This window comes from Paenibacillus tritici (assembly GCF_018207515.1).
GTDB lineage: Bacteria > Bacillota > Bacilli > Paenibacillales > Paenibacillaceae > Paenibacillus_AQ > Paenibacillus_AQ tritici.
Window position 1 is genome coordinate 57672 of sequence record NZ_CP073365.1, and the last position, 57671, is coordinate 115342.

The 57671-nt window shown below is 52.2% G+C and carries 53 protein-coding genes, 1 tRNA gene, 3 rRNA genes and 2 riboswitches (2 of these 59 cut by a window edge); of the genes, 44 read left to right on the plus strand and 13 right to left on the minus strand.

Annotated features, from left to right (window positions below; genetic code table 11):
- The 33 genes from KDC22_RS00275 to KDC22_RS00435 all read left to right on the plus strand — a co-directional run.
- Positions 1-325: the final stretch of a serine/threonine protein kinase gene (locus KDC22_RS00275; protein WP_425516983.1), read on the plus strand. 614 nt of this gene lie to the left of the window's left edge; the window shows 325 of its 939 coding nt (coding positions 615-939); its start codon lies beyond the left edge, outside the window; it ends in the stop codon at positions 323-325.
- A 74-nt stretch (positions 326-399) separates the two neighbouring features.
- Complete coding sequence (gene tilS, locus KDC22_RS00280; RefSeq protein ID WP_173140728.1) at positions 400-1842, plus strand: tRNA lysidine(34) synthetase TilS; 1443 nt, start codon at positions 400-402, stop codon at positions 1840-1842.
- A 45-nt stretch (positions 1843-1887) separates the two neighbouring features.
- Positions 1888-2427 (plus strand): hypoxanthine phosphoribosyltransferase, encoded by a 540-nt coding sequence (gene hpt, locus KDC22_RS00285; protein WP_173140730.1) that lies wholly within the window; start codon positions 1888-1890, stop codon positions 2425-2427.
- Between the two features lie 111 nt (positions 2428-2538).
- Positions 2539-4584: an ATP-dependent zinc metalloprotease FtsH gene (gene ftsH, locus KDC22_RS00290; RefSeq protein ID WP_211721721.1), complete on the plus strand. Its 2046-nt coding sequence runs from the start codon at positions 2539-2541 to the stop codon at positions 4582-4584.
- 255 nt (positions 4585-4839) lie between these two features.
- Positions 4840-5778: a quinolinate synthase NadA gene (gene nadA, locus KDC22_RS00295; protein ID WP_173140770.1), complete on the plus strand. Its 939-nt coding sequence runs from the start codon at positions 4840-4842 to the stop codon at positions 5776-5778.
- Between the two features lie 39 nt (positions 5779-5817).
- Positions 5818-7434, plus strand: coding sequence for an L-aspartate oxidase (gene nadB / locus KDC22_RS00300; RefSeq protein ID WP_211721722.1), 1617 nt, complete (start codon positions 5818-5820; stop codon positions 7432-7434).
- Complete coding sequence (gene nadC / locus KDC22_RS00305) at positions 7424-8296, plus strand: carboxylating nicotinate-nucleotide diphosphorylase (RefSeq protein ID WP_173140736.1); 873 nt, start codon at positions 7424-7426, stop codon at positions 8294-8296. Before nadB ends, nadC begins: the two co-directional genes overlap by 11 nt.
- A complete protein-coding gene (locus KDC22_RS00310; protein ID WP_173140738.1) occupies positions 8296-9063 on the plus strand; it encodes a type III pantothenate kinase in 768 nt (255 codons plus the stop codon). The genes nadC and KDC22_RS00310 overlap by 1 nt, the downstream gene beginning before the upstream one ends.
- Before the next feature lie 51 nt (positions 9064-9114).
- Complete coding sequence (gene hslO / locus KDC22_RS00315; RefSeq protein ID WP_173140740.1) at positions 9115-9999, plus strand: Hsp33 family molecular chaperone HslO; 885 nt, start codon at positions 9115-9117, stop codon at positions 9997-9999.
- Between the two features lie 9 nt (positions 10000-10008).
- Complete coding sequence (locus tag KDC22_RS00320; RefSeq protein ID WP_211721723.1) at positions 10009-10953, plus strand: peptidylprolyl isomerase; 945 nt, start codon at positions 10009-10011, stop codon at positions 10951-10953.
- A 165-nt stretch (positions 10954-11118) separates the two neighbouring features.
- A complete protein-coding gene (gene cysK, locus KDC22_RS00325; RefSeq protein ID WP_173140744.1) occupies positions 11119-12057 on the plus strand; it encodes a cysteine synthase A in 939 nt (312 codons plus the stop codon).
- A 265-nt stretch (positions 12058-12322) separates the two neighbouring features.
- Positions 12323-13942 (plus strand): anthranilate synthase component I family protein, encoded by a 1620-nt coding sequence (locus KDC22_RS00330; protein WP_246553197.1) that lies wholly within the window; start codon positions 12323-12325, stop codon positions 13940-13942.
- Positions 13939-14520 (plus strand): aminodeoxychorismate/anthranilate synthase component II, encoded by a 582-nt coding sequence (gene pabA, locus KDC22_RS00335; RefSeq protein ID WP_173140748.1) that lies wholly within the window; start codon positions 13939-13941, stop codon positions 14518-14520. The genes KDC22_RS00330 and pabA overlap by 4 nt, the downstream gene beginning before the upstream one ends.
- Positions 14517-15398: an aminotransferase class IV gene (locus KDC22_RS00340; protein WP_211721725.1), complete on the plus strand. Its 882-nt coding sequence runs from the start codon at positions 14517-14519 to the stop codon at positions 15396-15398. The genes pabA and KDC22_RS00340 overlap by 4 nt, the downstream gene beginning before the upstream one ends.
- A complete protein-coding gene (folP, locus tag KDC22_RS00345; protein WP_211721726.1) occupies positions 15395-16252 on the plus strand; it encodes a dihydropteroate synthase in 858 nt (285 codons plus the stop codon). Before KDC22_RS00340 ends, folP begins: the two co-directional genes overlap by 4 nt.
- 33 nt (positions 16253-16285) lie before the next feature.
- Positions 16286-16648, plus strand: coding sequence for a dihydroneopterin aldolase (gene folB, locus KDC22_RS00350; protein ID WP_173140753.1), 363 nt, complete (start codon positions 16286-16288; stop codon positions 16646-16648).
- Positions 16649-16658: 10 nt separating this feature from the next.
- Positions 16659-17210: a 2-amino-4-hydroxy-6-hydroxymethyldihydropteridine diphosphokinase gene (gene folK, locus KDC22_RS00355; RefSeq protein WP_211721727.1), complete on the plus strand. Its 552-nt coding sequence runs from the start codon at positions 16659-16661 to the stop codon at positions 17208-17210.
- On the plus strand, positions 17162-17371 hold the full coding sequence (locus KDC22_RS00360; protein ID WP_173140757.1) for a helix-turn-helix transcriptional regulator: 210 nt from the start codon (positions 17162-17164) through the stop codon (positions 17369-17371). The genes folK and KDC22_RS00360 overlap by 49 nt, the downstream gene beginning before the upstream one ends.
- A 44-nt stretch (positions 17372-17415) precedes the next feature.
- Entirely contained in the window at positions 17416-18432 is a 1017-nt protein-coding gene (gene dusB, locus KDC22_RS00365) for a tRNA dihydrouridine synthase DusB (RefSeq protein WP_211721728.1), read from the plus strand.
- A gap of 224 nt (positions 18433-18656) precedes the next feature.
- Positions 18657-19136 (plus strand): transcription elongation factor GreA, encoded by a 480-nt coding sequence (gene greA / locus KDC22_RS00370; RefSeq protein WP_173140761.1) that lies wholly within the window; start codon positions 18657-18659, stop codon positions 19134-19136.
- A 168-nt stretch (positions 19137-19304) separates the two neighbouring features.
- A complete protein-coding gene (gene lysS / locus KDC22_RS00375; RefSeq protein ID WP_211721729.1) occupies positions 19305-20819 on the plus strand; it encodes a lysine--tRNA ligase in 1515 nt (504 codons plus the stop codon).
- A 418-nt stretch (positions 20820-21237) separates the two neighbouring features.
- Positions 21238-22793, plus strand: a 16S ribosomal RNA gene (locus tag KDC22_RS00380).
- Between the two features lie 336 nt (positions 22794-23129).
- A 23S ribosomal RNA gene (locus tag KDC22_RS00385) occupies positions 23130-26056 on the plus strand.
- A gap of 127 nt (positions 26057-26183) precedes the next feature.
- A 5S ribosomal RNA gene (gene rrf / locus KDC22_RS00390) occupies positions 26184-26300 on the plus strand.
- Together the 16S, 23S and 5S rRNA genes form the textbook arrangement of a ribosomal RNA operon.
- Positions 26301-26693: 393 nt before the next feature.
- On the plus strand, positions 26694-28151 hold the full coding sequence (guaB, locus tag KDC22_RS00395) for an IMP dehydrogenase (protein WP_173141048.1): 1458 nt from the start codon (positions 26694-26696) through the stop codon (positions 28149-28151).
- A 159-nt stretch (positions 28152-28310) separates the two neighbouring features.
- Complete coding sequence (locus KDC22_RS00400; protein ID WP_173141129.1) at positions 28311-29675, plus strand: D-alanyl-D-alanine carboxypeptidase family protein; 1365 nt, start codon at positions 28311-28313, stop codon at positions 29673-29675.
- 118 nt (positions 29676-29793) lie between these two features.
- The gene (pdxS, locus tag KDC22_RS00405) at positions 29794-30675 is read left to right on the plus strand and encodes a pyridoxal 5'-phosphate synthase lyase subunit PdxS (RefSeq protein WP_173141050.1); all 882 of its coding nucleotides are present in this window, start codon (positions 29794-29796) and stop codon (positions 30673-30675) included.
- Between the two features lie 17 nt (positions 30676-30692).
- Positions 30693-31277 carry a pyridoxal 5'-phosphate synthase glutaminase subunit PdxT gene (gene pdxT / locus KDC22_RS00410; protein WP_173141052.1) on the plus strand — a complete coding sequence of 195 codons (585 nt, stop codon included), beginning with the start codon at positions 30693-30695 and terminating at the stop codon, positions 31275-31277.
- Positions 31278-31367: 90 nt separating this feature from the next.
- Entirely contained in the window at positions 31368-32657 is a 1290-nt protein-coding gene (gene serS, locus KDC22_RS00415) for a serine--tRNA ligase (protein ID WP_211721730.1), read from the plus strand.
- A 65-nt stretch (positions 32658-32722) separates the two neighbouring features.
- A tRNA-Ser gene (locus tag KDC22_RS00420) sits at positions 32723-32811 on the plus strand.
- Positions 32812-32964: 153 nt separating this feature from the next.
- Entirely contained in the window at positions 32965-33306 is a 342-nt protein-coding gene (locus tag KDC22_RS00425; RefSeq protein ID WP_211721731.1) for a hypothetical protein, read from the plus strand.
- Between the two features lie 11 nt (positions 33307-33317).
- Positions 33318-33470 carry a small acid-soluble spore protein P gene (locus KDC22_RS00430; RefSeq protein WP_173141058.1) on the plus strand — a complete coding sequence of 51 codons (153 nt, stop codon included), beginning with the start codon at positions 33318-33320 and terminating at the stop codon, positions 33468-33470.
- 103 nt (positions 33471-33573) lie between these two features.
- Complete coding sequence (locus KDC22_RS00435) at positions 33574-34668, plus strand: DUF6612 family protein (RefSeq protein ID WP_173141060.1); 1095 nt, start codon at positions 33574-33576, stop codon at positions 34666-34668.
- Between the two features lie 101 nt (positions 34669-34769).
- Here the strand turns inward: KDC22_RS00435 and KDC22_RS00440 are convergent, their stop codons facing one another.
- Complete coding sequence (locus tag KDC22_RS00440; protein WP_173141062.1) at positions 34770-35345, minus strand: GNAT family N-acetyltransferase; 576 nt, start codon at positions 35343-35345, stop codon at positions 34770-34772.
- 36 nt (positions 35346-35381) lie between these two features.
- Positions 35382-35891, minus strand: coding sequence for a tRNA adenosine(34) deaminase TadA (tadA, locus tag KDC22_RS00445; protein ID WP_173141064.1), 510 nt, complete (start codon positions 35889-35891; stop codon positions 35382-35384).
- 359 nt (positions 35892-36250) lie between these two features.
- On the opposite strand from tadA, the gene KDC22_RS00450 reads away from it, so the two are divergent.
- A complete protein-coding gene (locus KDC22_RS00450) occupies positions 36251-38524 on the plus strand; it encodes a HAMP domain-containing sensor histidine kinase (protein ID WP_246553199.1) in 2274 nt (757 codons plus the stop codon).
- Positions 38511-39212: a pseudouridine synthase gene (locus KDC22_RS00455; protein ID WP_173141068.1), complete on the plus strand. Its 702-nt coding sequence runs from the start codon at positions 38511-38513 to the stop codon at positions 39210-39212. Before KDC22_RS00450 ends, KDC22_RS00455 begins: the two co-directional genes overlap by 14 nt.
- A 94-nt stretch (positions 39213-39306) precedes the next feature.
- Here KDC22_RS00455 and motB read toward each other — a convergent pair whose 3' ends face one another.
- Positions 39307-40125, minus strand: a complete 819-nt coding sequence (motB, locus tag KDC22_RS00460; protein ID WP_211721732.1) for a flagellar motor protein MotB — start codon at positions 40123-40125, stop codon at positions 39307-39309.
- Positions 40109-40909, minus strand: coding sequence for a flagellar motor stator protein MotA (gene motA / locus KDC22_RS00465; RefSeq protein ID WP_173141072.1), 801 nt, complete (start codon positions 40907-40909; stop codon positions 40109-40111). Before motA ends, motB begins: the two co-directional genes overlap by 17 nt.
- Positions 40910-41112: 203 nt before the next feature.
- On the opposite strand from motA, the gene KDC22_RS00470 reads away from it, so the two are divergent.
- The gene (locus tag KDC22_RS00470) at positions 41113-41406 is read left to right on the plus strand and encodes a hypothetical protein (protein ID WP_173141131.1); all 294 of its coding nucleotides are present in this window, start codon (positions 41113-41115) and stop codon (positions 41404-41406) included.
- A gap of 201 nt (positions 41407-41607) precedes the next feature.
- Positions 41608-41883 carry a 4a-hydroxytetrahydrobiopterin dehydratase gene (locus KDC22_RS00475; RefSeq protein WP_211721733.1) on the plus strand — a complete coding sequence of 92 codons (276 nt, stop codon included), beginning with the start codon at positions 41608-41610 and terminating at the stop codon, positions 41881-41883.
- Between the two features lie 131 nt (positions 41884-42014).
- Here the strand turns inward: KDC22_RS00475 and KDC22_RS00480 are convergent, their stop codons facing one another.
- The 6 genes from KDC22_RS00480 to KDC22_RS00505 form a co-directional block, all read right to left on the minus strand.
- A complete protein-coding gene (locus KDC22_RS00480; protein ID WP_173141076.1) occupies positions 42015-42371 on the minus strand; it encodes a c-type cytochrome in 357 nt (118 codons plus the stop codon).
- Positions 42372-42468: 97 nt separating this feature from the next.
- Positions 42469-42954, minus strand: coding sequence for a GNAT family N-acetyltransferase (locus KDC22_RS00485; protein WP_211721734.1), 486 nt, complete (start codon positions 42952-42954; stop codon positions 42469-42471).
- A 174-nt stretch (positions 42955-43128) separates the two neighbouring features.
- Positions 43129-43620: a C40 family peptidase gene (locus tag KDC22_RS00490; RefSeq protein WP_173141080.1), complete on the minus strand. Its 492-nt coding sequence runs from the start codon at positions 43618-43620 to the stop codon at positions 43129-43131.
- A gap of 4 nt (positions 43621-43624) precedes the next feature.
- Positions 43625-43768, minus strand: a riboswitch (cyclic di-AMP (ydaO/yuaA leader).
- 392 nt (positions 43769-44160) lie between these two features.
- Positions 44161-44589 (minus strand): C40 family peptidase, encoded by a 429-nt coding sequence (locus KDC22_RS00495; RefSeq protein ID WP_173141133.1) that lies wholly within the window; start codon positions 44587-44589, stop codon positions 44161-44163.
- A gap of 57 nt (positions 44590-44646) precedes the next feature.
- A riboswitch (cyclic di-AMP (ydaO/yuaA leader) is annotated at positions 44647-44785 on the minus strand.
- 212 nt (positions 44786-44997) lie between these two features.
- Positions 44998-45795 (minus strand): hypothetical protein, encoded by a 798-nt coding sequence (locus KDC22_RS00500; protein WP_173141082.1) that lies wholly within the window; start codon positions 45793-45795, stop codon positions 44998-45000.
- 45 nt (positions 45796-45840) lie between these two features.
- Complete coding sequence (locus tag KDC22_RS00505; protein ID WP_211721735.1) at positions 45841-47859, minus strand: M1 family metallopeptidase; 2019 nt, start codon at positions 47857-47859, stop codon at positions 45841-45843.
- A 104-nt stretch (positions 47860-47963) separates the two neighbouring features.
- Between KDC22_RS00505 and KDC22_RS00510 the strand changes: the two genes are divergently transcribed.
- On the plus strand, positions 47964-48470 hold the full coding sequence (locus KDC22_RS00510) for a YwhD family protein (protein WP_173141086.1): 507 nt from the start codon (positions 47964-47966) through the stop codon (positions 48468-48470).
- A gap of 112 nt (positions 48471-48582) precedes the next feature.
- Here the strand turns inward: KDC22_RS00510 and KDC22_RS00515 are convergent, their stop codons facing one another.
- The 3 genes from KDC22_RS00515 to KDC22_RS00525 all read right to left on the minus strand — a co-directional run bounded on the left by KDC22_RS00515 (position 48583) and on the right by KDC22_RS00525 (position 52183).
- Positions 48583-49065 (minus strand): AbrB/MazE/SpoVT family DNA-binding domain-containing protein, encoded by a 483-nt coding sequence (locus KDC22_RS00515; protein ID WP_211721736.1) that lies wholly within the window; start codon positions 49063-49065, stop codon positions 48583-48585.
- 267 nt (positions 49066-49332) lie between these two features.
- Entirely contained in the window at positions 49333-50010 is a 678-nt protein-coding gene (locus KDC22_RS00520) for a DNA-3-methyladenine glycosylase (RefSeq protein WP_211721737.1), read from the minus strand.
- A 100-nt stretch (positions 50011-50110) separates the two neighbouring features.
- On the minus strand, positions 50111-52183 hold the full coding sequence (locus KDC22_RS00525) for a transglycosylase domain-containing protein (RefSeq protein WP_211721738.1): 2073 nt from the start codon (positions 52181-52183) through the stop codon (positions 50111-50113).
- A 252-nt stretch (positions 52184-52435) separates the two neighbouring features.
- On the opposite strand from KDC22_RS00525, the gene KDC22_RS00530 reads away from it, so the two are divergent.
- The 6 genes from KDC22_RS00530 to KDC22_RS00555 all read left to right on the plus strand — a co-directional run.
- Positions 52436-53293, plus strand: a complete 858-nt coding sequence (locus tag KDC22_RS00530; protein ID WP_211721739.1) for a carbon-nitrogen hydrolase family protein — start codon at positions 52436-52438, stop codon at positions 53291-53293.
- A 16-nt stretch (positions 53294-53309) separates the two neighbouring features.
- The gene (locus KDC22_RS00535; RefSeq protein ID WP_211721740.1) at positions 53310-53978 is read left to right on the plus strand and encodes a GNAT family N-acetyltransferase; all 669 of its coding nucleotides are present in this window, start codon (positions 53310-53312) and stop codon (positions 53976-53978) included.
- Between the two features lie 36 nt (positions 53979-54014).
- Positions 54015-54683, plus strand: coding sequence for a GNAT family N-acetyltransferase (locus KDC22_RS00540; protein WP_211721741.1), 669 nt, complete (start codon positions 54015-54017; stop codon positions 54681-54683).
- A 117-nt stretch (positions 54684-54800) separates the two neighbouring features.
- Entirely contained in the window at positions 54801-55244 is a 444-nt protein-coding gene (locus tag KDC22_RS00545) for a YwiB family protein (protein WP_173141099.1), read from the plus strand.
- Positions 55241-56926 carry an arginine--tRNA ligase gene (gene argS / locus KDC22_RS00550; protein WP_211721742.1) on the plus strand — a complete coding sequence of 562 codons (1686 nt, stop codon included), beginning with the start codon at positions 55241-55243 and terminating at the stop codon, positions 56924-56926. Before KDC22_RS00545 ends, argS begins: the two co-directional genes overlap by 4 nt.
- 581 nt (positions 56927-57507) lie before the next feature.
- Positions 57508-57671 carry the 5' end (the start) of a hypothetical protein gene (locus tag KDC22_RS00555; protein ID WP_173141103.1) on the plus strand. The gene runs 394 nt beyond the window's last position, so only the first 164 of its 558 coding nucleotides appear in the window; the start codon lies at positions 57508-57510; the stop codon falls past the right edge of the window.

The window sequence follows — 57671 nt, forward strand, 5'->3', positions numbered from 1 at the left end:
TGCTTTTGCCGTCCTGTGCCTGCGGCTGCTTAATGAAGAAGGGTTGAAGGCCGCCGCCCAGCAGCTGCCGCAGACCAGAAGCATAGAGGAGCTGCTGAAGCTGGCCAGAGAGCTGCCAGACAAGAAGCTGTCTTCTTGGCTGTGCCTAGCGCTCAAAGGCGGGTTCCCCGGTACTGCGCAGGCTGCGGAGATTTGGAGAAGCCATATCTACAGGGGGCGGAAGTCGGTAAAAGAGACCATGGCAACCCCGCGCTGGCTCAAAAATGCCTTTGCGTTGTCTTTATTTCTGCTGGCCTTTACATTATACTGGGTATTCCGTTTCTGATATTGTACATAATCACCAAGATGCTGATATTCACAAGCAGGCCGTGCTAGGGATGGCAGGAAAGGAAGCCGCATATGGAGCACATGAAAGAACTGGTGGAATCCGTACTGGAGGCTGCGGCCGAATATGAGCTGTGGCAGCCCCATGACACCATTGTAGTCGCAGTTTCCGGAGGGCCGGACTCTGTGGCTCTTTTGCGTATTCTGCATGAGATATCCCTGACCCGAATGCCGCTGTCGCTGATCTGCGCCCATGTCAATCATGGCTTCAGAGCAGAATCGGCAGAAGAAGCGGAGCTGGTCAGGGGCCTGGCGGCAAGCTTGGGAATCCCCTTCGAGCTGGCCGAATTCGATATTCCGTCCATCCTCAAGGAGAGCGGGCTTGGCCCGGAAGGGACAGCACGGGAGAAGCGCTACGGGTTCCTGATCGAAACCGCACATCGTTACAAGGCACGTTCTGTGGCGCTGGCCCATCATGCAGACGATCAGGCCGAGACGGTGCTTATGCGGCTGCTGCGGGGGAGCGGACCATCAGGCCTTGCGGGAATGCGCTGGAAACGGACTGAAAAAAAGGTGGAACTCATCCGCCCCTTCCTGCGTATTAACAAAACAGCTCTTGTCGGCCTATGCCAGAATGAAGGATTTGCTTATGCGGAGGACGCGACCAACCTTCTGACGAAATATAAGCGGAATGCCATCAGGCTGGAAGTGCTGCCTATGCTGGAACAGCATAATCCGAGAGTGAAGCAATCGCTTCTGCAGCTGGCTGAAATTGCTTCGGCGGAAGATGAATATATGGAGGCGAATGCGGCAAAATGCTTTGATGAGCTGGTTTTCACCGAGCATGGAAAATACACCTTGAAGAGAGCTGCCTTTGCGGCCATACCCTCCGCTTTACAACGGCGTTTGATTAAACTAATATTAAATTATCTGTCGGCGGATTCATCATCCATGGATTTTCCCAAGATTGAAGCGGTGCGCCGGGGAACGCTGCAGGAATACCCTACCGTATGGACTTTGGACCTGGGTAGCGGTTACGTCTGCGTGCGGCAATACGATACTATTTTGTTCTCGTCCAAGCCCTTGATTCGGCAGGTGAGCTATACATATCGGCTGTCTTTGACTGAGCCCCGTATTAAGCTTGGGGAGATAGGAAAAGTTATGACGATGAGGATGCTTGCGAGAGAAGTCTTTTCTGCACAGGAGGAGGATTCCGGGAAAAGCTCTGCCTGGTTTGACGGCGACGCTCTTGTTCTGCCGCTGACCATTCGTTCCCGATTGCCTGGAGATACCATAAGGGTTATGGGATTAAACGGAAGCAAAAAGGTAAAAGATATTTACATTGATGATAAAATACCTTCTTCCGAACGCTCTGCAATTCCCCTCGTTTGTGATGGTTCGGGCAATATCATCTGGATTCCGGGCGTAAGACGCTCGATGCATGCCGCAGTTGGGCGGCACACGGCCACTGTTCTGCTCCTGACCCTGGAGGATTTGAAGCAGGGTGAAGAATCGTAATGGCCGAAGTAAGTCTTTCATAGTATATCTTAGGAGGTTCGCAAGTTGCAGAATGATATTCAGGAAATCTTGATCAGCGAAGAAGAGATTCAACAAAGAATCAGGGAGCTTGGCGCCCAGCTGAGCAAGGAATATGCAGGCCGCACACCTTTAGTGATCTGTGTACTCAAAGGTGCGTTTATCTTTATGGCGGATCTGGTTAAAGTGATTACAGTACCCGTTGAAATGGATTTCATGGCGGTATCCAGCTACGGCGGTACAACCAAATCATCCGGCGTAGTCAAAATCATCAAGGACCTGGACACATCGGTTGAAGGCCGTGATGTTCTGATTGTCGAGGATATTATCGACAGTGGCCTTACACTCAGCTATCTGATTGAGATGCTGCAGGGGCGGAATGCCGCTTCTGTCAACGTAGTCACTCTGTTCGACAAGCCTTCAGGCCGCGCAGTCAATCTTGAAGCCGAATACACCGGCTTTGTGATTCCTGATGCATTCCTCGTAGGCTATGGACTGGACTATGCCGAGCTGTACCGGAACCTACCTTATGTCGGTGTACTGAAGCCTGAGATTTATACCAAATGAATGAATCGACAGCCTTAGATCCGCGGATCACTTTTCTGGATTTCCTGACAATTTGAGGAGTCCGGTCAGGCTATGGTACAATAACTTGAGCGTTGCGAGAGGAGGTAGGGGATGAATCGGTTCATCCGTAATTCTGGTTTTTATTTGATTTTATTTTTAGTCGTGGTGGGTATAGTCCAATTTGTAAGCAATGGCAATGAATCCGCCGATTTCCCTAGATATGACGAGTTACGGCAGGAGATCAAGGACAACAATGTGAAGAGCATGACGGTTCAGTTTGAGGGGAATGCATTTCTGGTTACAGGCGAATATAGAGAGCTGCCACCCGAGACTAAATCGAAGAATTTCTCCACTTATGTTCCTCCTACAGACAAGGCCCTCGATGAACTTGTGGCAGCCAGCGAGGACAACGGCGTCGAACTATCCCAGAAGAAGATGGAAGGCGACAGCATCTGGCTGACATTCCTGTCTTCCATGATTCCACTGGTTATTATGTTCATCCTGTTCTTCTTCCTGTTCAATAATGCCCAGGGCGGCGGCGGCAAGGTTATGAACTTCGGCAAGAGCAAGGCCCGGCTATATAATGAAGAGAAGAAGAAGATCAGCTTCGAAGATGTTGCGGGAGCTGACGAAGAGAAGCAAGAGCTGGTGGAGGTCGTTGAATTCCTCAAAGACCCGCGCAAATTCGCTGCTGTTGGTGCACGTATTCCTAAAGGGGTACTCCTTGTGGGCCCTCCGGGAACAGGTAAAACCTTGCTCGCCCGTGCAGTTGCAGGTGAAGCTGGCGTTCCATTCTTCAGCATTTCCGGTTCCGACTTCGTGGAAATGTTCGTCGGTGTCGGCGCATCCCGCGTACGTGACCTGTTTGAGAATGCGAAGAAGAATGCACCTTGTATCATCTTTATCGACGAAATCGATGCTGTCGGACGTCAGCGCGGCGCAGGACTTGGCGGCGGACATGACGAACGTGAACAGACGCTTAACCAATTGCTCGTTGAAATGGACGGCTTTGGCGGCAACGAAGGCATTATCATTGTCGCGGCTACCAACCGCGCAGACATATTAGACCCGGCACTACTCCGTCCAGGCCGTTTCGACCGTCAGATTACGGTTGACCGTCCGGATGTGAAGGGCCGTGAAGCTGTACTGAAGGTTCACTCCCGCAACAAACCGCTGACCAAGGATGTTAGGCTTGACGTTGTCGCCAAGCGTACCACCGGCTTCACCGGTGCGGATCTGGAGAACCTGCTGAACGAAGCAGCGCTGCTTGCTGCACGCCGTAACCGCAAGGACATTACGATGCGTGAAGTGGATGAAGCGATTGACCGTGTCATCGTCGGTACAGAGAAGCGCAGCCGCGTCATCAGCGATCGCGAGAAACGTATCGTCGCTTACCACGAAGCAGGTCATACCATTGCCGGCTACTTCCTGGAACATGCCGATATGGTGCATAAGGTTACTATTATCCCGCGCGGCCGCGCCGGCGGATATGTCATTATGCTTCCTAAGGAAGACCGGATGATCGTTACCAAGCAAGAACTTCTCGATAAGGTTACCGGATTGCTTGGCGGACGTGTTGCTGAAGAAATGTTCATTGGCGAAATCGGTACGGGCGCTTATAGTGACTTCCAGCAGGCTACGCGCATTGTGCGTGCGATGATTATGGAATATGGAATGAGCGATAAGCTTGGGCCCTTGCAGTTCGGTGCAACCCAAGGACAGGTCTTCCTGGGCCGTGATATCGGACATGAACAGAACTACAGTGATTCCATCGCTTACGAGATTGACCAGGAAATGCAGAACATTATCCGCAGCAGCTATGAACGCTGCAGAGAGCTGCTGACCAAACATTCCAAAGAAATGCACTTAATCGCGAACACGCTGCTTGAGAAGGAGACGCTGGAGCTTGATCAGATCAGAGAATTGATTGAGCAGGGCTACCTGAGCGAGGATGGCAAGCAAGAGGATGGCGAAGCTGTAGCGCATGAAGCGGGCGAGCCTATAATTGACTCCATCGGTGATGTGCGTGTGCGGATTCAAGGCAAGACAGATGAAGAATCCCCATTAGATCTGTCCAAGGATATTCCGAATAAGCCGGAGCCTGAAGAAGGTAACGGACCGGATGACGGGAATAAGGGCGGCGGAAGCCTGACTTAGACCTTGTAGCAGGATACGTTGTAATGTAGTCCGGAGAACCATTGGTTCTCCGGACTTTTCTTTTCTGCTATGCGGGGTGCAGGGGGCATGACATGAGAATTTCACCACTCCGGTTACATTGACAGGGGGTGGAACGTTGTGTACATTAGTGAATAAATATTAAATAATATCATTTAATAGGATGCTGAATATAAGGATGATTCATAAAGTGCAACATATAGATCCTTATATTTGAACATAAGGGGGAGAATGACCGTGGAAGCTCTGGCGCTTGAGCGCAAACAGGAACAGAATCGTGAACTTCGTGTGCGCCTTGAACAGCTCAAAAAAGAACGGAATGCAATTATTCTGGCTCATTATTATCAGCGTGATGAAATTCAGGAAGTGGCGGATTTCCGGGGGGACTCTTTTTTGCTGGCCCAAAAGGCTGCGGAGACAGAGGCCGATGTGATCGTATTCTGTGGCGTTCATTTCATGGGGGAAAGTGCCAAGATTCTTGCGCCGAACAAGACGGTTCTTATTCCTGATGAACGCGCCGGTTGTCCGATGGCGGACATGGTTAATGTGGATGGCCTGCGCAAGCTGAAGGCTCAGCATCCGAATGCCAAAGTAGTTACTTATATCAATTCTTCGGCAGAGATCAAGGCGGAGACTGATATTTGCTGCACCTCGGCCAATGCGGTTAAAGTGATCGAATCCCTCGATGCTGAAGAAATCATCTGGGTACCCGATAAGAATCTGGGCCAATATGTTCAGGACCAGACCGGCAAGAAGATGATTATCTGGGAAGGGTATTGTAATACTCATGACATGCTCACCGTCAAGGATGTTATGGAGATGAAGGCCAAGTATCCGGAAGCGGAATTTGTAGTTCATCCGGAGTGCCGCCCGGAAGTGGTGGCCATGGGTGATTATGTAGGCAGCACAACCTCGATTCTAGAATATTGCCGGAAATCGGACCGCCGGCAGTTTATTGTGGGCACAGAGGATGGAACCGGGTACCAGCTCCGTTTGGACAGTCCGGATAAAGAATTTCATTTTGCCACCAAATTCCTGGTTTGCCCTAATATGAAAGTGAATAATCTGAAGAAGCTGGTAAAATGCCTGGAGACGATGAAGCCGCAGATCTATGTACCGCCTGCAGTCGCCGACAAAGCCAGAACATCCCTAGAGCGCATGCTACAAGTCCGGTAGCATGCGCTACTCTTTCGTTGAAACAGGTGAAAAGCGGTCATGATTCCACAGTATTTGGTTGATTTCGATCTTCAGGATCTCCCTGTAGTTAAGACAGACTGCCTCGTAATTGGTTCAGGCATTGCCGGATTGTTCACAGCGATCAAGGCCAGCGAGGACCGGAAGGTTATTATGATTACGAAGAAGACCGTAATGGAGAGTAACACGCGGTATGCCCAGGGCGGGATTGCTGCGGTCTTCTCAGAGGAGGATTCTCCGGTGTATCACCGCCAGGATACCCTGATGGCCGGAGCAGGGCTGAATTCCTCTGCGGCGGTTGATGTCCTGGTCAATGAAGGACCCGAGGGTGTCCGCGAACTGATCCGGCTCGGCACTATATTCGATAAAGAGAATGGCGAGCTGGCTTTAACCCAAGAGGGTGCGCATAGCCACCGCCGTATTTTACATGCAAACGGGGATGCTACAGGATATGAGATTGTCCGTGCCTTGGCCGAGCAGGCTGCTCAGCATGAGAATATTGAGACCTGGGATGACCATTATGTGATTGACCTGATCACTGAAGGCGGAGTCTGTGTAGGAGCGCTGGTACAGCGGCCTGGCGGCGGGCGCTTGTTCCTGCAGGCGGGTGCAACCGTTCTGTGCTCCGGCGGAGCAGGACAGCTGTATCGTTACACCACCAACCCTGAAGTGGCTACCGGAGATGGCGTAGCCATTGCCTACCGTGCCGGTGCCCATATCCGGGATATGGAATTCATTCAGTTTCATCCGACAGCTCTAAGCTATCCTGGCGCTCCGCGCTTTCTGATCTCGGAGGCTGTGCGGGGAGAAGGGGCCGTGCTGCGCAATATTAATGGTGAGCGCTTCATGGAGCGTTACCACGAGCTGCTGGAGCTGGCGCCGCGGGATATTGTTGCCCGTGCCATCGTCAGCGAGATGGAATTGACGAAGTCCACCTTTGTCTATCTGGATATTACGCATGAATCAGCGGATATGGTGAAACACCGCTTCCCGACCATTTATGAGACCTGTATGAGTTACGGACTGGATATTACAAGTGACTGGATTCCGGTGGCTCCTGCTGCGCATTATATGATGGGGGGCGTGAAGACGGATCTGAACGGGGAAAGTACCGTGTCCCGCCTGTTCGCCTGCGGTGAGGTATCGTCTACTGGAGTGCAGGGGGCCAACCGGCTGGCCAGTAATTCACTGTCGGAAGCGATTGTGTTCGGCCGCCGGATTATTGAACGGATCCGCCAGCTTCCGCCTCTGGAACAGGGTACAGTATCCGTAGCCTATAATCAGGGAAGGCTGGAATCGCCGACACAGGCTATTGTAGAGCGGCGGCTGAAGCTCCAGAAGGTTATGGTGCGTTACGCCGGATTGCGGCGGAATCGGGACATGCTGACCAAAGGCCTCGATGAGTTGAAACGCCAGCTGCCGATTTTTAATGCGGTGCTGACAAGACGGGAAGAATACGAGTTCGCCAATATGCTGACATGTTGTCTGCTGATCACTGAATCGGCCCTGGCACGGGAGGAGAGCCGCGGTGCGCATTACCGTGAGGATTATCCGCTGCGTAGTGACTCACAGTGGCAGAAGCATCTGCTCCAGATTCGCGAACTTGGAATAGTGGAGGAATTAAGTGATGATGTTTAACGGATATAATGAAGAGCTGCTTCAGGCTATTAAGGGCTGGCTGCAGGAGGATGTCGGGTCGGGAGATATTACTACCCGCACAACCATACCGGCAGGACATGAGTCGAAGGGAATTATCCATGCCAAAGAGGATGGGATTATTTGTGGAATTCCCGTGGCTGAGCTGGTGTTCGAAGTAGTTGATCCTACGCTTGAATTCACGGCTCTGGTGCAGGAAGGACAACATGTATCCAGGGGAACAGTGATTGCTGAGGTAGAGGGAAGCACCCATGCCATTCTTACCGGCGAACGGCTTGCACTGAATTTGATGCAGCGGTTATCCGGTGTGGCGTCACGCACGGCTTCTTTTGTAGAACAGCTTCAGGGACTGAGCGCACGCCTGGTGGATACCCGCAAGACCACGCCGGGCCACCGCATGCTGGAGAAATATGCTGTCCGCATAGGCGGCGGAGCCAACCACCGTTACGGCCTGTATGATGCGGTAATGATTAAGGATAATCATATCAAGGGGGCTGGAGGCATCCGTCAGGCGGTAGGGCGTGCCCGGGCCAATATCCCTCACACCATGACGATTGAAGTGGAGACGGAGAGTCTGGAGCAGGTAGAGGAAGCGCTTGCTGCCGGAGCGGACATCATTATGCTGGACAACATGTCCCCCGAGCTGATGAAGGAAGCCGTGAGAAGAATCAGAACCAAAGCGAAGCATGTCAAAATCGAGGCCTCCGGCAATGTATCGCTGGAAACGGTCCGGGGCATTGCAGAATCAGGCGTAGATGTCATTTCCGTAGGACGGCTTACCTATTCCTTCGCGAGTCTTGATATCAGTCTCGATCTGAACGGCAAGAAGGAGGAAACCCTCTGATGATACTTGTCGTCGATATCGGCAATACGAACATCGTGCTGGGAGTGTACCGGGGACGGGAGCTGCTGCATCATTTCCGGCTGAGTACTGCGCGCCAATCCACCGTGGATGAGTATGGTGTGATGATTCATAATCTGTTCAATATGTCGAACCTGTCGTTCAAAGAGGTGGAGGGGGTCATTATCTCCTCGGTTGTTCCACCGCTGGTTCAGGTCATTGTGGAGATGTGTGTCAAATTTATCGGCAAAGAGCCGCTGCTTGTAGGACCCGGCATCAAAACCGGGCTTAACCTGCGTTATGAGAATCCGCGCGAAGTCGGGGCGGACCGGATTGTGAATGCCGTTGCGGCTATTGAGCAGTATAAATGCCCGCTTGTGGTTGTTGATTTCGGTACGGCAACCACCTTCGACTGCATTGATGCCGGGGCCAATTATCTTGGCGGTGCTATCGTGCCCGGCCTGGGGATTTCCACGGAGGCCTTATACCAACGGGCATCCAAGCTGCCCCGGATCGAGCTGGAGAAGCCCAAAAAGGTCATCGGGCGCAATACCGTCCATGCGATGCAGGCAGGTATTATTTTTGGCTATGCCGGCCAGGTCGAGGGAATTGTAAGACGCATCAAGCTGGAGATGAACGCTCCTGTACTCAAGGTCATTGCTACCGGAGGTCTTGCCTCGCTGATTGCCAGTGAGACCGAATGTATTGATGAAGTGAATCCGATGCTAACGCTTGAAGGATTACGCATTATTTATAACCGCAATAAATAATCATAAGGATGACCATATACAGAACAGAGAGATAGGAGGAGTATGCACCCAATGGAAAAAAAGAAGGACCGGCTGATCCGGGGAACAGCCATGAACGGAAGAGTAAGAGCGTTCGCTGTCCGCACCACAGAACTCGTCGACGAATTGCGGCGCAGACATGATACGTATCCGACCGCTACAGCAGCGCTCGGCCGTACCGTAACTGCCGCAGCCATCATGGGGGCCATGCTCAAGGGCAAAGAGAAGCTGGCGATTATGGTCAAAGGGAACGGCCCGATCGGGCAGATTACGGCTGAATCCAACGCCCTGGGGGAAGTGCGCGGTTATGTGCATAATCCGCATGTTCATCTGCCCAGCAACAGTATGGGTAAGCTGGATGTTGCAGGGGCAGTAGGGACGGAAGGCTTCATTGATGTCAGCAAGGATCTGGGAATGAAGGAACCGTACCGTGGCAGTGTGCCTATCGTATCGGGAGAGCTGGGTGAGGACTTCACCTACTATTTTGCCCTCTCGGAACAGACTCCTGCCGCCGTGGGACTGGGTGTCTTGGTGGAGACAGATAATTCGGTAAGAGTGGCCGGGGGATTTATTATCCAGCTGCTGCCCGGCCTGACCGATGAGCAGATTACTGAGGTGGAGCAGGCGGTTGGAGCCATGCCTTCTGTAACTTCCGTGCTGGACCAGGGGCTTGAGCCTGAAGAGATGCTGCGGCTGCTGCTGCCGGATGCGGTGATTCTGGATGAACTTGAGATCCGTTTCGTATGCCAATGCTCACGGGAGCGGATCGAACAGACCCTGGTGAGTCTGGGGGAGCATGAACTGGAACGGCTGATTGAAGAAGATGATACGGCCGAAGTTGTCTGCCATTACTGTAATGAGAGATATGTATTCAACAAGGATGAACTGCAGGTAATCCTGGATCAAGCGAAATCGTAGGGCTATGAGATGGTGACAAGACAGGAGCGCGCGCTGCGCAATGCCGTTATAGTACTGGCCGTTGCAACCTTGATGCTGGGGGGCCTTTTATTCTGGAGTCTGCGTGCTATGGCGATCCTCAAAGGAGAGGCAGCCGAAGGGGAAGCTTCGGATGTCGCTGCTGCCGGAGGACAGCCGGTCACGGATCAGGAATGGATGGAGGAACTCCAGAAAAAGCATGGGGATGAGGTGCTGCTGAGCATGCTTAACCATATCGTGGTGGGCAAGGAGGCCGTAGCTCTGGGAATTACGGTGACGGAGGAAGAGATTGAGCGGGAACTGAAGCGTGGAATGTCCGGTTACAGCTCAGAGGAGCAGTATTATAATCAGATGCAGTCTGAGCTGGGAATGTCCCGTCAGGAGCTGCGTGAGGAGACGGCATACCGGCTGACGCTCCAGGCCATAGCTACTGCCGGGATTACAGTCAGTGAATCTGAAATTGATGATTATCTGGAGCAGAATGCCGAGAGATTCACCCCCAGGAAGCAGATGCTGCTCTCGTTAATCCAAACAGCCACCTATGACGAGGCCGGTACAGTTATGGACCGTCTGGAGAAGGGCGAGGAATTCGCAGAGCTGGCCAGGGAAGTCTCCATCGACGAGGAGAGCCGCCGGCACGGCGGCAAAATCGGAACGGTGGAGGAGAAGGACCCCTTCTGGCCGGAGGAGCTGCTGAAGACAGCGGCGGGGCTTGAAGCCGGCGATATAGCAGGACCGCTGCAGATGGACGGCGGATATGCGGTGATCCGTCTGGAGAAGCTGATTGATCCTGGCAAGGTGGATCAGGAGGAGCTGCGCGGGATGATCCGCCAGCAGCTCAGGCTTGAGCAGGCAGCGCCTCTGCAGCAGGTGGAGCGTGATTTGCGGGCCAAATATGATACAGCAATATATATTGACAACAGCCTGCAAGATTGATAATATGAAATTAAATACAAAACCTACTGATTTAGTCGGGAATATTACGCGGTACAATTACAACTGTTAGTTACCCTGGCTGGGGGCTACGGTATTATATGCTGATAGCATCTGTCATAAGTTCCGCACCCTAATTCATATATCATCTCAAGGAGGTTTTTACTCATGGCTAAAGTCGTCAATAGCGTTACAGATTTGATCGGTGGCACACCGCTCGTCCGTCTGAACCGGATCGTTCCGGAAGGCTCTGCAGAAATCTTTCTGAAGCTGGAATACCAAAATCCGGGTTCGAGTGTTAAGGACCGCATCGCAATCAGCATTGTAGAAGAGGCAGAGAAAGAAGGCCTGCTGAAGCCCGGTGGCACCATTGTAGAAGCGACCAGCGGCAATACAGGGATTGGCCTGGCGCTTGTTGCTGCTGCCAAAGGCTACAAGGCCCTTATTGTTATGCCGGAGACCATGAGCCTTGAACGCCGCAATCTGCTGCGCGCTTATGGCGCTGAGCTGGTATTGACCCCGGGGTCGGAAGGAATGAACGGTGCGGTCAAGAAGGCTGAGCAGATTCTGAGCGAGAATCCGGACTATTTCCTTGCGGACCAGTTCAAGAACAAAGCTAACGTGAAGATCCATCGTGAGACTACAGGACCGGAGATTGTTGAGGCGATTGAGTCTGTCGGCGGCCCGCTGGATGCATTCATTGCTGGCGTAGGTACAGGCGGAACGATCAGCGGCGCAGGAGAAGTGCTGAAGAATCAATATCCGGGTGTGAAGATCTATGCCGTAGAACCGGCCGCTTCACCGATTCTGGCCGGAGGCAAACCGGGTCCGCACAAGATTCAGGGGATCGGCGCTAACTTTGTCCCTGAAATTCTTGATCAGAATATCTATGATGAGATCATCCATGTTGAGAATGATGAAGCTTTTGAAACGGCCCGCCGTGTAGCCAAAGAAGAAGGCGTGCTGTCCGGTATTTCCTCCGGTGCGGCTGTATTCGCTGCACTCAAAGTAGCGAAGGAACTGGGCGCAGGCAAAAAAATCGTGGTCATCATTCCAAGTAACGGCGAACGTTACCTGAGTACTCCGCTCTATAATTTTGAAGTCTAATTGCTGAGAATCAGCTGTTCAGAAGAGTCTGCCCTATCCGCTTCTACAGGGATACGGCAGGCTCTTTTTTCGAAATATAAGATGTTATAGGTTGCACACGATAACTTATCCTTCTATTTCCCGCTGAAACGGTGCCGTCTTATACAGGACGGCAAAGCCGTTTCCACTTGGATAATACACATTTATACGGTTACGGGCTTTTCAAAGTAACCCTATGTACAGTATACTGACAGGCAATAAACTATCGCGATGGGCGGGCGAATGCGTGGAGATCTTAACGGCTTGGCAGGAGTGGGAGCAGTGGGGAGAGGCAGGCGGGGCCTGGAGTGTCCTTCCCCTGATCCTGAAGAAACGGCAGGACAGCAAGGGATTACCCCGCAGCTGGAAGAAGGCCTGGGAGCAGGCCTCCCCCCCTTATTCGGTTGTTCTGGAGAGCGGTAAGGGCGGGCGCTACACCTATCTGGGCCTGCACCCTGTCTCCATCCTTGAAGGCAGAGGCGACAGCGCGGAGAGCTATACTCCCTCAGGCAGATCAAAGGGAGAGACACAAGCTGCCGTATTGGAAGGACCGCCGCTGGAAGTACTGCAGGAATGGATGAGCGAGTATGTATCCCCCCGCCTGCACCTTCCCGGCCTGCCGCCGTTCACCGGCGGCTGCATTGGATTCCTTGGTTATGATGTAGCCCGATCCCTGGAGAAGCTGCCGTCGCTCGCCAGGAATCATCCGGAATTCCCGGATTATCTGTTCATGAGGCTGGAGGAAGTGTGGATCTACGATCATCACGAGGAGATGCTCTATTGTGCCGTTCATGTTCCTGTCCCGGATACAGCAATCGGTAACCCGGAAGCGCTTAGGACCTTATACAAGGCTGCTGTGAACCGTGCAGAGCGCATGCTGGAGCAATGGAGTCACATCCATGCTTCTGCGGAGCCGGAAGAAGCCGTCACCGCAAGGTATGCTGAACTTACCCGCAGGGTGGAGGCTGAGACGGATATCACCGGCGAGTGGTCTGGCATGAGCTCAGACTTCTCTGCACAGCAGTTCCAGCAGGCTGTGGCGAAGGTCCAGGAATACATCCGTGCCGGAGACGTCTTCCAGGTGAACCTCTCGCTGCGCCAGGAGGCGCAGCTGAACTCCCCGCCGGAGGATGTTTACGAATGGCTGCGCAGACTCAACCCGTCCCCGTACATGGGGCTGCTGCGCACGCCCGGCTTCGCCCTCTCCAGCGCCTCGCCGGAGCTGCTGGTGAAGCTGCACGGGGACAAGGTCAGTGCCCGCCCCATTGCCGGTACCCGGCGCCGGGGCCACACTCCCGCTGAGGACGCCGCCATGGAGGCGGAGCTGCGCGGGAGCGAGAAGGAGATCGCCGAGCATATCATGCTTGTCGATCTGGAGCGCAGCGACATCGGCCGTGTCGCTGCCTACGGAACGGTCAGCGTGCCGGAGCTGCTGACCGTGGAGCGATACTCGCATGTGATGCATCTCGTCTCGCAGGTGGAGGGCATCGTGGCACCTGGTAAGGATGCCTACGACGTTATTGCCGCCTTATTCCCCGGCGGCACCATCACGGGCGCGCCTAAGGTGCGCACGATGGAGATCATTGAAGAACTGGAGCCGGTCCGCCGGGGTCCATACACCGGCTCCATGGGCTGGATTGACTATAACGGCAATATGGAATTAAATATAATCATACGTACGCTTGCAGTGAAGGACGGAATGGGCTATATCCAGACGGGTGCGGGGATCGTGATTGATTCGGACCCGTATCGGGAGTACCGGGAATGCCACAACAAAGCCAAAGCGGTAGTGAAGGCAATTCTCTGCAGTGAACGTGAGCAGGAATTACGGGCTACCCTGGGCAACGAAGGAGGAAGCGGTTTATGATCTTGGTCATTGATAATTATGATTCCTTTACGTATAACCTGGTGCAATATCTGGGGGAGCTGGGGGAAGAGGTTAAGGTAGCGCGCAACGATGAGATCACTATTCAGGAGATTGAGCAGCTGGCTCCGGATCATATCCTGATCTCCCCGGGACCCTGCACACCGAATGAGGCAGGCATCAGCCTGGCGCTGCTGCAGCATTTCAAAGGTATCATTCCGATCTTTGGCGTGTGCCTCGGGCACCAGGCTATCGGACAAGCGTTCGGCGGCAATGTAATCCGTGCAGAACGCCTGATGCATGGCAAAACCTCGCCGATCCACCATAACGGCACCTCCGTATTTGAAGGACTGGAGTCTCCATTTACGGCGACACGTTATCATTCTCTGATTGTTGAACGGGAGAGTCTGCCGGATTGCCTGGAGATTACCGCCGAGACGGCTGAAGGCGAGATCATGGCCCTGCGGCATAAGGAATACCCGATCGAAGGGGTACAGTTCCATCCTGAGTCGATCATTACAGATCACGGGCACACCATGCTGCGGAATTTCCTGAAACGGAGAGCCGGAGAGCCCGCATGAAATATATAGGACTTAACAACAAAGCAGTTGACGCCAAAGACGCCGTGGTCTCCGCTCTGGATCACGGCTTTTTGTACGGGATGGGCTTGTTCGAGACCTTCCGCACCTATGGAGGAGAGCCCTTCCTGCTGAAGCGCCATCTGAGCAGAATGGCCGAAGGCTGCGGGCAGCTGGGCATTCCTTTTGAACAGGAGGTACAGCCGCTGCGGGAATGGATTCAGCTTGTCATGGACAGGAATGAGCTTAGTGATGCCTATATCCGTTATACCGTAACGGCCGGAGAGGATATTCTGGGACTGCCTTCGGGAAGCTATAAGCAGCCTAATCATCTGCTGTATATCAAAGCCCTGCCGGTTGTACATCCCTCTCTATACAGCGAAGGCAAAGAGCTGCAACTGCTGAATCACCGGCGCAATACTCCGGAAGGACCCGTACGGCTCAAATCGCTGCACTATATGAATAACATTTTGGCGAAGCGCGAATTGTCGGGATACCCGTCTGCGGCCAGAGGGGCTGAGGGGTTGATGCTGACGGCACAAGGCGACATCGCCGAAGGTATTGTGAGCAATATTTTTTTCATAAAAGAGAACAGGCTCTTTACTCCGGACATTGCTACCGGGATTCTACCGGGGATTACCCGGGAAATGGTGCTGGAACTGGCTGCGTCAGCAGGCCTTCATTCCGAGCAGGGCTTCTACCGTATGGAGCAGCTGGAGGCTGCTGACGAGATCTTCCTCACCAATTCGGTCCAGGAGATCGTACCGGTAACGGCGCTCTGGAACGGGGACCGGCGGATAACGATCAGCAGCGGACGCTGCGGGGAACGGACAGAGGCAATGATCAGGCTGTACAGAGAAAGGACGGGGATGCTGAAATGAAGCCGGTAATCTATCAACGGAGCTACCGCTGCGGAAGCAGTGAACTGGTGTTGGGCAGGCGAACCCTGATTATGGGTATTCTCAATGTGACGCCGGACTCCTTCTCTGACGGGGGGCTGTGGACAGATCCGGGTAGAGCGGTAGAGCACGCACTGCAAATGGCGGCCGAGGGTGCAGACATCATTGATATAGGCGGGGAATCCACGCGTCCGGGTCATCAGCCGGTAGGTGCGCAGGAGGAATTAGCCCGTGTATTGCCTGTGATCGAGAGCATCCACCGGGCCGCCCCGCATCTTCCGTTATCTATAGATACCTACAAGGCGGAAGTCGCCCGCCAGGCGGTTAAGGCCGGTGCGCATATCATCAATGATGTCTGGGGAGCCAAAGCAGATCCGCAGATGGCAGCCGTGGCCGCGCAGGCAGACTGTCCCATAATTCTGATGCATAACCGTCATAACCGCGATTATAAGGATTTGATCGGCGATATAACGGAGGATCTGACCGGGAGCATTAACCTGGCGCTGGCGGCTGGAGTGTCACCGGGCAATATTATTTTGGACCCGGGAATCGGGTTTGCCAAGGATCATACAGAGAATCTCCAGGTAATGACGGGCCTAACGGCACTGACGGAGCTGGGGTACCCGCTGCTGCTGGCCACTTCGCGCAAAAAGTTCATCCGTACCACACTCGGCCTGCCGGCAGAGGATGTCATTGAAGGCACGGCAGCAACCGTCGCTTTCGGGATTGCCCAGGGCTGCCAGATGGTACGGGTCCATGACATTTCTTCGATTAAACGTACGGTAGAGATGTGTGACGCTATGCTGTATGCCGGATCACCTGTGGTGCGCGAATAGACTATATTTTTCAAGAGAAGGCAGGGACCCTTAATGGATAAAATGAAGCTGCACCGCATGGAATATTACGGTTATCACGGAGTCTTCGAAGAGGAACGCAGGCTGGGCCAGCGGTATTATATCGACTTGGAGCTGGAGCTTGATCTGCAGGGAGCGGGGCTCAGTGATGATCTGGAACAAACCGTGAATTATGCCGAAGTTCATGTCCTGGTCAAAACAATTGTCGAAACAAAGTCCTTCAAGCTGATTGAAGCTTTGGCGGAACATATTGCATCCGCGTTACTGGACACTTATACTGTTATCAATGCAGTAACGGTCCAAGTGACCAAGCCGCATCCTCCGTTTGATATTCATTTCCAGGGAGTCACTGTAGAACTGCGCCGGACGAGAAAGTGAGACAGACTTTATGAGCAGACATTCCACCTCTGAGGCATCAGAGGCTTATATTGCTTTAGGGGCCAACCTGGGTGACCGTCAAGGCACCTTGAGAGAAGCCTTGCACCGGCTGGAGATGCATGAAGAGATTGACGTTGTGCGCACCTCCCGTGTCTATGAGACGGAGCCTGTCGGTTATCTGGACCAGCCTCAGTTTCTTAACATGGCGGCTGTCCTGCGTACCACACTGGCGCCTGAAGTACTGCTTCAGGTGATGCTGGAGACAGAGAATCAGTTAGGCCGTGTCCGTGATATCCGTTATGGACCGAGAACGGTAGATTTGGATTTGCTGTGGGTAGAGGGAATGACCCTGGATACGCCGGATTTAACGCTGCCTCATCCCAGGATGCTGGAGCGGGCGTTTGTCCTTCTGCCGCTGAGCGACATCATTACACAGAACGAAGAGTCTTCCGGATTCCGTGGGTTAATTACAACAGCGCTGCAAGACATAGACGGAAAGGAAGGAATTCGCTTGTGGACAACAAACGTATGGGAATGCGGGTCAGAGCATTCCGGAAGCTGAAGGGCTACACTCAGCAGGAGCTGGCGGATTCTGTCGGAATATCACTTGCTGTGCTTGGGGCAGTAGAGCGGGGCAACAGACGTTTGGAAGATCAAATTTTAAATAAAATTGCGGACTTTCTTGAAATAACGGTTGAGGAATTGGCCCATCCGGCACCATGACAGGGACAGAACGATACACAATCTATTGGGGGAAGTGATGGGATATGCTGAAGATCGGTGATATTGAAATGAAAAATCAGGTTGTGCTGGCACCTATGGCCGGCGTCTGCAACCCAGCGTTTCGCCTGATTGCCAAGGAATTCGGGACCGGACTTGTCTGTGCGGAGATGGTCAGCGGCAAAGCTATTGTGCATGGCAATGCGCGTACCCGGGAGATGTTGTTTGTAGATGAGCGCGAGAAGCCGCTGAGTCTGCAGATTTTTGGCGGAGACCGGGAATCGCTGGTGGCTGCTGCCATCATTGTCGACAAAGAGACGAACGCCGATATCATCGACATCAATATGGGCTGTCCGGTGCCGAAGGTGACGAAATGTGATGCCGGGGCGCGCTGGCTGCTGAATCCGGACAAAATCTACGAGATGGTATCCGCTGTAGTGGATGCTGTCGATAAACCGGTAACCGTGAAGATGCGGATCGGCTGGGACAGCGAGCATATCTTCGTTGAAGAGAACGCTCGTGCGGTGGAACGGGCCGGAGGCCAGGCGGTCAGTGTACACGGGCGGACCCGTGAGCAGCTCTACACAGGGCGTGCCGACTGGAATTATATCCGCATGGCGAAGCAGGCGGTATCTATTCCGGTCATCGGCAACGGCGATGTGAATACACCGGAGGATGCGCGGGCCATGCTGGACCAGACCGGCTGCGACGGTGTGATGATCGGACGTGGAGCGCTGGGTAACCCTTGGATGCTGTACCGGACGATTCAATATTTGAGTACGGGTGAGCTGAAGCCTGAGCCAAGCGCCGAAGAGAAGATCAAGGTCGCTATTCTTCATATGGACCGTCTGATTGCTCTGAGGGGTGAAGCAGTGGCTGTCCGCGAGATGCGCAAGCACCTGGCCTGGTATTTGAAAGGCTTTAAGGCGGCGGCCCGTGTGAAGGACATTATTATGGAAGAAACGAAGCGTGATGAGATGGTGCGGATTTTGAATGATTTTGTCGGTCAGCTTAAGCAGGACGAGGAGCAGGAAGGCGCGGATAGTGCCCTTTTCGCCGTGTGATCCCCACAATCTGCTGGAAATAAGCCCCGTTCCTGTGTGCTTTATTGAGTATCGCTAAACATTATATGGGGCGTCATTGACATTTTGTAGCGGTTCCAATATAATTTCACAGTATAAAATCGCCGTTACAGCAGGAGCAATGGTGAAGGAGGGTTCTGATCCCTCCGGATTCGCATATAGTATGGTGTTTTCAATAAATGTATACGACAGGAGAATCGGTTGAGATGAGCGATAAAGAAGTCATCCTTACACCGGACGGACTTAAGCGTCTGGAAGAAGAACTGGAGACCCTCAAATCCGTTAAACGCCGCGAGGTAGCGGAACGTATCAAAGTAGCCATCGGCTATGGTGATATCAGTGAAAACTCGGAATATGAAGATGCGAAGAATGAACAGGCCTTCATTGAGGGACGGGTTCTTACTTTGGAGAAGATGCTCCGCAATGCGCGTATCATTAACAGTGATGAGATTGTGACAGATGTGGTCAGCATCGGAGTAACTGTGAACGTTGAAGATATGGAGTATGGCGACGTGATGGAGTACACCATTGTGGGTACTGCTGAATCCGATCCGCTCAATAATAAAATTTCCAATGAGAGCCCTGTAGGCAGAGCGATCATGGGCAAGAAGATTGGTACGATTGTGGATGTTAGTGTCCCTGCAGGCGTCATTCAATATAAAATTCTTGATATCAAAATGAAGTAAGATGGTTCCGAAAGCTTCCTTAGGGGAGCTTTTTTCAAAAGATATGAATGCCAGCCGTAAAATATGGGTGAACACATACAGCTTATATTTTGTACCGGAACGGACTGTCCTCAGGTTGGGCGGAGCCGTTTCTTCTTTTGTATACGTGAGTAAGAGAGGATGAAGAACATGACGGAAGAAATCAACAACATGGAAACTACAGAGAATGAATTAAGTGAATTGCTGCAGATCCGCCGGGGTAAGCTGGACGAGCTCCGTGCACTCGGGATCGACCCGTTCGGCAAGAAGTATGAGCGTACGGCTGCTGCCGGCGATCTTCTGGCCAAATATGACGGACAGACCAAAGAAGAGCTGGACGAGCTGGCGCTGGAAGTAAGTGTGGCCGGGCGTATTATGGCTAAACGGGTAATGGGCAAAGCAAGCTTCTCGCACATCCAGGACCTCAGCGGCAAAATCCAGATCTATGTGCGTCAGGACAGTATTCCTGAGTCCCAGTACGCAGCATTCACGATCCTCGACCTTGGCGATATCGTCGGTATCCGGGGAACCTTGTTCAAGACTAAGACCGGCGAGACCTCTATTAAAGTGGATAACCTTGAGGTGCTGTCCAAGTCCCTGCTTCCGCTTCCCGAGAAATATCATGGGCTGAAGGATGTGGAGCTCCGCTACCGTCAGCGTTATGTAGACCTGATTATTAACCCTGAGGTTCAGCAGACCTTCATTATGCGTTCGCGGATTATCCAGTCGATGCGCCGTTATCTGGACTCGCTGGGCTATCTTGAGGTAGAGACTCCTACACTGCACTCGATTGCAGGCGGAGCAGCAGCCCGTCCGTTTATTACCCACCACAATACACTGGACATGCAGCTCTATATGCGGATTGCCATCGAGCTGCACCTGAAGCGTCTGATTGTCGGCGGTTTGGAGAAGGTCTATGAGATCGGCCGCGTCTACCGTAACGAAGGCATCTCCACGCGCCATAATCCGGAATTCACGATGATTGAGCTGTATGAAGCGTATGCGGATTACAAGGACATTATGCATCTGACCGAGAGCCTGATCGCTCACATCGCCGGAGAGGTGCTTGGCTCCCAGGTGATTAATTATCAAGGGCAGGAAGTCGATCTGTCTCCGGGCTGGCGCCGCGTCACCATGGTGGACGCTGTCAAGGAAGTAACCGGAGTAGACTTCGGAGTTCATATGACGAATGAAGAAGCACAGGCATTGGCTAAGGAACACCGGGTACCGGTGGAGAAGCACATGACCTTCGGACATATTCTTAATGCGTTCTTCGAGCAGTTCGTGGAAGAGACCCTGATCCAGCCGACATTCGTAATGGGACATCCGGTAGAGATTTCACCGCTTGCCAAAAAGAACGAAGAGGACCCGCGCTTCACCGACCGGTTCGAGCTGTTTATTGTAGCCCGCGAGCATGCCAATGCTTTCAGTGAGCTGAATGATCCGATTGACCAGCGTCAGCGCTTCGAGGCCCAGATTCATGAGAAAGAGCAAGGCAATGATGAAGCCCATGAGATGGATGATGATTTCATCCGTGCGCTGGAGTATGGTATGCCGCCTACAGGGGGCCTTGGAATCGGCGTAGACCGTCTGATCATGCTGCTTACCAATTCCGCGTCTATCCGTGACGTATTGTTGTTCCCTCATATGCGTAATAAAGAGTAAGTTCAATTATGAATCCAGACCTTATATTCAAGGGAACTGCTCCGGCGGTTTCCTTGGCAGTCTGGTTGACATGTATAACAGGCTTGTTTCAAAATAATGCTTGCAATGAATATCTATTCATGATATATTCTATTTCTGGCCGCAAAACATCAACGCCGAGCTCGAACAAGAAGTTGAAAAAAAGAGCTTGCATTGATCGGTTGGATGTGATATATTATAAGAGTTGCTGGTGACGCGGTAAGCGGCGCTGACAACGAGCTTGATCTTTGAAAACTGAACAACGAGTGAGTATCGGAAATCACTTCGGTGAGATCCAAAAATGATGAATTTCACAGCGTCTTGACGCTTTAGAAATCTCATCGTGAGAATGTAAATTCTCGTCAGATGTTTCAAAATGAGCAATCGCTCTTTCTAATACTAATTGGAGAGTTTGATCCTGGCTCAGGACGAACGCTGGCGGCATGCCTAATACATGCAAGTCGAGCGGAGTTATGAAGGAGCTTGCTCCGGATTAACTTAGCGGCGGACGGGTGAGTAACACGTAGGCAACCTGCCCTCAAGACTGGGATAACTACCGGAAACGGTAGCTAATACCGGATAATTTCTTTCCTCTCCTGAAGAGAGAATGAAAGGCGGAGCAATCTGCCACTTGGGGATGGGCCTGCGGCGCATTAGCTAGTTGGTGAGGTAACGGCTCACCAAGGCGACGATGCGTAGCCGACCTGAGAGGGTGAACGGCCACACTGGGACTGAGACACGGCCCAGACTCCTACGGGAGGCAGCAGTAGGGAATCTTCCGCAATGGGCGCAAGCCTGACGGAGCAATGCCGCGTGAGTGATGAAGGTTTTCGGATCGTAAAGCTCTGTTGCCAGGGAAGAACGTCCGGTAGAGTAACTGCTGCCGGAGTGACGGTACCTGAGAAGAAAGCCCCGGCTAACTACGTGCCAGCAGCCGCGGTAATACGTAGGGGGCAAGCGTTGTCCGGAATTATTGGGCGTAAAGCGCGCGCAGGCGGTTATTTAAGTCTGGTGTTTAAACCTTGGGCTCAACCTGAGGTCGCACTGGAAACTGGGTAACTTGAGTACAGAAGAGGAAAGTGGAATTCCACGTGTAGCGGTGAAATGCGTAGATATGTGGAGGAACACCAGTGGCGAAGGCGACTTTCTGGGCTGTAACTGACGCTGAGGCGCGAAAGCGTGGGGAGCAAACAGGATTAGATACCCTGGTAGTCCACGCCGTAAACGATGAGTGCTAGGTGTTAGGGGTTTCGATACCCTTGGTGCCGAAGTTAACACAGTAAGCACTCCGCCTGGGGAGTACGGTCGCAAGACTGAAACTCAAAGGAATTGACGGGGACCCGCACAAGCAGTGGAGTATGTGGTTTAATTCGAAGCAACGCGAAGAACCTTACCAGGTCTTGACATCCCGATGAAAGCATTAGAGATAGTGCCCCTCTTCGGAGCATCGGAGACAGGTGGTGCATGGTTGTCGTCAGCTCGTGTCGTGAGATGTTGGGTTAAGTCCCGCAACGAGCGCAACCCTTGACTTTAGTTGCCAGCAGGTGAAGCTGGGCACTCTAGAGTGACTGCCGGTGACAAACCGGAGGAAGGTGGGGATGACGTCAAATCATCATGCCCCTTATGACCTGGGCTACACACGTACTACAATGGCCGGTACAACGGGAAGCGAAACCGCGAGGTGGAGCCAATCCCAGCAAAGCCGGTCTCAGTTCGGATTGCAGGCTGCAACTCGCCTGCATGAAGTCGGAATTGCTAGTAATCGCGGATCAGCATGCCGCGGTGAATACGTTCCCGGGTCTTGTACACACCGCCCGTCACACCACGAGAGTTTACAACACCCGAAGTCGGTGGGGTAACCCGCAAGGGAGCCAGCCGCCGAAGGTGGGGTAGATGATTGGGGTGAAGTCGTAACAAGGTAGCCGTATCGGAAGGTGCGGCTGGATCACCTCCTTTCTATGGAGAATCGTTTCCTGCAATGGAGACATTCAAATCGGAAGCTAAGCTTCCACAAGTGAACCCTTGGGTTCGAACACTCACTCGTTGGTCAGTTTTGAGAGTTGAAGCTCTCATCTTTACCTTGATCCTTGAAAACTGGATACCGAAACGAATTTGCGTTTTAGAACATTCCTTTAAGCTGAACTTGTGTAAACAAGTTTCAATATTATAGTGATGCTAAGCGAAGATTTTGGATGATGAAGCGACCTTTGGCTTTGAATGTGTTGGTGAATGGAGCAATCCATGAACAGCATTCAAAACAAGATGAGCAAATCAGCCAAACATCGGAGCGTTGGTTAAGCTAATAAGAGCACACGGAGGATGCCTAGGCGCCAGGAGCCGACGAAGGACGTGGCGAACAACGAAACTGCCTCGGGGAGCTGTAAGCAAGCTTTGATCCGGGGGTGTCCGAATGGGGAAACCCAGCTGTGGTAATTCGCAGTTACTCATTTCTGAATACATAGGAAATGCAGAGGCAGACCAGGGGAACTGAAACATCTAAGTACCCTGAGGAAGAGAAAACAATAGTGATTCCGTCAGTAGCGGCGAGCGAACGCGGAACAGCCTAAACCAAGGGGCTTGCCCCTTGGGGTTGTGGGACGTCTCACATGGAGTTACAAAGGAATATGGTAGGCGAAGAGGTCTGGAAAGGCCCGCGATAGAGGTAAAAGCCCTGTAGCCGAAATGGTGTTCTCTCCGAGACGGATCCCGAGTAGTGCGGGGCACGTGAAACCCCGTATGAATCCAGCAGGACCATCTGCTAAGGCTAAATACTACCTGGCGACCGATAGTGAAACAGTACCGTGAGGGAAAGGTGAAAAGCACCCCGGAAGGGGAGTGAAATAGAACCTGAAACCGTGTGCTTACAAAAAGTCAGAGCCCTTTTTATGGGTGATGGCGTGCCTTTTGTAGAATGAACCGGCGAGTTACGTTTAACATGCAAGGTTAAGGTGAGAAGCCGGAGCCGCAGCGAAAGCGAGTCTGAATAGGGCGATTGAGTATGTGGACGTAGACCCGAAACCGTGTGATCTACCCCTGTCCAGGGTGAAGGTGCGGTAACACGCACTGGAGGCCCGAACCCACGCATGTTGAAAAATGCGGGGATGAGGTGGGGGTAGCGGAGAAATTCCAATCGAACTCGGAGATAGCTGGTTCTCCCCGAAATAGCTTTAGGGCTAGCCTCGGTGAATGGAGTGGTGGAGGTAGAGCACTGATTGGGTGCGGGGCCCGCAAGGGTTACCAAGCTCAGTCAAACTCCGAATGCCATTTACTTCTTGCCGGGAGTCAGACAGTGAGTGCTAAGATCCATTGTCAAAAGGGAAACAGCCCAGACCATCAGCTAAGGTCCCCAAGTGTGTGTTAAGTGGGAAAGGATGTGGAGTTGCACAGACAACCAGGATGTTGGCTTAGAAGCAGCCACCATTGAAAGAGTGCGTAATAGCTCACTGGTCGAGTGACTCTGCGCCGAAAATGTAACGGGGCTAAACACACCACCGAAGCTATGGCTAGATGCTTTGCATCTGGGGTAGGGGAGCGTTGTGTAGGGGTTGAAGGTGTACCGTAAGGAGCGCTGGACACTACACAAGTGAGAATGCCGGTATGAGTAACGAAAAGATCAGTGAGAATCTGATCCGCCGAAAGCCCAAGGTTTCCTGAGGAAGGCTCGTCCGCTCAGGGTAAGTCGGGACCTAAGGCGAGGCCGACAGGCGTAGTCGAAGGACAACAGTTTGAAATTACTGTACCACCGTAATCCGCTATGAGCGATGGGGTGACGCAGGAGGGTAGTGACGCGGACTGATGGATGTCCGTCTAAGCAGTGAGGCTGATGTGTAGGCAAATCCGCACATTACTAAGGCTGGGCTGTGATGGGGAGCGAAAATTATAGTAGCGAAGGTCATGATCTCACACTGCCAAGAAAAGCCTCTAGCCAGGAGAAGGTGCCCGTACCGCAAACCGACACAGGTAGGCGAGAAGAGAATTCTAAGGCGCGCGGAAGAACTCTCGTTAAGGAACTCGGCAAAATGACCTCGTAACTTCGGGAGAAGAGGTGCCTCGGTAGGGTGAATAGCCCGAGGGGGCCGCAGTGAAAAGGCCCAAGCGACTGTTTAGCAAAAACACAGGTCTGTGCGAAGCCGTAAGGCGAAGTATACGGGCTGACGCCTGCCCGGTGCTGGAAGGTTAAGGGGAGTGGTTAGGGGCAACCCGAAGCTGTGAACCGAAGCCCCAGTAAACGGCGGCCGTAACTATAACGGTCCTAAGGTAGCGAAATTCCTTGTCAGGTAAATTCTGACCCGCACGAATGGCGTAACGACTTGGGCGCTGTCTCAACGAGAGATCCGGTGAAATTTTAATACCTGTGAAGATGCAGGTTACCCGCGACAAGACGGAAAGACCCCATGGAGCTTTACTGCAGCTTGATATTGAATTTGGGTACGATCTGTACAGGATAGGTGGGAGCCGGTGAGGCAGGAGCGCAAGCTTCTGCGGAGGCGCCGTTGGGATACCACCCTGATCGTATCTAGGTTCTAACCTGGTGCCCTCATCGGGTACGGGGACCGTGTCAGGCGGGCAGTTTGACTGGGGCGGTCGCCTCCTAAAGAGTAACGGAGGCGTTCAAAGGTTCCCTCAGAATGGTTGGAAATCATTCGCAGAGTGCAAAGGCATAAGGGAGCTTGACTGCGAGACCTACAAGTCGAGCAGGGACGAAAGTCGGACTTAGTGATCCGGTGGTACCGCATGGAAGGGCCATCGCTCAACGGATAAAAGCTACCCTGGGGATAACAGGCTTATCTCCCCCAAGAGTCCACATCGACGGGGAGGTTTGGCACCTCGATGTCGGCTCATCGCATCCTGGGGCTGAAGTAGGTCCCAAGGGTTGGGCTGTTCGCCCATTAAAGCGGTACGCGAGCTGGGTTCAGAACGTCGTGAGACAGTTCGGTCCCTATCTGTCGTGGGCGCAGGAAATTTGAGAGGAGCTGTCCTTAGTACGAGAGGACCGGGATGGACGTACCGCTGGTGCATCAGTTGTTCCGCCAGGAGCATGGCTGAGTAGCTACGTACGGACGGGATAAGCGCTGAAAGCATCTAAGCGTGAAGCCCCCCTCAAGATGAGATTTCCCAATTAGTAAGACCCCTTGAAGACGACGAGGTAGATAGGTTGGAGGTGGAAGTGCAGCAATGCATGGAGCTGACCAATACTAATCGGTCGAGGGCTTATCCAAATACACTAACACACAAATTCGTTTCGGATTCAGTTTTCAGGCGATCAAGCCTGTACGCCATGAAATTCATTCACACATCTGTGATAAACCGAATTTCAAGCGGCAGCGTCTGTTTCACAGACGCATGTTTGGTGGCGATAGCGGAGGGGTTCCACGCGTACCCATCCCGAACACGACCGTTAAGCCCTCCAGCGCCGATGGTACTTGGACCGAAGGGTCCTGGGAGAGTAGGACGTTGCCAAGCGCATCAAGCCATTGTTGAGTCATCGACAATGGCTTTTTTGTGTACTCTTTTGCACAAATAAGATATTAGTGCTTGAAGTGTTAGTAAATGGAATTTGCAGGGGGATTGTCCACCGTACACGGACTTTAGTCCAAGAATTCGCTTACCGGGGGCTAGATCGCTGAATCCCTTCATAGAGCAGTGTAATATTCTTGACAGGCCAAATGCCCTTTGCTAAGATAGCTCTAATATATTTTTGGACAAGCATCTCAAACCTTAACAGAAGACACTATTTATGTATAACTCCCAGGTCTTTACCGCTGTCTTTCGGGTATGGACTTGATGCCGGAGTTTCTTTATTCATAAGTTGGCGGGCGGGTAGAGAAAAGAATATTTTGAGGAGGAATGACCCAGGTGTGGGAAGATAAGTTTGGTAAAGAGGGATTCACTTTTGATGATGTGCTGCTGGTTCCGCGTAAATCCGAGGTACTGCCCAAGGAAGTGGATCTGACCACTGTACTTAGCAAGAATGTGAAGCTGAACATCCCTTTGATGAGTGCAGGTATGGACACAGTCACGGAAGCTGCTATGGCGATTGCGATTGCCCGTGAGGGCGGGATCGGCATTATTCATAAGAATATGCCCGTAGAGCAGCAGGCGGAAGAGGTGGACCGTGTGAAGCGCTCCGAGAGCGGGGTTATTACCAATCCATTCTCACTTACGCCAGACCACTGGGTATCCGATGCAGAAGTTCTGATGGGCAAATACCGCATTTCCGGTGTGCCGATCGTAGATGAAGGCGGTAAGCTGGTAGGGATTTTGACGAACCGCGATCTGCGTTTCATCCACAATTTCAATATCCAGATCAAAGATGTAATGACGCATGAGAATCTGGTTACTGCTGCTGTAGGAACGACTCTTCAGGAAGCGAAGGGCATTCTTCAGCGCCACAAGATTGAGAAGCTGCCGCTGGTAGACGATCATAATATCCTCAAAGGCCTCATTACCATTAAAGATATAGAGAAAGCCATCCAGTTCCCTAACGGCGCCAAGGATGCTCAAGGACGTCTGCTGGTTGGAGCGGCGATCGGTATCTCCAAGGATACTTTTGAACGTACAGAAGCGTTGGTAAAAGCCGGTGTGGACCTTATCACGGTGGACTCTGCACACGGGCACCATATCAATATTATTGATGCTGTCCGCAAGCTGCGCGAATTGTACCCGGATCTTACCATTGTGGCCGGTAATGTGGCTACTGGTGAAGCTACCCGCGAATTGATTGAAGCCGGAGCTTCCGTAATCAAGGTTGGTATTGGTCCTGGCTCGATCTGTACAACCCGTGTTATTGCCGGGATCGGCGTTCCACAGGTGACAGCCATCTACGATTGTGCGACAGTCGCACGTGAATACGGTATTCCAGTTATTGCGGACGGAGGAATTAAGTACTCCGGTGAGATTACCAAGGCTATTGCCGCTGGTGCCTCGGCAGTTATGATGGGCAGCCTGTTTGCCGGTACGGATGAGAGCCCCGGAGAGTCGGAAATCTATCAGGGCCGTAAATACAAAGTATACAGAGGCATGGGCAGCATGAGCGCGATGAAGCAGGGAAGCAAAGACCGTTACTTCCAGGATGATGACAAGAAGCTCGTTCCTGAGGGGATTGAGGGGCGTGTTGCTTTTAAAGGACTCTTGTCGGATACTGTGCATCAGCTGATCGGCGGTTTGCGTTCCGGGATGGGATACTGCGGCACGAAGACCTTAGAAGAACTGCGCAATGATACCTCATTTATCCGTATTACCGGTGCGGGACTGCGTGAGAGCCATCCGCATGATGTGCAGATCACCAAAGAAGCGCCGAACTATTCTCTGTAAGCTGGATAGAATCGTTTATTTTGCGGACAGACGGGACGAATTCGTCCTGTCTGTCTTTTTTTGCAGATACCCCTGTGTTAGAATAGAACAAGCACTGATCTGAGGATTAAAGGAGAGTCGTAATCATTGAAGTACAAGCGAAAACTAAGCGGTAAACAAATGGTGATCAAGACAGCGACAGTAGGTCTGCTTTTAAATATGTTAGCATTTCCAGCGGCTTCTGCGATGGCAGAGGCGGTAAATAAACCGGCAACCACTGAGGCCGGGACTAAAGCGCCAGCGAAGACTCCCGCCAAAACGGAAGTAGCCAAGATTCCAACCGTAGATTCACTAGGACTGAAGTTGAAATCCGCAGTATTGATAGAGCCGACTACGGGGGAAATCCTATTATCTTTGAATGCGGACGAGCCCTTGCCTCCGGCAAGTATGACGAAGATGATGACGGAATACCTTGTGTCCGATGCAGTGAAGAACGGAAAGATCTCCTGGGATCAGAAGGTTGTTATTCAGGAGAATGCGTCGAAGCAGATCGGATCGCGGATCTTCCTGGCCGCAGGCGATGAACATACAGTTAAAGAACTCTACATAGCCATGGCCGTTGGCTCAGCCAATGACGCTACAGTAGCTTTGGCGGAGCTGGTCGCAGGTTCTGAGCAGGAATTCGTCACCATGATGAACGAAACTGCGAAGAAAATGGGAATGAAGACTGCTCATTTCATCAACTCCACAGGTCTTGACCGTGCGGATATGCCGGAGAAATTCCGCCCGGAAGCCGAAGGCGAGACCTTAATGTCTGCTATGGATGCAGCTCTGCTCGCTAAGTTCATTGTAACCGACCACCCGGATTTCACGGAGTTCACAACGATTCAGTCTTATAAATTCCGTGAACGTGACTCGAAGCCGATGGTTAACTATAACTGGATGCTGGAAGCGAACAAGAATATCCCTAACTTCAAGGCTTACGCTTACCCGGGTCTTGACGGGTTGAAGACCGGTCATACCTCCAGCGCCGGGAACTGCTTCACGGGGACGGCGGTACGGGACGGCATGCGTCTGATCAGCGTTGTGATGGGCGCCAACTCGGAAGCACACCGCTTCACCGAGACGAAGAAGGTGCTTGATTTCGGGTTCAACAACTTCGAGATTAAGCAGGTAGTTGCACCTAAGGCAGTGATTGAGGGAACGGAAACCGTGCCTGTGCTGAAGGGCAAGAACAAAGAAGTGCCCGTGGTTACCGATGCCGGAGTAACGTTCATGGTACCGAAGGGTACAGTATCGCCGAAGATCAAAACTACAGTGGTAACGAATGATCCGGCTACTCTGGTCGCTCCGATTGCTGGAGCCAGCAAAGTAGGTAAGGTCACTTACACGTACCAGATCGAGGGAATGTCTCAGGCCCAAGAGAAGACGGTTAATCTGATTACCGCCGAGGAAGCAGAGAAGGCGGGCTGGTTCAAGCTGCTGCTGAGAGCAATCGGGAATTTTTTCGGCGACTTGTTTAAAGGAATTAAGAACTTGTTCTAACCGATTTGGAGGCCAGGACTGCTTGAGCGGCAAAATCCCAGTAAATAGGTTGTATATATTACCGCCTTGCGGTAGAATTACATGTTAGATTAGGACAGATCTTTCGGGAGGCTAAGATATGGAAACAGGAACTTCGCGAGTCAAAAGAGGTATGGCAGAAATGCAAAAAGGCGGCGTCATTATGGACGTCATGAATGCGGAGCAGGCAAAAATTGCCGAGGCCGCAGGCGCAGTAGCCGTTATGGCCCTGGAGCGTGTACCTTCCGATATCCGCGCAGCAGGCGGTGTAGCACGTATGGCTGATCCTACTATTGTAGAAGAGGTTATCAAGGTAGTGAGCATTCCTGTGATGGCTAAAGCCCGCATTGGCCACTATGTGGAAGCCAAGGTACTGGAATCCCTGGGTGTGGATTACCTCGATGAGAGCGAAGTTCTTACTCCTGCCGATGAAGTGTTCCATATCAACAAACGTGAATTCACAGTTCCTTTCGTATGCGGAGCCAAAGACCTTGGAGAAGCTCTGCGCCGGATTAACGAAGGAGCCTCCATGATCCGTACCAAGGGCGAGCCGGGAACGGGTAACATCGTCGAAGCCGTCCGCCATATGCGCCACATTAACAGCCAGATCCGCAAGGTGACAGGCCTCTCGCTGGATGAGCTATATAATGAAGCTAAGACGCTGGGTGTTCCGTATGAGCTGCTGCTGGAAGTTCATCAGCTTGGCAAATTGCCTGTCGTTAACTTCGCTGCTGGTGGTGTAGCTACGCCTGCGGATGCCGCGCTTATGATGCACCTGGGTGCTGACGGCGTGTTTGTCGGCTCGGGTATTTTTAAATCGGACAATCCTGAGAAGTTCGCCCGTGCCATCGTAGAAGCGACCACCCACTTTACCGATTATAAGCTGATCGCTGAAGTGTCCAAGAATCTGGGCGCTCCGATGAAGGGGATTGATATCGCCACGCTGACCCCGGCTGAACGTATGTCGGAACGCGGCCGTTAATAGAGAGAAGGCTTCGGATGAGAATTGGAGTGTTGGCGCTTCAGGGCGCTGTAACCGAGCATATTGTCAGTATAGAGAAGACCGGCGCGCAGGGCATGCCTATTAAGCGTATAGAGGAGCTTAACGAGGTAGAGGGCCTGATCATTCCCGGCGGCGAGAGTACCACCATCGGCAAGCTGATGCGCAAATACGGCTTCATAGAAGCTATCCGCGAGTTTGCGGGGCAGGGCAAGCCGGTTTTTGGCACCTGCGCCGGTATGATTGTCCTTGCGAAGCAGATTGCCGGAGGGGAACCCGGTCATCTGGAGCTGATGGATATTACCGTGGCCAGGAATGCCTTTGGCCGCCAGCGGGAAAGCTTTGAATGTGACCTGGAGGTTAAAGGGATCGCTGAACCGGTGCGGGCGGTATTCATCCGCGCTCCGCTCATTCAGGGAGTGGGCCCGGACGTAGAGGTCCTTACCCTCTATAACGATGAGATTGTAACGGCACGCCAGGGCAATCTGCTGGTCTGCTCGTTTCACCCGGAACTGACTGATGATTACAGGCTGCATCAATATTTTGCCGATATGGTAGAGGACAGTATGGCAGCCGATCTATAGAACTGCATATAAGGACATCTTGACTCTTTCAAAGCTGCAAACAAAACAGCATTTTGAAAGAGTTTGGGCTGTTTTCAGGAGGGAAACTTTGTGTTAGATGTTAAAGTATTGCGCAGTGATTATGCCAGAGTAGAAGAAGCGCTGAATAAAAGAGGGAAGTCGCTCGATCTGATTGCCGGCTTCCCGCAGCTTGATCTGCGCCGCCGTGAGCTGCTTCAGGAGACTGAAGGACTCAAAAACCGCCGGAATACCGTATCCGGAGAGGTAGCGAAGAAGAAGAAGAATGGAGAACCGGCTGATGATTTGATCGCAGAGATGCGTACGGTATCTAACCGGATCAAAGAATTGGATGATGAGGTACGTGAGCTTGAGGTCAAGATTGACGAGCTGACGATGAGCATCCCGAACATCCCGCACGAATCGGTGCCGGTTGGCAAGTCCGAGGACGACAATGTTGAAGTTCGCCGCTGGTCGGAGCCCAAGGAGCTTGGATTCACTCCGAAATCACATTGGGAGCTGGCGCAGCAGCTGGATATCATTGATTTTGAAGCGGCAGCGAAGGTTACAGGTTCCCGGTTTGCCTTCTATAAAGGACTGGGTGCTAGACTGGAGCGTGCCCTGATCAATTTCATGATGGACCTGCACAGTGGTGAGCATAACTATGAAGAGATGCTGCCGCCTTACATTGTCAATAAGGACAGCCTGTATGGAACCGGACAGCTGCCGAAGTTCGAAGAGGATCTGTTCAAGCTGCGGGATACAGAGTATTATCTGATTCCTACGGCGGAGGTGCCTGTTACGAACTATTACCGCGAAGAGATTCTGACGGCCGGTGATCTGCCGAAGTATCATGTAGCCTACAGCTCTTGCTTCCGTTCAGAGGCCGGATCTGCGGGACGCGACACCCGGGGTCTGATCCGTCAGCATCAGTTCAACAAGGTGGAGCTTGTGAAGCTTGCCAGCCCGGATACCTCTTATGATGAGCTGGAGAAGATGACTGCCGACGCTGAACGCGTCCTGCAGCTTCTAGGGCTGCCGTACCGCGTCCTGCTGCTCTGTACGGCGGATATGGGCTTCACCTCTGCCAAGACGTATGACCTTGAGGTGTGGCTGCCTGAGAGCGGAATGTACCGCGAGATCTCCTCATGCTCCAATACCGAGGACTTCCAGGCGCGCCGGGCTAATATCCGTTACCGGAAGGAGCCCAAGGCCAAGCCGGAATTCGTGCATACGCTGAATGGCTCTGCGCTGGCTGTAGGACGTACAGTAGCAGCTATTCTGGAGAACTACCAGCAGGCGGACGGCAGTGTGCTGATTCCGGAATGCCTGCAGCCGTATATGCGTAATGTGAAATCTATTCATCCAAAAACTGCTCAATAATTATAGTTGCATATTATTTGTGGGGCGTGGTATAATTCCTAATGCATGTGAAATTTTGATGCATTGGAGAGGTACCGAAGCGGTCATAACGGGGCGGTCTTGAAAACCGTTAGGGTGCAAGCCCACATGGGTTCGAATCCCATCCTCTCCGCCATTCCTTAACATTCAAATTGTGCAGATAGAAGCCGTCCCCATGGGGGACGGTTTTTTTGTTATACCGGGGCCTCTTTTTAATGGAAGGCATTCCAGCGGGAATAAAAAGTCTGCTTTCTCCGCAATGTATTAGAGAAGGAGGCTGATCATAAAGATGGACCGACAATTGCAAGTAGACCAGCAAAGTCTGGTGTCTGCCTGGCAGGAGCGCCTGCCGTCACTGATGGAGAACGGCGACAGCTTCAGCGTACAAGGGGATGCTGCTAACCAGAACAGTCTGCTCATTCATTTCAATGCAGCAGGACGGCAGGGGTATTCGCTGGATTTCCGCTGCACCTATGTGGATAGCCGCGAGGTGGCCGTGGATCTGCTTGATGCCGAGCAGGCCGGGGTACATGCGGACGAGCATGTGGATGCTGTACAGCTTCTGGCACAGCAGTATACGAGACAAATTCATGAATGCGCGCAAGCCCTTCAGGGCTTGACCAATCCATAGGAGGCTAACCAATGAGCAAACCCAAGAGCATGGCTGTACCCGGTGTACAGCAGGACAACCAGGGACCCCGTAAGGAGCATCATTCTTCAGGTCCTGCGCCGTTATCCGGGTCTAAAAAGGTGAAGCAGGCGAACCATGTGGACCATAATAATCCGCAGGGTTAAACACATTTAAAATGAAAATGAAGAGAAATGTTTCTCATAATTGCCAAATGGTTTATCATTAGGGAGGGGAAAGAAACTTTTTACATGGGAGAGGAGAAAAATAATGAACAAAAAATGGGGGTTATCCGCTGCTGCACTGCTGCTTACGGCTGCAGTAATTCTGCCGGGTTGTGCAAAGAAGGAGGAGCCGAAGGAGGCTTTGACTTCAGCCGCAGCCAAAGCTACAGCCATGAAATCTTACGAAATGAAGAGTAAGGTGGTCATTAACGATCTGACGATAGACACCGGTACTAATGAGGCTGACGCTTCGACGGGTCAGATTCTAAGCATGCTTAAGAATGCAGAGCTTACGATTGATGGAGTCTATCAGGCTGAGCCGATGCAGACAGAGCTTACAACGGTTCTGAATCTGAAGGGGGATATGGCGATGTCCTTCACGGTTCCAATGGTTATGTCCGGACAGAAGCTGTACGTCAAAGTCCCTTCGATTCCGTTCCTGCCGATTCCTGAGACGATTGTCAATAAATTCGTAGAGGTGGATCTGAAGAAGCTGGCCGAAGAGCAGGGAACAGAATTCAATCCTGCGCAGATGGATGCACAGAAAGTGCAGAAGCTGTCGAATGAAGTGATGAACACACTGCTGGGCGAGTATGATGAAGCGAAATACTTCAACAATATCAAACCTAAGGATGCTGGCCTGCCTGAAGGCGTAGATGCCAAGCAGGTAGTTCAGTTCCAGGTAACCAATGATAATGTCAAAGAGGCGCTTACGATCCTCGTGAACAACGCATTGCCTAAGATCATGGATATTCTGAGTAAGGATGAATATAAAGATCTGCTGCAGGTTGATCCTGCTGATCTGGCCAAAGCCAAGGAAGAGCTGCAATCCAGCGAGGCACGTGCCGAGTTTGATAAGAGCCTGGCCGATCTGAATAAGTATCTTACCATTAACCAGTTCCACCTGAACACTGCGGTTAATAAAGATGACTATCCGGTATACCAGGATATGCTCATGGATATCAAGGTTAATGATCCTGAGAAGGGTGAGAACGTCACCTTATCCATGAATGCAAGCAACCAGTACAGCAAGATCAATGAGAAGCAGACCTTCAAGATTGGCATTCCGCAAGGCGATGATGTCATTACTCTGGAAGAGCTGCAGCAGCAATTCGGAGGCATGGGTACAAGTACTTATTAATCCAATAGTGCAGTATACAAAAATCCCGTATGAGCGACATCCGCTGATACGGGATTTTTACTTTTCCTCAGCTGGTGGTGGCGGCAAGGCGGAACTAGCCGTTACTGGGACTTCTGCTCCTGTGGAAGAAAATCCTCTGCCAGAATGGCGTAGGTGCGATGGTCCTGCCATTCTCCGTTGATTTTGATAAAGCGGCGGGCCAGTCCTTCCGCCTGAAAGCCGTTCTTCTCCAGCACTCTGCGCGAGCCGGTATTATGAGGCAGGATGGCCGCCTGCACCCGGTGGAGTCCCAGGGAACGGAAGGCATATCCAAGAATCAGCTGCACCGCTGCGCTGGTATATCCCTTGCCCTGCCTCTCATGATCAATGAAATAGCCGATATCGGCAAATTGTCCAACTCCCCGTACCACATTGGAAATCGTAATCTGTCCGATCAGCTCGCCGCTTAGCAGGTAGATCCCGAACATATACGCGCTGTCCTGCTGTGCATCCAGGATACGCTGATTAATCAGCTGTCGCTGGCTCTCCAGCGTGAAGTAATCATGATCCCGGAGAGGCTCATACTGCTGATGCTCCTTCCGGTTGCGCAGACGGAGGTCAAGCAGCGCTTCGGCATCCGTAAGCTTCAGCAGAGAGAGGTAGATTCCCTGAGGGGTATTATACAGTTTAAATGACATTAGGCATCCTCCTTGGGAAATAGTATGTTGGGTGGTTCAAAGTTTAGCCGGTCTCTGACGCAGCTTGCGGAAGAAGGAGGTCAGCAGCTCCGCGCATTCTTCCTGCAGCACGCCCTGGATGACCTCTGTGCGGTGGTTAAAGCGCGTTTCCTCCAGCAGGTTCATCAAGGTGCCTGCACAGCCGGCCTTGGGATCGGGCGTGCCGTACACCGTAAGCGGCACTCTGGCCTGCACCATGGCCCCTGCGCACATGGGACAGGGCTCCAGGGTCACGTAGAGCCGGCAATCGAGCAGGCGCCATGAACCCAGCGCTGTACTGGCTTCGCGGATCGCCACCATCTCCGCATGGGCAGTGGAATCGAGCGTGGTCTCACGCAGATTGTATCCGCGGCCAATAATGTGATCCTTGTGGACGACCACAGCGCCAATCGGTACTTCGCCCAAGGCTTCGGCCTTACGGGCTTCTCCTATCGCTTCTGTCATCCAATATTCATGAATGGCCCGTTCCTCTGCAGACAACTCTTCAAGCCGGATATTCAAATTCATCTTCCCTTCTATTAAGGCCCCTTGTACAACGAACAAATATTCGTTCTTAACAAATTGTGTACAACTCTGTGGATAACAGCCGATTTATACACAATTTTGTACACACCGTAATTTAGCAAAATGTTTATATGTGCATAACCTGTGGATGGTTTCCTACTTATTGTAGAGAAACTGTCTCTATAATTCAATATCTGCCAGTGTTTAGCTGCTGGGAAATGTCTTTTCAAATGGAAGGGCAAAAGGTATGATAATTAGGAATGCCCCGCTAGGATTTACCAGCGGATAAGAGGTGAACAATACGGTTGTCCATAAAAACGAAATTATCAGCGATTATATTTGGTTCAGTACTCTTAATCTTGATGCTTAACCTAACACTTAATCTGTATACAGCCCGGAGTAATCTGCGTAATGAGAGTGTCAGCAATATGAAGATTACTGCGAAGCAGGTTGCCGTTTCGGTTGAACAGAGCAGCTACAGCTCCAACTACGTGCAGCACAAAATTGCTCAGAATCTGCGAATGACTGCAATACTGGCGTCCTACGAGCTGGATCCGGACATCAGGAATATTAACAATGAGCAGTTGAAGGATCTGTCCATTAAGCTGGGTGTGTCTAATATCTCGCTGCTGGTGAAGACCGCCGACGATATTATCGTTGCCAGGTCTTCCGATCCTGCAGAGATTGGACTTTCAACCAAGGGTATGGGTTTTTGGTATGTGGCTTTCCTGGAGTTGTTTGCGGGCCAGCAGGTCTCTGTCGATCAGGGACAGGCCCTGCAGAATTTCTGGTCCGGTCCGTTTGAATACTCAACCTCCAATCCCGAGTACATTGATAAATGGGGTTATTATTATGATGGTACCCGCAACTATATCATAGATCCGTATGTCCGGAGTACAGCGGTAAGCGATTATGTCAAAATCATGAATCCCGATGAAATTATCCGGGAGTCCAAGGCTGTAAACCCCGGCATTCTGGAGATCACGGGGATAAATCCGAAGACTTTTGGAGCGCCCAGCATGCTGCCTGACGGCACCGACCCCAAGAATACCAAGCTGCGCAACCGCCCTATCCAATACGGTACTTATACATACGGCAATATGGCAGAGGATAAAGCGGCCATCCGGGAAGCGCTGAACAAGGGCGAGCCGATCACGCTGGATACAGAGGCACTGGGTAAAAGAGTACTCAAGAGCTTCATTCCCATTAAACAGCCGGGATCTGCCGATTACGTGATCAGTGTGGTAATGGATTACGGGGCTATCTCTTCGGTAATCAAAGAGCAGCTGATCAACAATATCACCACCTCGGTGCTGCTGCTGATTATCTTTTTCTTAGCCAGTTATGTTATGGCTGGTGTTGTGACACGCCCGATTCAGGATATACTGGCTAAGGTAAATGATGTGGCCATGGGTAAATTTGAGCCCGCGCTTACGGTAACAAGCCGTGATGAGCTGGGACAGCTTGCCCAGCGCATCAATGCGATGACAACACATCTGCTGCAGCACACGAACCGGCTGGGGCAGACGCTGGAGGAGAACCGCGCGGTGAAGGAGCATCTGGAGTCGGTGATTAACGGGACCTCGGATGCGATTCACACGGTGGATATGGACGGGCGGATTATCAGTACGAATAGAGCCTTCGAGGAACTCTATGGATGGGGTGCAGAGGATGCTCTGGTCAAGCCGCCTTATCTCGTTCCGGCCACCGTTCAGAAGCAGGAGAGCCTGCGCTTGCAGCAGCTTAAGGACGGGGCGGCGCTGCCGCCTGTTGAGACGGTCAGGCTGAAGCGCGACGGATCGCTGGTCGAAGTCAGCGTCAGCAGCTCGGTTATCCGCGATGAGGAGGGCCAGCCGCAATCGGTTGTACACGTATCCCGTGATATGACCGAGCGCAACCGGATCGAGGAGCTGCTCAGACGCTCGGAGAAGCTCACTACAGTCGGCCAGCTCGCCGCAGGGGTTGCCCATGAGATTCGTAATCCCTTGACTACCCTGAGAGGATTCCTGCAGCTTCAGCAGGAGAAGAAGGTTCTGGTTCCGCTGCACATTGATCTGATGCTCTCGGAGCTGGACCGGATCAATCTGATTGTAAGCGAGTTCCTGATTCTCGCCAAGCCGCAGGCTGTTCATTTCCAGCAGAGGGATTTGCGGCATATTGTCGGCGATGTAGTCTCCCTGCTTGATAGCCAGGCGCACCTGTTCGGCATCGAGTTCGCAACGCATTTCTCGGGCGTACCCGCTATGGTGCACTGTGAAGAGAATCAGCTGAAGCAGGTATTTATCAATGTGATCAAAAATGCGATTGAAGCGATGCCGGACGGGGGAACGATTACCCTGGAGCAGCATCAGCAGGATGATTCTGTAGTTATAGTAATCACGGATGAAGGCGGAGGTGTGCCTGAGGACATGCTGCCCAAGCTGGGAGAGCCGTTCTTCACGAATAAAGAGTCAGGAACGGGGCTGGGCCTGATGGTCAGCCAGCGGATTATTCAGGCCCACAAAGGCAGCCTGGAGATAAGCAGCGAGTACGGCCGGGGGGCACAGGTGATAATCAAGCTGCCTGAAGCGAAAGAATCGGACCCTCCGGCCGGCATGAATATAGAACGGAGTGAAGACAAACATGAGAATCAATAAGTTCATCAGTGAGACAGGATATTGTTCACGCCGTGAAGCAGACAAGCTGGTCGAAGGGGGGAGAGTCACCATCAACGGTGAGCTTGCTCTGCTGGGCAGCCAGGCTGAAGCGGGGGATACAGTGCTGATCGACGGACAACCCCTTGAGAAGGGCAGCAGGATCGTTTATATTGCGCTTAATAAGCCGGTGGGCATCACTTCAACCACAGAAGCGCATATTCAGGGCAATATTGTCGATTTCATTGGCCATGAGGAGCGCATATTCCCCATTGGCCGGCTCGACAAGGATTCGGAAGGATTAATTCTGCTGACGAATGACGGAGACATCGTTAATAAAATATTGCGTTCTGAAGGCAGACATGAGAAGGAGTACGTGGTGACTGTAGACAGGCCGGTCACTCCATCCTTCCTTACAGGCATGTCTACCGGGGTGAAGATTCTGGGCAGCAAGACGCTTCCCTGTGAGGTTACACGGATCAGTGAGCGGGTATTCCGGATTATTCTTACCGAAGGCAAGAACCGGCAGATCCGCCGCATGTGCAGCGCGTTCGGCTATGAAGTACGGCGTCTGCAACGTATCCGGGTGATGAATATCCGGCTTGGCGCCCTGCAGACCGGGGAATGGCGTGAACTGTCACCACAAGAGAAGCAGGAGCTTGGTGTCATGCTGAGCTATGAGCTGCAATAAGCCGTATCTACGATATGAATGGATACAACGGAGAAAAGAGCTATCCCTATAAGCCGGTAACGGCCTCAGGGACAGCTCTTTTGTATCTTCGGTGTTATTTGCCAGGAGCAGAAACATCTGTAGTCTCTGCTGCAGGATCTTTATATTTGCGGAGAATGGACACTTCTACCCGGCGGTTCTTGGCCCGCCCAATAGCTGTTGCATTGGTATCAATAGGACGATATTCCCCATACCCGATCGGACTGAACTTCACCGGGTCCAGATTGGGATTCAGCAGCAGGATCTTCATGAACTGAAGGGCCCGGGCTACACTGAGATCCCAGTTCGAAGAGTAGGTACTGTTAGAGATCGGAACGTTATCTGTGTGCCCCTGTACCAGCACTTCATAATCCGGAAATTGCTGAAGCATGGTGGAGATCGACTTGGCCAATTGGCGGGATTCGTCCTTCACCACTGCCTGTCCTGAAGCGAACAACGCATTGTCGCTGATGGTGATCATCAGCTGCGACTGGTTCAGCTTCGTACTAAGCAAATCGGTCATTCCGTTGTTCTTGATATATTGATCGAATTGCTTCTTAAGCTTCTCCAGATCTTCCTGCTCTTTGGTGCGGAGCTTGGACAGCTCGGAGGAGCCGGTATTCTTGTCAAGAACACTGTTCATTTTATCTTTTCTGCCCTGGTCCAACTGGGTGTTAGTCGGCGAATCCGAACGGAACTCCAGGACGCCGCCGCCGCCGCTAAGCGCTGAATTGAATGCCTGGGCCATTTGTTCGAACTTCTGGGCATCCGTAGCACTCATGGCATACATTACGAGGAACAGGGCCACCAGCAGGGTCATCAGATCGGAATAGGGCAGCAGCCAGGATTCATCGGCATGCTCTTCGTGTTCCTCATGCCTAGTCTTTTTGCTCACTCGAAGCGCCCTCCTTCTCGCTCAGCTTGGCGCGCTCGGACGGAGTCAGGAAGACAGACAGCTTCTGGTTAATGGCAATGGTGGATACCCCGGATTGAATGGACAGCAGGCCTTCCACCATCATCAGGCGGACTTCGATCTCCCGTTTGGAGATCCGCTTCAGCTTGTTAGCCATAGGATGCCACATGACATAACCGGTGAATATCCCGAGCAGCGTAGCAATGAAGGCTCCGGCAATCGCATGGGCCAGTATGTCCATGTTGCTCATATCACCCAAGGCGGCAATCAGCCCGATAACAGCTCCGAGTACCCCCAGTGTAGGGGCGTACATTCCTGCTTGGGAGAAAATCAGGGCGCCGGCTTTATGTCTGTCTTCAGTTGCATGAATATCTTCCATTAACACGTCGCGGACAAACTCCTGGTCGTTGCCGTCAATAATCATCCGCATGCCGTTTCTGAGGAAATTATCTTCAATTTCATCGACATTGGACTCCAGGGCAAGTAGCCCTTCACGGCGGGTGATGGAGGCCCATTCCATGAACATGGTAATCAGCTCAGGCTTGCCGACCATCTTTTTCTTCACAAACAGAATCTTCAGCAGCTTAGGGAAATTCTTGACTTCCGACATGGGAAAGGCCATGAAGATAGAGGCGGCCGTACCAAGAAAAATAATTACATAGGCAGCGGGGTTGTTCAAGCTTGCAAGCGGAGCATGCTTGAGTATCATTCCCCAGACTACTGCGATCAGGCCAAACACCAGGCCTAGAATTGTTGAGATTTCCATTTATGCACCTCGTCCATGAGAATTAAGAAGTGATCGACTAACCGCGTACTTCATCCTTGAACCGCGGGAGAACACTCTGCTTATAACCAAATCACGTATATTCTTATTTATCGACAGCATTCCCTTATTTGTGAAGTGATTTTTTCGGCTATAATAGATAAGGTAGGTTATTATTCATCAGCGAAGAAAACGGAGTGATTGATGTGGGAGTTAAGCATGGTAGAGATTACAGTGAAATTCTTGTTGATTTGACAGGAGCGGTCGGACGAATCTCTGACGGGTATATTTTCTTTGAAATGGAGCCTGAAGAGTGGGTAAGCCTGCCGGAGGAGTCGAAGCAGGAGGTCTGGGAGGCGCTTGCCGAGGACCTGTTCTACGCCCTGGGCAATGAACCGGTGATTCAGGTTGGCAGCGGTGTTGTAATGTACGATAAAGAAACACACCGGATTAATATTCTGCTTGGCGATGAGGATTTGGCTTCGGTAGTTCTAGTGTAAGTTGAGAAAATACGGGAGCAGGTTTGTCCTCAGGTATCCGCCCATGGTAAAATTGGATGTGGAGTACTAATTGCCGGAAGATACGAATACATTTAATCAAAAAAATCTTTGGCCGGGCACATCCCTTGGACTTTCAGAAGCTGAGGGATGTTTTATTTGAGGGTGAACCGGAACCGTTAACTTAGCAAGGGAGGGAACGAATTGCAATTTACAGAGGAAGAACTGCAGGAGCATATCGGCAAGCTTGAGGGCTGGAGACTGGATAAGGATAAGCTGGTGCGCAAATATATGTTCAATGAATACATGAAGGGAATTGCTTTTGTGGACGAGGTGGCCGCCATTTCGGAAGCCTTCGATCATCACCCGCATATCACGATTGATTACAAGACCGTTGTTCTGCGGCTGACCGCAGATGTGGAGAAGCTTGATCTCCGCCAGGCCCGTGAATTTAATGAGGCGTTCGAGAAGAATCGTTAGAGGACAAGGTTACTATGGAAACGACAGGCATGCCTGATTAATAAAAATGCCCGTGCAGGGATCGCTTGAGATCCTCTGCAACGGGCATTATACATATGAATGAAGAGCTTGATGTCCTTACAATAAGCGGATTATTTCTTCTCGGCGAGCCATAAGGCTACATTCGCGATTTCTTCAGGGGCCAGCCTGTCTTTGAAGGAAGGCATCTGTCCGCGTCCCTTGGTGACTATACTGTAGATCTGCGGCGCATCATGTGATGCACCTTCCTGCTGCAGGCTCGGTCCTGCACCGCCCTGGAGCTGGTCACCGTGGCAGGAGATACAGTTGGCCTTCACTGTAGCCTCCGCACTGGCAGCGTCCAGTACAACCTCAGGCATTGTCGGTTTGTTCTCTTCAGCTACCTCGGATTTACCGGGTAAGGTGAACATTAAGATCACCGCAAAGGCGCAGGCGGCAAAAAACAAACCGCTCATGATCCATTTCTGCATCTGCAATCCGTCCCTTCATGTAAGCTGCTGTTTCCATTATAGCGGATGGTGAAGCGTTATCATAGTATTTGTGTCAAAAAAATGAACGGAATAATCACTATTCCTCATAGACCATGCAATAAAACGGCTTATTGCCGGTGGGTGTCCGGCGTTCATAGGTATCCGTTATGGTGAACCCGCATTTCTGGTAAGCGCGGATTGCCCGCTGATTCCAGGTCAGTACCTCCAGATCAATCTCACGCTCCGGGTAACGGGCCCGTGCAGCCTGCACGATCGCCTTCATGAACAGATGCCCCATCCCATGACCACAGAGATCCGGACGCATCCCCACTCCGAGCCGGACTACACCCTCCATAGGAAACAACTGGGCGAAGCCGCACAGATCACCTTGCCCGTTCACTACGGACACATATTGCTCCTGTCGCAGCTCCGGGTCACCGAACTCAACGCCGAGCGCCTGCATCTGCTCCCAGGACATCCAGCCGTATATGTTATACGGGGGGCTGTAGCTCCACTCGCAGATCTCAGCGGCATGCAGCGGCTCCATAGGTACAACGTAAAAGGTTAGCGGAGAACTAATCATAAGCGGGCGGCCTCCTTTCCGGGACAATGCTTTTTACTATATTATATATATTTTATGAAAAGGCGGAATGGGTGTTTTACAAATATAGAGCGGGGTAAGTAATTTTATAGACAAAAAAAGCCCTTTCCCAAGATTTCGGCAAAAATCTCGGAAAAGAGCGTATGTTACAACAAATTATTCGACATCATCGTTGTCTTGAGAATCCGTAGCTGCAGTCTTGTAAGCATCTGTGCTCATAATCCGCTTGGCGCCAACGTAGCGGTTGACGTAGTAGCTGTCACTCAGCGAACTGATAGTTACACCACGGGATGAAGACGCATGTGCGAACTCGCCGTCACCGACATAAATACCGACATGGGATACACCTTTGCCATTGGTATTGAAGAATACAAGATCGCCCGCTCTCATCTCGTCACGGGACACGGCAGAACCCATCTGGTATTGGGAGCCGGATTGATGCGGCAGGTTAATGCCCATCTTATCAAAAACATACATTGTAAATCCAGAGCAATCAAATCCGTTTGTGGATACACCGCCGGATACGTATTTGGTTCCAATGGCTTTGTCGATAACTTTATCCATCTTGGAATCGGCGAAAGCGCTTCCTGCTCCAATGGTGAAGATAATGGACAAACTTAGTACTGCGGCTGCTAGCTTCTTCTTCAAAAGTAAATACCCCTTCCAATGCCTACGAGGTTAGCTTAAGGGTTCGGTTGAAGGTCCCCTATGACCCCTCTTAGAATAGGAGGTCAATTCACCCAAAGTGGTTCCCCCGTTTCCCTAACTTCATTAGGGAACTCGGCACGACTGTTGATTAGGATTAGCTGTTCATTCAATACATGACAAAACCTTTGTTAAAAGCGATTCAATAATTACAAAAATGTTACTAAAAACTCACTGCGATAATTGTAACAAAGACTTCGGCACTTGGCAATCACTTATAACATATTAATGCATCTTTTTTGCTGTTTTTAGAGTTATAGCCGTTAGAAAGACTCATATCTATGTGCAGAGTAGCTTCTATATGTTTTTTTCTTTATTTTTGGAATAAAATGCTGTTTCAAGGGCAGAAAATCTGTGTAAAAGGTAGAATAAGGAAAAGAAAAAGGAAGAACCCGGAAATGATTACGGCAATAATCATCCCGGGCCTGTATAAGTTACAATGGGTTGTTAGAGGTTGAAATGTTCGGGGTATTCTTCAAGGGTTCAATCGTAAGCGACAGCTTGGTAGGCTGTTGTGCTCATTACTCGTTTGGCGCCAACATAGCGGTTGGCCCAGTAGGACTGGCTCATTGAACTGATGGTTACACCGCGTGAACTGGAGGACTGTGCAAATTTCCCGTTTCCGACATAAATACCGACATGGGATACTCCGTTGCCCAAGGTATTGAAGAACACGAGATCGCCGGAACGCAGCTGGCTCTTAGGTACTGCTGTTCCTACTTTGTACTGTGCCTTAGAAGTGCGGGGCAGAGTAAGCCCAACATTCTTGAACACATATTTGGTGAATCCGGAACAGTCGAACCCGTTGGTGGTTGTGCCTCCGGTTTTATATGACGTTCCAATGGTTTTTGAGATCACAGTATCCATTTTGGAATCTGCGAAGGCACTGCCTGCTCCGAGTGTGAATACCATCACAAGACCCAGCGCTGCTGCGGTGCATTTTTTCTTGAAGTTCTGAATAATCAAAAGATGTACTCCTTCCAGGGCCTGCGAGGTTAGCTTAAGGATTCGGTAGAAGGTTCCCCTATGACCCCTCTAAAGCGAGATCAATTCACCCAAAATATGGTTCCCCCACTTCCCGGTGCTGGGAATTCGGCGTTATGTGCACCAGAACAGTGACTTATCGGCAATTAGTTAATTTGCAATGGTTACGGTAAATTATGCTTGAAAGATTACAACTTTGTTACTAGTAGTACAGGCATCATTGTATCAGAGGTTTTACAGTTTTGCAAATGGTTTTGTCTTCGCTTAAGCAAAAAAGAGTCCTGCTCCCTGCTTGAGGGGCTGTGACTCTTTTTAGTATGCCGTTTCGGCCGTGAATTATTGTGGAAATGATTTACTGGACCAGAGATGGTACTGGGCAGCAACTCCCCACATATTGAAGAGCGTGGAGGGCAGCGGAGCTGCCTGACGCAGCAGCAGGGCCGGTAGTCCCGGATACAGCAGCGCAGAAGCACTGCAGAGGATCAGTATAATTAGACTTCCCGCCCCCAATATGACGGATACTCCGATAGAAGGCAGCAGCACCTTCAGGCAGATCAGCAGAGACGAGAACATGCCGGTGCCGGCAGTATAGCCGAATTGCATATAGAGCAGAAGCTTGCGGATTAGGAAGAGGTACAGGAGCCAGCCCAGCACATAAGGCACAAGCTTCAGCAGAAGCGGAACCTCAAGAATGCCGCCAAGCAGCAGTCGGTACATACGCGGAAGCAGCCAATAGAGCGGCAGGAGGGTTAACGCCCATTCCACGAGGCTGAATACCAGCACGGGCAGCCCGTACTTTTTCATTCCGGGAAAAAAGAACAGTCCACGCGCTCCTGCGCGCTCCTGATGGAGCTCATGCAGCAGCCCTGCCCGGATGAAGGGGGTGAGCAGCAGCCGGAGCAAAGTCAGTGCCAGAAGCAGCCATAGCCAATGCTGGACGGCAGGTTCGGTGCGCAGGGAAGACTGGCCCTCGATATAATACAGCAGCCTGCCTATTCCGCTGCCGCCGGCATCCGCATCGGGATAGCGCAGCAGCAGGGGAACAACAGCGCTTTTAATGAATTTGTACAGGAAATAGCCCCAGAACAGCCGGTAAATAAATAGCAGAATCAATATATAGAATTGCTCTTTCATGCTGACCCAACCGCGGGTTATTGAACTTTTCACCATTCCTTCACCTCACCAGACTAGAGTTCCGAGCAGGGTTTCAAGCAGTGTCGTCACGCTAAGCGTCCAGCGGGAGAGAGTACGCGGCTCCAGCTCGGCCATTCTGAAATTATTAAGATGCCTGCTCTCCAGCAGAATGGTATGCCCCGGATCGATCTCTGCGGAGACCAGAGGCGCTTTATAGGCTAACTCGAAGGAGGTTGATTGTCCCTCGCCATTCCAATATTGCTGAACAGTGTACCCGTCCGAGAAGGTGAATTTCACGGGAACATCCGGGTAGAGGGTGCCTTTATTGCTCACCTCAACAACTGCGCTATATTGCACTCCGTCACCGTCACCGTCGCTGCCGCTGCGTTTTGTGGAGAGCTTAATATCGTCTACTGCGAAATCAGGAGCTCCCCCGCCGTAGACATACCGGTCAAAATAAGTCTGCCAGGATTGCTTGGTCACCTTCTCCACAATCTTCTGGAAATCTGCGGTAGACGGGTGCTTGAAGCGGTATTTGCGGACATAGGCAGCGAGAATGGTATCCATATTCTTGGCCCCCGCTATGCGCTCGATATCCTTAAGCACCAGCTTGCCCCGGATATACACATTGCGGGTATAGGCATCGTCGCCGCTGTATTTCCAGGTCTCCAGCTTAAGCGGCTGTGAGGAGGAGACCAGGCTGGACTGAAGCGGAAGGCTTGAGGCTACACCGTATTCCTGTTCCATCAGGCGGTCTTCTGCGTAGGAGGTGAAGCTCTCATCGAGCCAGGCTTCTTCAAATTCATTACTGCCGACCATGCCATAGAAATACTGGTGGCCGATCTCGTGGATAATGGTGCGCTCCAGCGAAGTGCCCGGCGCTGCCGCGGTGGCACCGAAGGCGGTAATCAGTGTCGGATATTCCATTCCCCCCGCCCCGTTGCCGGACTCAGGCGGAACTACAATGGATAAGGTGGAGTAAGGATACGGGCCGTACCACTTGCTGAAAGCGGTCAGGGCCGCCTCAGCCGCCTGGAAATAGCGCTCCTGGAGATTCTTATGCAGCGGGTCCAGATAGAGCTTAATTCTCACCCCGGGCACCTGTGGTGCGGAGAAGGCCTTCTCGGCAACCACGAAATCCGGTGAGGCGGCCCAGGCAAAGTCATGGACATCATCTGCATAGAATTGGTAGACCTTACGGCCCTGCACTACCTTGGCATTCCTCACCGGAAATCCGGTTGCGGCCACCTTGTACTCAGGCGGGACGGAAATGGTTACATTGTAAATACCGAAATCACTGTAGAATTCGGAGGTTCCGTGATATTGATGGAGGTTCCATCCTTCCTCCTTGAGTCCTCTTCTGCCGGCAGGCTCGTAGACGCTTATTTTCGGAAACCACTGGCCGGCCATGACGAAGTTACCGGCGGTCCCCATCCGGGCGAATATTTTCGGCAGCTTGACCTCGAACTTAAGCCTCACCGTAATACTCTCACCGCCGTGTACCGGCTGGGGCAGATGAACCTTGAGCAGTGTTTTATCGTTGATATTGCCGTCGTCAGGCTGCACATACTGGGTGCGCTGCATAAGAGAGATGCCTTCGGAGGTCCGCAGATCCGTTAGGGTGATGCTGCCGTACCCGCCAGCAGGCATGGAATCTCCGCGGAGTGTGCCCCCCGATTCCTTCATGAAGGTTGTATTGCCGGAAGCGAATGCATTGGGATACAGGTGAAAATACAGCTCTTGGACCGGTTTTGAGCCCGGGTGGGTCCAGGTCAGCGTCTCGGAAGCTGTTAAGGTCCCCGTATCTGCCTGAAGCTGCACATCCATGTGGTATTCGACCACACGCTGGCTTAGAGCTTCTGATTCTGGGGGAGAGAACATCTCCGGAAGAGTGGACTGCACGGGCTGCTGCGGGATGACGGCGGGGGACTTGGCCTCTTTTGGCACAGAAGCAGTCCATGCGGCAGGGTTATGCCCTGAAAGAAACCATATTCCGCCTCCAAGCAAGGTGAGAACAGCCAGGACTGCGAAGATGAGGGTATACCTTAATGAATGTGGCTTCATACTGTGATTCCTCCCGTGACAAGCATCTACGGGATGTATATGTTTGCAATCGCCGCAATATTAGCTAAAATTAAATAATTAGTGAATGGAAAGGATGTGCACATGTGGATAACGTACAACCGGAAGGCAAAAAACAGATTGCCTTGAATATTGTGAATGCCAGAGCCAAGCATAAAGGCTTCGGCGCAGGCTCTATTGATCTGAACAATGTATCTCCTGTCATTATTGATCAGGGAGAGGCAGTTATTGATATCGGCGCTATGCATGCAAAGAGCAAAGTGGAGAAAGGGATTAAATTCTCTGTGAACCGTGAGGATGTCCCGAACGGCAGACAGGTATGGGTCGTATGGGTGGCTGTAGACCGTACACCGGAGGGACAGTTCTACGGAGGAATTACTGCCTGTGAGATGTGGATTGACACCGAAGCCCGCCGCGGCTGGAAGATTCTCGCCGATCATGTCAATAAGCTGGATGCTGCCCTGAAGCGGAAGCTTATGCTGGAGGGACTGGGAATCAGCGAACGGGCAGCGCTGAAATCACTGCTGATGACCCATAATGAAGAGTGGTGGGCTGCTTCGCCGGAAGAGCTGAAAGCGGCATTGTCGGAATAGGGGAAGCGCAGGGTGGTTAAGCATAGAATGAACAACGAATAAGGCTTGGCCCTCGAGAGACCGAGGGCCAAGCCTTATTCGGGTTCTGGTGCAGACGCCCTCTCCGTAACCTTTACTGCGGGGCCGCCCTGCCGGAAGTGTTCAGCTTACGCTTCAACTGGCTTACCCTGGCCTGGCTGATTCCGAGCACCTCGGCAAGCTCCTTCTGATTGGCATAGGGATGATCCTCCATTGCTTTTTGCAGACGCAGGCTCATTTCTTCGGTCTTGGTTCTCCGCCCTCCGCGGGCAGGCTCGGGATTCTCCGCTGCTGGACTTGGGGGAGCGATGACGGGTTCTGACCCGCGTTCGGGGTCACTCAGCTCCTTCAGACAGGTGTTGCAAATAAACTGATCCTTATAGTAGGTCACATGGTCAAGACTTCTGCAAAAGGTGCATTCTGTGGAGGTGTACTTTCTGAGAACGATAATATTCTCATCCAGAATAAAAAATTCAATCGGGTCCCCAATGTCAATATTACGTGTCATGCGGATTTCTACGGGAACCACAATTCTTCCAAGACTGTCTAAGCTCCGGATCATGCCTGTATCCTTCATCCCATGTCCCTCATTTACCTCTTTATAGTTTGTGTAATATCTATGATTATAACAGTTATTGTAAGTTTAGAGAACGGGGAAAGCGCCTTCAAATAGGGTTGTTTATTGTCATTTTATAGGAAGTATTATCATTTTTTGGCGTATGAGGGGCAGATAGAGCAAAATAACGAAGAACAGCCCCTCCATGTGGGAATTCCCAAGGGAGAGGCTGATTAGGGTTCACTTCTTTTTACCCAAATTATCGCACCCGAAACAGCCGGGCGAGATTCAGTGCAGACGGAACGGCTGCGCGAGCGGATCGCTGACCGATACATAAGGATTCCCCTGAATATAAAACCGCCAGGGGCGCTCTGCGTATTCCTCCGCATAGGGAATGTTAATGCGCGGAGCCTGAACAATGTCGATAGATTCAGGGGGTTCGCCCTGTTCAATCCATAGAGCGCCTCCCCGTATATCGAACCTGGTGCGGTTAAGGCTCCGGTCTATTCTCAGCGCCCGGCACAGCTTACCCGGTCCGCCGGACAGATCCGAGGGCTTCCTGACGGCAATTCCCCTGTAGGCTGCCATAAGTTCAGCATCCCTGTCCGTGAGCGGCTCTACTGCCCGGATCAGGACGGCATGCGGCTCATCTTCAGCGGCGGTTACTACATTCAGGCAGTGATACATGCCATAAATCAGGTACACATACACTGCGCCGCCGGCGCTGAACATCACCTCCGTACGGGCGGTGCGGCGGTCGCCATAGGCATGGCTGCCTTTGTCCTCGGCGCCGCCGTAGCTCTCTGTCTCAACAATACGGCAGCGGATCTCCCCGTCTTCCGTAAGGCGGACCAAATGCTGACCCAAGAGGCGCGGAGCGGCTTCGAGAGCCGTAAGCGTGTAGAGTTCAGGCTGCAGCAGCTTGGCGGCCGCCGTCTTCCGGCCGCCGGAACGATTCGGCTTCATGAACGGATGACACCTTCCTGCGGCAGAGTTAGGCGAAAGACGCGCCTATGCCGGGTTGATCCCATCGTAACGCAAGCAGCCCGGAGGCGGCAATACCCGGTTAGTTCATCCACCAGCGCTTGATGTTATTCCACAGCGAATGGTCTTCCTTGGCGGGATCGGCAGCATCCGGAGAACTGTCCCCGGCAGGAGAACCCGTGCCGCCGGTGCTGTGCTGATCACAATATTCGGTCGGCTCCGTACCGCTGATGAAGGTCTCCAGCTTTTTCTCGGGACAGTCTGCTGTAGCCAGCTTGCCGGACTGCGGATTCACATACACGCTGACCACGCCCTCCGGAATCGGAAAAATCTTCGGCGGAACATTCTCCAGCGCCTTTTCCGTAAACTGGGCGAAGATAGGCGCTGCCCGTCTTCCATCCGCAGTCGCAATATCGCGGCCTTTGTCGTATCCAACCCAGACGGCAGTGGAGAGCTCGGGAGTGAAGCCCACCATCCACCCGTCGGTATCCGTGGTGCCGGTTTTACCGGCTACGGGACGTTTGATCATCGAGGCTACCCGGTTCCCCGTTCCTCCGCTCTCGAAGACCCCTTCCATCAGCCGGGTCAGCACATAAGCCGCTGCCGGCTCCACCACGGACTGTCCCTGGGGCTGGGGAGCTTCATATAGAAGATGTCCGCTGGCATCCGTAATCTTCAGAACTGCGGTAACCGGCTGCTTCACTCCGCCGCCTGCAATCACCGCGAAGGCGGAGGCCATCTCCAGCGGGCTGACGGGCGAGGTTCCGAGTGCGAGAGAAGGCACGTTGTGCAGCGGGCTGTTAATCCCCATGGCGGCAGCCATAGCAGCCACTTTATCGGCCCCAATCTTCATAATGGTATTCACGGCATAGATATTGTCGGAAGCGGCAATGGCCTGCTGCATGTTGATCTCTCCGAGATACTTGTCGCCGAAGTTCCGGGGCTGATACGTCTTCCGGTTATTGTCATAGTGGAACAGCGTCGGCTGGCTGTTGAAGACCGACAAGCCGGTCATTTCCTTGGAAGCCAGCGCCGTTAAATACATAATCGGCTTGAAGGAGGAGCCGGGCTGGCGTGTCTTGGCCAGAGCATGGTTGAACGGGCTGGACCGGTAGTTGGTTCCCCCGACCATAGCCTTCACATACCCGGTGCGGGGATCAACGGACACCAGGGCCGTTTCCAGCTCGCTGCTGTGGTCCATCCCCTGCTCCACCGCCGCTTCCGCAGCCTGCTGCATATCCGGGTCAAGCGTTGTGTAGACATTCAGTCCGCCCCGGTCCAGCTCGTCACTGGTGATATTCAGGGTGTCTATCACCAGGCCGCGCACATAATCGCGGAAATAGGGCGCAGCCACTGTGGTATCCTTTTGACCCTGCGGGCGTAGCTTCAGCTTCTCCTTGGCAGCTTCCTCTGCCTGCGCCTGCGTAATATCCCCCACATCGACCATGGCGGCGAGTATGATGCCTTGACGCTTCAAGGCACTGTCCAGGTGATTATAAGGCGAATAGTAGGTGGGGCCTTTGGGGACTCCGGCCAGCATGGCACTCTCCGCCAAGTTGAGGTCAGCGGCAGCTTTGCCGAAATACATCCGGGCCGCCGCTTCAATTCCATATGCGCCGTGCCCGTAGTAGATTTCATTTAGATACATGTTCAGTATTTCGTCCTTGGTATATTTCATCTCAAGCTGGAGGGTGTAGAGTGCTTCCTTGCCCTTGCGGGTCCAGGTCTTCTCATGGGTCAGGTACAGATTGCGTGCCAGCTGCTGGGTCAGGGTACTGGCTCCTTGTGTACGCCTGCCCGCCTCAAGGTTGGCGAGTACGGCTCTCCCCATCCCCTTCAGATCAAAACCGATATGATTATAGAATTTCCGGTCCTCTACAGCCAGCGTGGCCTTAATGAGCAGAGGTGAAATCTGTTTAAGCTCAACAGGCTCCCGGCTGCGTCCATCCGTAGTGAAGGTGGTCATCACATTGCCCCTGGAGTCAAGCAGCCTGGAGCGGACATCATCGCCCAGCGGGGGCAGCGGTTTCTGATACAGGTACCCAAGCAGAGCTCCGGCTGCCAGCACGGACAGGAGGGCAGAGACCATCAGCAGCCGGAAGAGCAGGCGGAGGCGGCGTTTCGGGAACTTGGTTGTGGCAGAATCGCGCGTCATGGCATCAGGCTCCTTCTCATTCAAGCAGCAATACAGCGCAGCGCATCCGGGCTGCCGTTGCTTGTATTCCTCATTATGGGAAAGGAAGGGGGGAGATATTCATAACCTGAAGAGAAAGCGGGACCCGGGTCATCAAGCGGAGGAGGGAGAAGCGGCAGCTGTCTTTGGATGTGTGATTTTGTGAGCCGTTATGGTAAAATTTTTAGATACTTTATGAATGTATGCTATCTCAAACCCGGGAGGATTGCCGCCATGGCTTTTCGCGTATCCGCTGTACAATATCATCTGCACACTATCTCCTCCTTCGAGGAGTTTGCCGCCCAGTGTGAGCACTATATTAGAACCGCCGGAGAGTACGGCGCTGAATTTATCCTGTTCCCCGAATTTCTCACGACACAGCTGATGTCTATAGGGAATGAACACGGAGAAGCTCTGGGAATAGAGGATCTGCCGCAGTTCACAGACCGTTACCGGGAGATGTTCTCCGGGTATGCCAGGAAATATGCAGTACATATAATCGGAGGCACCCATGTGCTGCGCCGCAGCGGGAAGCTTTATAATGTAGCTCATCTCTTTTACCCGGACGGCAGAATTGCAGAGCAGCCCAAGCTGCATATTACACCGGCTGAGGTAGAGGGGTGGAATATGGGAGCCGGTGAAGAGCTGCAGGTCTTCCAGACCGAACAGGGAACCATCGCCATGCTGACCTGCTACGATATTGAATTCCCGGAGATTGTGCGCATGGCCCGGGCCAAGGGTGCGGATGTGATCTTCTGCCCTTCCTGTACGGATGACCGCCACGGCTTCCACCGCGTGAGATATACCAGCCATGCCCGCGCCATTGAGAATCAGATATATGTTGTGCTTACGGGGACCGTAGGCTCGTTGCCTACGGTGGATCTGATGCGGGCCAACTTCGGGCAGGCTGCGGTAATTACGCCGAATGATATTCCGTTTCCTCCGCAGGGGCTGCTGGCAGAAGGAGAAATTAACGGCGATATGATTATCACGGCTGATCTCGATCTGGAGCTGCTGTACCGCGTCCGGGAGCACGGATCAGTCACTACGTGGCGTGACCGCCGGACAGATCTGTATACAGACTGGAAGTAAGGGGGCAGGGCAGAGGATGTATTACAAGAGGTTTTATGCTTTTGACGGCGCAACACCGGTGCCTGCAGTAATCCGCAGCTACAAGGAGTCTGACTTCACGGAACTGATCAGGGTCCAGTCCGAAGCCTTTCCGCCGCCTTATCCAGCAGAGCTGTGGTGGAACCGGGAGCAGCTGCTGAATCATGTAACGCTTTTTCCGGAGGGGGCCCTGGCTGTGGAAGTGGACGGGGAACTGGCCGGTTCTGTTACCGGGCTCATCATCCGCTCGGGCCCGGAGGCGCCGGCGCTGCATCACACCTGGTCGGAGGTTACCGCAGACGGCTATCTGACCACGCATGAGCCGGACGGGAATACGCTGTATATTGCCGATTTGTGTGTCCGCCCGAAATACCGCAAGCTGGGTCTGGGCAAGGAGCTGGTCCAGTCGTTGTATCACGTTGTAGTGGAGCAGAAGCTCGAACGGCTGCTGGGAGCAGGCCGGATGCCGGGGTATCATCTGATGGCGGACCGGATGACCGCAGAGGAATATCTGGCCGGGGTAGTAGCCGGAAGGTGGACTGATCCGGTCATTACCTTTCTGCTGCGGTGCGGCCGGGTTCCGGTAACGGTGGTAGCCGATTATCTCGAGGATGAGGAATCAGGGAATTATGCTGCGCTTATGGAATGGAAGAATCCTTTTTTATAAGTGAATATAACCGATCATTGAAGGAGTTCGTTGACTATGGAATATAGAAGAATTACAGCGCTTGCCGATCCGTTGTTCAGACAGGTACACCAGTTATTGTCCGAAGTCTTTCCTCCCGAGGAAGTGCTGGAATACAGCTTGTGGAAGGAGCCGCTGGAAGACCCGGGCATTCGTGTGTTCGCTGCCGTGCATGAGGGGACTGTTGTAGGCACTACGGAGTACCGCTATTATGCGGACTGGAATGTGGCGATGACCGACTTCACCATCATTGGCCGGGAGGGCCTGGGCATCGGGCGTTTTTTGGCTCATAACCGCTTGAAGGACCTGCATAAGCTGGCCGGGGATAATAATCGGGAGCTGCTGGGCATGTTCGCCGAGATCTACGATCCTTACCGGGTCGCGTATGATTTTGGCGGAATTAAGCCGATGGACCCGTTCGTCCGCCGTGAGGTCCTGTCGCATCTGGGCTATAGAAGGATTGATATTCCGTATGTTCATCCTTCCTGGCAGGGGGACGGTGAGGCGGTGTCCGGTCTTGATCTCTGCTTCATGCCCGTTAGTGAAGAGCTGGAGAGAATTGCAGCGCCGCTCGTGGCCGATTTCCTGACCCGTTATTACGCTGTACTATCGGATAAGCCGGAAGCCTGGACGTCCATGATCAGCCAGCTCCGGAGCATGGATAGCGTGGCATTACTGCCGCTGTGATGGTTGGTGATAGATGAAATATCCATTGAATTGCTCTCCCGATCTGGATATAGTGTACAATGGGAAAGCGAATATGACCTCTATGAATAACAAGTACGAATAAGCGAGGAACGTGTGATGACTGAAGGGCAGCAAGGCAAATACGGTGTTTCTGTAACACTGGTAAGTGTGCAGGGCACAGAGCGGAATGTGGTACAGGCTGCAGGTGAAGTCATACCTAAGGGGCAGTCACTGTATATCCGTTATGAAGAGCGGCAGCCCGGCCCGGAGGGCGCAGAGGCTACTATACAGAACACGCTGAAGATTTCAGAGGGCAGAATCAAGCTGATCCGCCATGGCGCTGTCCAGTCGGAGCAGTCTTTTGAGACGGGGCAACCGCTGCCTGGATTCTACCGCTCGCCTTATACACAATTCAATCTCACCACCGACACTAAGAAATTAGACATCAAGCGCGAAGGAAGATCGCTTGCGGTTTCATGGGAATATGATCTCTACGTATACGGGGAATGTTCAGGACAGTTCGCTATAAGTTTGAATATACAGGAGGAACCACAATCATGACACACAATTTAAATCCGCTTCAGCTTGCCCACGAACGGGTGAAGGAGGCCATCGCCGATGCAGTTGTAGCTGCCGGTCTGGTGTCCCGCGAAGAGCTGCCTGCCATTGTGCTGGAAGTTCCGAAGGACAAGGCTCACGGAGATATGGCCACGAATGCAGCGATGCAGCTGACCAAGCTCGCGAAGCGCAACCCGCGGCAGATTGCCGAGGCGATTATTGAGCACCTGGATACCGCCCGCGCTTCTATTGAGAAGGCCGAGATTGCCGGACCGGGCTTCATCAACTTCACTTTGTCCAAAAGCTATCTCTATCCCGTTATTGCACTTGTGGCCGAGCAGGGTGACGATTATGGCCGTGTGGATATAGGCCAGGGCAAGCATGTTGAGATGGAATTTGTCAGCGCGAACCCTACAGGCAGCCTTCATCTGGGACATGCCCGCGGAGCTGCCGTCGGTGATGCACTATGCAACGTGCTGGATTATGCCGGATACAAGGTGACCCGGGAGTACTACATTAACGATGCCGGGAACCAGGTCGCCAATCTGTGCAAATCCATCGAGACCCGTTACCTGCAGGAGCTGGGCCAACCGGCTGAGATGCCGGAGGACGGTTATCATGGAGAAGATATCAAAGGCTTCGCCAGGGAGCTGGTAGCGGAGAAGGGCGATTCCCTGCTCGCCATGACACCGGGGGACCGGGCGGCATTCTTCCGCACCTACGGCCTTGAGAAGGAATTGGACAAAATCAAACGCGACCTCAGCCGGTTCCGCGTGAACTTCGATATCTGGTTCAGCGAAACCTCTCTCTATGAGAACGGGGAAGTGCTGCGTTCGCTGGATGAGCTTCGTGAACGCGGTGAAGTCTATGACAAAGAAGGCGCCACCTGGCTGCAAACCACCAAATACGGTGACGATAAGGACCGCGTGCTGATTAAGAATGATGGCACCTATACGTACCTCACACCGGATATTGCCTACCATAGCGACAAATACGGCCGCGGCTACGATACAATGATCAACATCTGGGGAGCGGACCACCACGGCTACATTCCACGGATGAAGGCAGCCATGGCGGCCCTCGGTAATGACCCCGAGAAGCTGGTCGTGCTGATTGCCCAAATGGTCAGCCTGTTCCAGGACGGCGAGAAGGTCAAGATGTCCAAGCGTACCGGCAAAGCCGTTACCATGGAAGACCTGATGGAAGAAGTCGGAGTGGACGCCATCCGTTACTTCTTCACCATGCGCAGTATGGATTCGCATTTGGACTTTGACATGGATCTGGCCATTTCGACATCCAATGAGAACCCTGTATTCTATGTGCAGTATGCACATGCGCGTATTTGCAGCATTTTCCGCCAGGCGGAGGAGCAGGGGATTGTGCTGCCGGAAGCAGACAAGATCGACTACAGCAAGCTGACCGCTGTTCATGAATATGACCTGCTCCGCAAAATCGGTGAGCTGCCTGCGGAAATTACGATTGCTGCTGAAGGCTACGCGCCGCATCGTCTGGTCCGCTATGTATACGACCTCGCTTCTCTGTTCCACAGCTACTACAAGGCAGAGCGCGTAATCACCGAGGATGCCGCTCAGACTGTTGCCCGTCTTGCCCTGCTGGGCGCTGCGCGGACGACGATTGCCAACGTTCTGCGTCTGGTTGGCGTTACCGCACCAGACCGGATGTAACTTGCTGGAGCTATCCAGGCTAAGCGCCACCCCTTTTCGGGGGTGGCGCTTTTGGTCTCGTCATGCCACCGGTTCTGCCGAAAGTGTACGGCGGAACCGGTCAGATGACAGGTGGACGGGAGACAGGTGGATTTTGTCCACTTGCTGATGAACGGATGAACCCTGCGGCAACAGCAGTTGGATAAATAGCACCTATGTCAGCACATTTAACCCACATTAGCGAATTCAAACAAAATTAGATGTCATTTATCCACTTGCTTACGTCTATTTCTCGAAAATTGGCGAATTAAGATACATTATTCCATTTGTTTGTTGAAGGAGCCAGTACCCCGCCGTACCGTACGCTTATGCCTCCGAGCTTACGGCCGGATTGTATAGTGACGGGAAATAGAATTGGTGAGGATCTCGTTGGAACAACGGAACTGTCAGGGGAATCTTGCCGGATTAAGCAGCTGCGCTTAAGTTTGCTGGACCTATGAAGAGTTTCAAAAAAGAAGCTTATATGAGAATATTATGAAACTTTTGAAAGAGCAGTTCAGTCTATTATAGTGAGGTGACAGATCAACAAGGAGGATATTTACATGAACTATAAAGGGAAAGCCCTGATTACCGGCCTGCTGTTTGGTGCTTTATTAGCAGGATGCAGTCAGAATGAAAATTCTACTTTAGATAATTCAACCTCTCCTGAAACTGCACAAAATCAGAATGTAAATTCGACCAATAATGCAGGTGAAGGAATGACAGA

Excerpts from the sequence above, each read along its gene's own strand:
- KDC22_RS00515 (WP_211721736.1), bottom strand. The coding sequence starts at position 49,065 with ATGAAGGATACAGGCATGATCCGGAGCTTAGACAGTCTTGGAAGAATT.
- KDC22_RS00535 (WP_211721740.1), top strand. The coding sequence starts at position 53,310 with ATGTATTACAAGAGGTTTTATGCTTTTGACGGCGCAACACCGGTGCCT.
- KDC22_RS00340 (WP_211721725.1), top strand. The coding sequence starts at position 14,517 with ATGAAATATATAGGACTTAACAACAAAGCAGTTGACGCCAAAGACGCC.
- nadC (WP_173140736.1), top strand. The coding sequence starts at position 7,424 with ATGATGTTTAACGGATATAATGAAGAGCTGCTTCAGGCTATTAAGGGC.
- KDC22_RS00320 (WP_211721723.1), top strand. The coding sequence starts at position 10,009 with ATGGTGACAAGACAGGAGCGCGCGCTGCGCAATGCCGTTATAGTACTG.
- greA (WP_173140761.1), top strand. The coding sequence starts at position 18,657 with ATGAGCGATAAAGAAGTCATCCTTACACCGGACGGACTTAAGCGTCTG.
- KDC22_RS00520 (WP_211721737.1), bottom strand. The coding sequence starts at position 50,010 with ATGAAGCCGAATCGTTCCGGCGGCCGGAAGACGGCGGCCGCCAAGCTG.
- KDC22_RS00500 (WP_173141082.1), bottom strand. The coding sequence starts at position 45,795 with ATGAAAGAGCAATTCTATATATTGATTCTGCTATTTATTTACCGGCTG.
- KDC22_RS00400 (WP_173141129.1), top strand. The coding sequence starts at position 28,311 with ATGGTGATCAAGACAGCGACAGTAGGTCTGCTTTTAAATATGTTAGCA.
- KDC22_RS00495 (WP_173141133.1), bottom strand. The coding sequence starts at position 44,589 with ATGGTATTCACACTCGGAGCAGGCAGTGCCTTCGCAGATTCCAAAATG.
- KDC22_RS00435 (WP_173141060.1), top strand. The coding sequence starts at position 33,574 with ATGAACAAAAAATGGGGGTTATCCGCTGCTGCACTGCTGCTTACGGCT.
- nadB (WP_211721722.1), top strand. The coding sequence starts at position 5,818 with ATGATTCCACAGTATTTGGTTGATTTCGATCTTCAGGATCTCCCTGTA.
- lysS (WP_211721729.1), top strand. The coding sequence starts at position 19,305 with ATGACGGAAGAAATCAACAACATGGAAACTACAGAGAATGAATTAAGT.
- hslO (WP_173140740.1), top strand. The coding sequence starts at position 9,115 with ATGGAAAAAAAGAAGGACCGGCTGATCCGGGGAACAGCCATGAACGGA.
- KDC22_RS00545 (WP_173141099.1), top strand. The coding sequence starts at position 54,801 with ATGACTGAAGGGCAGCAAGGCAAATACGGTGTTTCTGTAACACTGGTA.
- KDC22_RS00485 (WP_211721734.1), bottom strand. The coding sequence starts at position 42,954 with ATGATTAGTTCTCCGCTAACCTTTTACGTTGTACCTATGGAGCCGCTG.
- argS (WP_211721742.1), top strand. The coding sequence starts at position 55,241 with ATGACACACAATTTAAATCCGCTTCAGCTTGCCCACGAACGGGTGAAG.
- tilS (WP_173140728.1), top strand. The coding sequence starts at position 400 with ATGGAGCACATGAAAGAACTGGTGGAATCCGTACTGGAGGCTGCGGCC.
- pdxS (WP_173141050.1), top strand. The coding sequence starts at position 29,794 with ATGGAAACAGGAACTTCGCGAGTCAAAAGAGGTATGGCAGAAATGCAA.
- KDC22_RS00310 (WP_173140738.1), top strand. The coding sequence starts at position 8,296 with ATGATACTTGTCGTCGATATCGGCAATACGAACATCGTGCTGGGAGTG.
- KDC22_RS00440 (WP_173141062.1), bottom strand. The coding sequence starts at position 35,345 with ATGTCATTTAAACTGTATAATACCCCTCAGGGAATCTACCTCTCTCTG.
- KDC22_RS00455 (WP_173141068.1), top strand. The coding sequence starts at position 38,511 with ATGAGAATCAATAAGTTCATCAGTGAGACAGGATATTGTTCACGCCGT.
- KDC22_RS00505 (WP_211721735.1), bottom strand. The coding sequence starts at position 47,859 with ATGAAGCCACATTCATTAAGGTATACCCTCATCTTCGCAGTCCTGGCT.
- KDC22_RS00430 (WP_173141058.1), top strand. The coding sequence starts at position 33,318 with ATGAGCAAACCCAAGAGCATGGCTGTACCCGGTGTACAGCAGGACAAC.
- ftsH (WP_211721721.1), top strand. The coding sequence starts at position 2,539 with ATGAATCGGTTCATCCGTAATTCTGGTTTTTATTTGATTTTATTTTTA.
- folP (WP_211721726.1), top strand. The coding sequence starts at position 15,395 with ATGAAGCCGGTAATCTATCAACGGAGCTACCGCTGCGGAAGCAGTGAA.
- tadA (WP_173141064.1), bottom strand. The coding sequence starts at position 35,891 with ATGAATTTGAATATCCGGCTTGAAGAGTTGTCTGCAGAGGAACGGGCC.
- motA (WP_173141072.1), bottom strand. The coding sequence starts at position 40,909 with ATGGAAATCTCAACAATTCTAGGCCTGGTGTTTGGCCTGATCGCAGTA.
- pdxT (WP_173141052.1), top strand. The coding sequence starts at position 30,693 with ATGAGAATTGGAGTGTTGGCGCTTCAGGGCGCTGTAACCGAGCATATT.
- KDC22_RS00450 (WP_246553199.1), top strand. The coding sequence starts at position 36,251 with ATGCTTAACCTAACACTTAATCTGTATACAGCCCGGAGTAATCTGCGT.
- folB (WP_173140753.1), top strand. The coding sequence starts at position 16,286 with ATGGATAAAATGAAGCTGCACCGCATGGAATATTACGGTTATCACGGA.
- folK (WP_211721727.1), top strand. The coding sequence starts at position 16,659 with ATGAGCAGACATTCCACCTCTGAGGCATCAGAGGCTTATATTGCTTTA.
- KDC22_RS00525 (WP_211721738.1), bottom strand. The coding sequence starts at position 52,183 with ATGACGCGCGATTCTGCCACAACCAAGTTCCCGAAACGCCGCCTCCGC.
- KDC22_RS00530 (WP_211721739.1), top strand. The coding sequence starts at position 52,436 with ATGGCTTTTCGCGTATCCGCTGTACAATATCATCTGCACACTATCTCC.
- dusB (WP_211721728.1), top strand. The coding sequence starts at position 17,416 with ATGCTGAAGATCGGTGATATTGAAATGAAAAATCAGGTTGTGCTGGCA.
- pabA (WP_173140748.1), top strand. The coding sequence starts at position 13,939 with ATGATCTTGGTCATTGATAATTATGATTCCTTTACGTATAACCTGGTG.
- KDC22_RS00425 (WP_211721731.1), top strand. The coding sequence starts at position 32,965 with ATGGACCGACAATTGCAAGTAGACCAGCAAAGTCTGGTGTCTGCCTGG.
- KDC22_RS00540 (WP_211721741.1), top strand. The coding sequence starts at position 54,015 with ATGGAATATAGAAGAATTACAGCGCTTGCCGATCCGTTGTTCAGACAG.
- cysK (WP_173140744.1), top strand. The coding sequence starts at position 11,119 with ATGGCTAAAGTCGTCAATAGCGTTACAGATTTGATCGGTGGCACACCG.
- KDC22_RS00480 (WP_173141076.1), bottom strand. The coding sequence starts at position 42,371 with ATGCAGAAATGGATCATGAGCGGTTTGTTTTTTGCCGCCTGCGCCTTT.